We start from the raw sequence: 55,389 nt of genomic DNA on the forward strand, positions 1-55,389 counted from the left end.
GCGCCGCGAGATAGTCCGCCTGTGAAGTGCCCGCCGCGATGTCGGCCTCCCCCTGCGTCCAGGTCACGGCCTGGAAACTGGCCGAGGCCAATGCCTGTTTGGCGATACCTTGGGCGGCGACAGCCTGCGAGATCGCCGCCTCATACATGCCCGTCGTTCCGCCCTTGCTCAGCGCAGCGATAGTTTCGCCACTGTCACCATTGTTACAACCGAGCAACCGGTAGCTGAGGTCTTCATAACCCAGTCCATTCTCGCTATGGATCAATTCCTTGATAAAACCGCAGGTGCCGTAGATCGGCGACTCGCCCCGCGCAGACCACTGGGTGTTTGAAACGGTAAGCGGCACCGCCGCGCTCGGGCTGGATGCGTGCGCCGGAAAGCCCACACTATCGTATTCCTGCGTGAGTGTGATTTCTCCATCCGATCCCCCGGCCAGTGACTGGCCGGCATTGCAGATATAGTTGAGTGAATGACTGTAAGTGCCCGATAGACGCACGCTTTCCGTATCGAAGCTCTGCAGCGCCGGTATTTCGACCGTGCCATCATCCCTGACACCCAGCGCAATCTGGCCGCCCGCATCGGTCAGCACGAACGCATAGCCGGGATAACCCGAGACCTCTACGATTTCGTTACCGGCATTATCTGTAATCTCCAACACCGGTATGACGACCGTGCCATCGTCCTTAATGCCCAGTGCAATCCTGCCGTTCGCATCGGTCAGCACGAAGGTATAACCGGGATAGCCCGAAGCCCCTACGAATTCACCGCCGGCTATTTCGGTATCCGCCAGCGCGGGTATTTCGACCGTGCCATCCTCGCGGATACCCAACGCAATCTTGCCCGCTTCATCCGTAATAATGTACTCATATCCCGGCGCTGAGCCGGCAGTGGCGAGCGGCGTTAGCGCCTTGCGGTTTGCAATAATCGAGGCGGTGGGGTCATAGGGCGATTTCACCCAGGCCGTCTCATTCCAGCCGTACAACCCATTATTTTCCTCGGAGGCATCATTCCAAACTAATGCCCTCCACCTCCACCGTGCTGAACTCATCACCAGCTAAAATTTCATTCAGGACATCAACGCTATTTTGCAGCTCCGCCACCGAACCAAAAAAAGTGCTCATAAAGTTATTCCTGATAACTATCCACAGCGTGGGCCACGCCCCGGCTAAATTGTTGAAAGGTGTTCGGGTCCAGCAGGCCCGCGACGGTCTGCTCTTCGGTGAGCACAATCCGGTCTTCTATTTCCATGCGCGCGTTGTATTCCCAGATATGCGGGGCCAGTGGCCTGCAGTCGCTGAGGGGATGGGTAATAAAGCGCATCTTGTGAGGGACTAATCCCTGGGGCGTGAGTACCTCGGCGCTAAACCAGGCAATCGCATCGGACAGTGCGTGGGTGACAAAGCCCTCGAAAATAGCGGCCTCATTCGCTAACAATTTCCACTTAACGGGGAGCTCTGTGGGAACCCTGGCAAATCGGCGCCGCTGCCGGGCGCGACCGCTGGCCATTTCGGTGCGGATGCGGTTATCTAGTTTTTTTTGGGCATAGCCATCCTGTACCGGAGGGGGCAATTCCCCCGGGTATTTGATTAAGGCCATGGTTAAAATCCAGTACGGGATACGTTGTAAGTAGATTCGATAGCGGCAGCCGCGTCGCCGCCCTCGCGGATATTGGCAACGAAGATATTAATTACATCGGACTCACCAACCCCTTGTGAGCGCTCGACCTGCCCCGCCCGGCTGGCATCCTCAATCAAGTTCACAATGATGCTGCTTTGTTGATTGAGCATTTTGGCCGTTTCCCGGCGGCTGGTAACCTGAGCCGGGCCATTGACTATTTCCGGACCATATTCGCCAACAATCCCCCATTGACCTGCAGGAATATTTCCCCCGTTATCAAATGCCCCTGCGTAACTCGGCTCTTTGATGCTGTTAAGCTGGCTAGCGATCTGTAGCCCCTGAGTGGTGGCACCAATGATTAGGGGAATGTTTTGAGGGAATCCGGCCTTTGAAGCCTGAGCAATATTTTGGCTCATTGCCACGGCTGCTTCGGCTATGGCGTAGGCTTTGGATATACCGAATAGTGTTTTGTAAATGCCGCTCTGCTCACCGGCAAATTGAGCAGTTAAATCAGCCAGGGCGCTAAAGGTTTGTGCACCCGCTCTCAAGCGGTTTTTACTGTGCTGCTTCTCCAGCTCATCAATCATTTTGATGCGGCGCTGCTCTAGCTCCCACTCCAGCGCATAGCGTTCATTGGCCGTGAGTTCAGTATTCTCAAGAAGCGCATTCCTGCGGCGCTCGTGCTCCTGATTTATCAGCTCAATCTGGTCGTCGATGGAGAGCTGTTCATGGTTATCACCGAAACCAGACAGTACCCGCTGAGATACTTCCTCGCTGTACTGGTCCTTATTACGCTGCAGGAGGTCTTCGCGTTTCTCGGGATCGTGCACATTCTCTTCAATAATGCGCTGTCGGCGACGATAGCTCTCAGCTAAAGCCTCTTCCTCTGTCAGCAGGCTCTGGCGTAGGTTCTCGACCATATCCAGACGCTTCTGTACGGTACGGTCAAATTGTTCTTGTAGTGCGCGCTCAAGGGCTGGGAGATCATCTCTCACGCTAGAAGAGTTAGTACCAAGCTCACGACCAACTGGAGCGAGAGGCAAGGGCTCGCCATCTTCGGTCTTCGCTTTAGGCTTGCCCAGGTTGGCTAATCGCTCCTCTGCCTCTTGTAGAGACTGATTAAGCGTATCAATCTGGCTATTAATTTTTATAATCTGACTGGAGTTATCAACGCGGCGTATACCGTCATTAGTATTTGTGGCTCCATACTGAAGGTTGGTTCGCCTCTCCACCAAGGACGCAATTTTTTTGTTGATAGAACGCTTTTCTTCAGCAATCTCCAGTTTGATCGCTTCTCGCTGCGCCGCGGTGAGGTCTTTATATTTACGCTCCAACTGAGAAATCTTTCCAGAAAGAGACTCTGCCCGTTTTTCCGCTGCCTCAGCTCCGCTACTCCAGGTAGCTAATGACAATGCTGCAACTGTTATCACACCGACAGGGCCGCCCATGAATGCAAATGCGGATTTCAATCCCGTAGCGGCAACGGTCGCCGCACGAGTTGCAATCGTAGTGCGGCCTACAGCCTGGCCCAGCGCATTGGTTTGAATCGTGGTTTTGTAGGTCGCGGCATTGAGCAGACCCATCTGAACAATTTGCTTACTGATAGCGCCTGCAAATTTTCCGGCAAGAATTGCAGCGACTGCGGTAAGCACAAACTCCATACCACCGGCAACATCGCGCACTGCCTCAGCATCATTGCCAAAACTCGTGAGTTTCTTGGCGAGGGCCTCAATAGCTCCTGCAACAGACTTGGACGCCCCAGTAACGCTGTCCAATTGCCCAATCGTCGCAGTGATTCCTGTATTCAGATTTGTTAGGCTCTGGCCGATGGCGGTGTTCATCAAAGAGGCTTCTTTATCGATATCTTTAGCGGCCGCCTGGAATGCCTTCACCAAAGTTTCTGCACTCAGCTCGCCATCCCCAGCCATTTGCCTGAGCTTGCCATTGGCTGCCCCTGCGGCGTCGCTGGTCAGGTCAAGATAATCAACCAACGCCTTTTGCAGGCGTGGAGCATTCTCCATCACAGAATTAAATTCATCCCCGCGAAGAACCCCGGAGGCGAGACCCTGGGCCAACTGACGCAAGGCTCCGGCACTTTCCTGAGCAGAGGCGCCAGATACCAACATGGCTTGATTAATCGTCTTGGTGACCGCCAGAATATCTTCCTGACTTTCGAATAGATGTTCACCGGATTGCGCCAAGCGTTGATACAAAACAGCCGTAGAATCCAGGGAACCCCGCGTATCGAATGCGATTTCAACCAGACTCTGTTGAACATCTACCAACTCCTGAGTGCCATCGGTCACCAGCCGCAAGCGATTAGTCAGATTGGTCCAAGTATCGGTGTAACGCACTATCTCCCGAATAGACAGAGCAGCACCGACAGAGGCCAGCGCTCCCGCAAGCAGGTTGCTGCTTGTAGCCATCGTTTGAATACGGCCACTAGCTTGACTGCTACTGCGACCCAGGCTTTCCACCGTCCTCTCAGCCTTAACGCCAGAGCGCTCCATAGCATCCAGTTTCCGTCGGGCAGCATCAGGCCCCACGGCTTCGACATGAATGCCCAGGTGAGCGATCTGACTAATCAGCATTTTGTAGAGTCCAGTAATCAGCAACCACCCGCATAGCGGGTGGTATGGTGAAAGCCCCCAGAGGGGGCTATTTACAGCCCCGCCAGTTGCATCTGCTCTTGCCGGCGTTCTTCAACCTCTTGATTCTTGATGTACTCTCGTATCATCTGCTCATCAAGACCTACTGTACTCACGCAGTAGCCCCGAGCCCAAAAATGTCTTCCTGTGAAATTTCTCTGCACATGCTTATACTTCCGAAATATCTGGATCGCAGATTTCCCTTTCAGAAACCCAACCGTATTGGAAACACTTAACCTTGGAGGAATCATTAACAACATATGAATGTGATCCCTCATTGCGTATCCCTCGACCAACTCAATGCCTTTTTGACGACATAAGTCTCGGAATATTGCTCCAATCTCACGTCTCAATGCCCCAAATAACGCTTTCTTTCGATACTTGGGCACAAATACCACATGGTACCTGCAATAATGTTTCACGTGAGCTTGGCACTGCCAATCTCGCATATGGCCTCCTTAAAGAACTTGCCGGTTCATGGAGGCCATATTTTCACTCTGCACGCCGGAACGGCAGAGCCTTGTCAAGTCCCACCGCCTGAGGCGGTGGTTTACCTATTTGTTAATTAATACCGCGGCAGCGCCCCGCGAAAGTAAGACAGAGGCTGACCCTCCAAGATTTCTGGCGAATACACGATATGGCCGGCGAGCTGGGTTATATCGGGCTGCAAATCGCTATGGACCTCTCGCTGCTGACAACTATGCGTCGCGGTGACGTGTGCAGCTTACGGCTAGACGAGCACGTCACCGAGTCCGGCATTGATAAGGGGGTAGATAAATCAATCAACCAGAGAGGCGAAGAAAGGGCCACATATTTGCGCTGGTCTTACAATCAGCATCCCGGGTTGCGCCAAGTAATCAACCGGGCCCGGCAACTATCCCTGCAAAACTACCGCTGCCCGTTTGCAGTTTCGTATCAACCGAAAAAGAGACAGCCCAGAGCGAAACAGGATGAGCACTGGTGCCGACTAATGCCTGCAAGGCTATCAAATCAGTTTAAGGAAGTACGTGATGCCGCAGGAGTTCGCCAGGACTTGCCCAGTAGTGCCAGGCCAACCTTTCACGAAGTCCGCGCCCTAGCCTCTCACCTACTCAAAAAGTCCGGCCATAGCTCAGAGGAAATTGCAGAAATATGCGCCCACACAGACGCGGAGATTACTGAGAAGTTTTATCTCGGGGGACATGAGCGGGAATACAAAGAAGTGGGTATCAGCATCGACCCGAAATTGCTAATGCGGAAGTGATTGAGAGTTTTTGTACGGGGTTTTTGTACGCTTGGGAATTGGTTTTTGTACGCTCAATCTCAAAAACTGGCTGAAAGCCGCATGAGATATAGAGAAAAATGGTCGGAGTGGCCGGATTTGAACCGACGACCACCACACCCCCAGTGTGGTGCGCTACCAGGCTGCGCTACACTCCGATTTTTGAAAATCGCTCACTTCGCTAAGTGATTGATTTTTAAAGACATCGTATCTCGATGAGGCGTGAATCATACCGGACTAGGGCAGGATTGCAAGCCCGTATCGGTACTTTTTTAGAAATTCTTTCTCCCGTCCAGCAGGGCTACCACATCTTTGAGTTCCGCAATCACTTCCGGCAGTACCTGCTGTAGCTGCACCACTTCTGCCCTTTCGCTGCCGGTCTCTATCTGCTGGCGGGCTCCTCCAATGGTATAGCCCTCTTCATAGAGTAGCGCACGAATCTGGCGCACCATAATAACGTCCTGGTGCTGGTAGTAGCGGCGGTTACCGCGGCGTTTAACGGGCTTCAGCTGTGGGAATTCCTGCTCCCAGTAACGCAATACATGGGGCTTCACGGCACACAGTTCGCTCACCTCACCAATGGTGAAATAGCGCTTACCGGGGATTGCAGGTAGCTGAGCATTATTGCTCGGTTCCAGCATGTTCCTCTACTCGTGTCTTGAGTTTTTGCCCTGGTTTGAAGGTGACTACCCTGCGGGCTGAGATGGGGATTTCCTCGCCGGTCTTGGGGTTGCGACCGGGACGCTGGCTTTTATCGCGCAAGTCGAAATTGCCAAAGCCCGAGAGCTTGACCTGCTCGTTGGTCTCCAGCGCATTGCGGATTTCCTCGAAGAAATACTCGACGATCTCTTTCGCTTCGCGCTTATTAAAGCCCAGCTCCTCGTACAACTTTTCGGCGAGCCCGGCCTTGGTCAGTGCCTCTGTCATTGGATCCTACCAATTGATTCAGAGGCGTCGACTCCAGATCGGAAGCGGCCCAAACCGCGGCGGCTTTCAACCCGGAAGCAGACGCTCTCGGGGTGCAATGCAGTCTGCACACCGAGAGCATCATGCTCTGTTAGCGCAGACTAGCGTTATATTTTTGTTCTAATTTACCGACCACCGCATCCAAGGCGGCATTGATTTCTTCGTCATTAAGGGTGCGCGACGAATGCTGAAACGTCAAGCCCAAAGCGACACTTTTTCTATTTAAATCAATACCTTTGCCCTGGTAGACGTCAAATATCTTGAGGTCAGTCAAGGTTTCACCGGCAGCTTCGGTGGCGGCCTCCACCAGGCTGGCGGCGGGAACGTCCGCATCGATCAACAGGGCCAGGTCGCGGCGCACTTCCGGGAACTTGGACAGAGGGCGGAATGCCGGGGCTTTACCATCTCCGATTGCTTCCAGGCTGAGCTCGAATACGAAGGCCGGCTTGGCCAAATCCAGCTTCTTCTGCAGCTGCGGGTGCAGGGCACCGATAACCCCTACTTCGCGGTCGCCACGCAGTATTTTGGCGGTTTGGCCGGGGTGCAACGCTGGGTGTTGGCCGGCAACAAAGCGGAATTCATCGGCAACGCCGGTGCGGGCCAGCAGGGCTTCCACGTCGGCTTTCACATCGAAGAAATCCACGCTGTCTTTGCTACCAGTCCAGTTTTCCGCAAAACGGTTACCGTAGGCGAGACCGGCGATCATCTGTTCCTGGTGCAGCTCCGCGCCAGGTACGAAGCGCAGGCCGGTTTCGAACAGGCGCACGCGGTTTTGCTGGCGATTGAGGTTGTACTGCAAGGCCTTGCACAGTCCGGGCAATAAAGTGGTGCGCATCACGGCCAGCTCGGCGCTGATCGGGTTCTGCAGGGCCACCGGATCCGCTTCCGGGTCAAACAGGGCAGCGCTGTCACTATCGATAAAGCTGAAAGTGATCGCTTCGTAGTAACCGCGACTCAGCAGGGTCTGCTCCAGGCTGTCCTGGGCAATGGTGCTCTCCGGGCGCGGGTCAATTTCCAGTTCGGCGGTAAAGCTCTCGCTGGGAATGCGGTTGTAGCCGTAAATACGGGCCAGCTCTTCCAGCAGGTCGGCTTCGATGGCGATATCGAAACGGAAACTGGGGGCGAGGAAAGTCCAGCCTTCGGCATTTTGATCAATCTTTTCCAGGCCCAGACGGGTGAGGATATCAATGATCTCGTCATCGGCCAGCTGAATACCCAAGCCCTGCTCTACCCGTGCACGGCGCAGAGTGATATGGCGCTCAGCGGGCATGGTTTCGATCAGTTCACGCAGATGTACCGGGCCGGGCTCGCCGCCGACAATATCCAGCAACAGCTGAGTAGCGCGCTCTACGGCTTTCTCCTGCAGGCGGTAGTCTACGCCACGCTCAAAACGGTGGGAGGAGTCGGTGTGCAAACCATAGGAACGGGCCTTACCGGCAATCGCCAGCGGGCTGAAAAAGGCACTCTCCAAGAAGATATGCTGGGTACCTTCGGTAACGGAGGAATCCAGGCCGCCCATAATACCGGCCATCGCCAGGGGTTTCTCTTCGTCGGCAATGACCAGGGTACCTTCCTGCAGCTTCACTTCCTGGCCATCCAGTAAAGTCAGCTCTTCACCGTGCTCGGCCATACGCACTTTGATACCGCCGGAGAGCTTCTCCAGGTCGAAAGCGTGCATGGGCTGGCCGAGTTCCAGCAATACGTAGTTGGTAACGTCTACGACCGGATCGATACTGCGCAGGCCGCTACGGCGCAGGCGCTCCTTCATCCACAGGGGCGTTTGGGCTTTGATATCGATATTGCGGATAATCCGGCCTACATAACGAGGGCAGGCGGCTTCGGCCAGTAGCGTTACCGGCAGGCTTTCGTCGATCTGCTGGGGTACCGGGGCAATTTCCGGGCCCTGAACGCTACAACGGTTCAGTACACCTACTTCGCGGGCAATACCGGCAACACCAAGGCAGTCGGAGCGGTTTGGGGTCAGATCCACTTCGATGGTCTCGTCGTCCAATTGCAGGTATTCGCGCAGATCGGCACCGGTGGGTGCGTCTTCCGGCAGCTCCCAAATACCGTCATTATCTTCGCCCAGCTCCAGTTCAGTCTGTGCGCAGAGCATGCCGAAGCTCTCGACACCGCGCAGCTTGGCTTTCTTGATTTTAAAATCGCCCGGCAGCTTGGCGCCTACCAGGGCAAAAGGAATTTTGATTCCAACACGCGCGTTGGGAGCGCCGCACACCACTTGCATTTCACCGTCGGGGTGACCGGCCACTTTACAGACACGCAGCTTGTCGGCATCCGGGTGCTGTTCACAGGCGATAATCTCACCGACAACCACTCCGGAAAAATCACCCGCTACTTTCTCTATGCCATCCACTTCCAGGCCGGCCATGGTGATTTGATCGGCCAGTTCCTGTGTGGTGAGTCCCGGGATTACCCATTCCCGCAACCAGGAGTTGCTGATTTTCATAGTTGATCTCTTTCTGTATTCCGTCAGCGCAGCTCTGTGCGCATTTCGCCCGGGGTATTTATTTCGCCGCCCGGGCCTTCACAATTCGATTGCTACTGCGAACAGCCGCGGCTATTCGTGCTTTCTCTTGGCTAGAACTGTTTCAAGAAGCGCAGATCGTTATCGAAGAACAAGCGCAGGTCATTAACGCCATAGCGCAGCATAGCGAGGCGCTCGATACCAATACCGAAGGCAAAGCCGGAGTATTTTTCACTGTCGATATCGCAGGCAGCGAAGACATTCGGGTGCACCATGCCGCAGCCGAGAATTTCCAGCCAGCCGGTGCCGGAACATACGCGGCAACCTTCACCACCACAGGCAGTGCACTGGATATCGGCTTCTGCAGAAGGCTCGGTGAACGGGAAATAAGACGGACGGAAACGCACCGGCACTTCCGCTTCGAAGAAGGCACGCAGGAATTGGTCGATGGTGCCTTTCAGGTGCGCAAAGCTGATGTTCTCGCCGATTACCAGGCCTTCTACCTGGTGAAACATGGGCGAGTGAGTCACATCGGAGTCACAGCGGTATACACGGCCCGGGCAGATAATACGCAGCGGCGGAGACTTTTTCTCCATGGTGCGAATCTGCACGGAAGAGGTATGGGTTCTCAGCACCGTGGTGGGGTCCACGTAGAAAGTGTCGTGCATCGCGCGCGCTGGGTGATGCGCAGGAATATTCAGGGCTTCGAAGTTGTAGTAGTCCTGCTCGACTTCCGGGCCGTTCTCAACAGTAAATCCGATGCCGGTAAAGAATTCTTCTACGCGCTTTAAGGTACGGGTGATGGGGTGGGCGTTGCCCTGCTCTTCACCGCGCCCCGGCAGGGTGACATCAACGGTCTCTTCAGCCAGCTTGGCATTGATGGCCGCTTGCTCCAGCATAGTGCGGCGCGCGTTAATTTTTTCCTGCACCTGCTGCTTGGCTTCGTTGATCTTGGCACCCGCAGCCGGGCGCTCCTCAGCAGACAGCTTGCCCAGGCTTTTCAGCAGTGCCGTCAGCTGGCCCTTTTTGCCCAGGTAATCAACACGCACCTGATCCAGTGCGGCGAGGCCGTCGGCCTTCTCCACCAGCTCCATTGCCTGCTCGGTGAGGGACTGCAAATCTTGCATCGAACTGTTCCCGTTTGAATCCAACTTCGATTGGGGCCGATTGACCCTAGTTTTTGTGCTTGTTTCAGCTGGTGCACTTGCACCGCGGGGGCTCCCCTGGCACCGCCACCGGTAAAAATAGCGGAAACCCCATAAAAAAATAGGGAAGGGCCGCTACAGCCCTTCCCTATTTAAAGTATTCAGTTTTACAACTGAAGTGACAGCTTACGCTGCCAGGGCTGCCTTAGCTTTTTCAACTACGGCAGCAAAAGCGGCTTTATCGTAAACAGCCAGATCAGCCAGTACACGGCGATCCAGTGCGATATCCGCTTTCTTCAGACCTGCGATCAGGCGGCTGTAGCTCAGGCCTTCTGCACGAGACTGGGCGTTAATACGGGTAATCCACAGAGCGCGGAAGTTACGCTTCTTAACGCGACGGTCACGGTATGCGTACTGACCAGCTTTAATTACTGCCTGCTTGGCAACACGGAATACGCGAGAACGCGCACCATAGTAACCTTTAGCCTGCTTCAGAATCTTCTTGTGACGACGACGCGCCTCTACACCACGTTTTACACGGGCCATAACTTATCCTCTTAAACCTTTGCGATTTGGGCCAATTACTTGGCGCGCAGCATACGATCGACCAGACCGGCATCAGACTTGTTCATAGTCTGGGTGCCACGCAGCTGACGCTTACGCTTGGTGGTCATCTTGGTGAGGATGTGGCTCTTGTTAGCGTGCTTGTGCTTGTAGCCCGCAGCCGTCTTCTTGAAGCGCTTGGCAGCGCCACTATGAGTCTTTGCTTTCGGCATTTTGTACTCCAAAGTGAATATTCGCCTGTAAAACAGGCACCTTTAGTAATTACCGACAACCGGGGTTATCGGCACTGTGAGAGTGAGGAGGCAGCCGTCGCCCAATCACTTCTCAAAGGAGATCCCGGGAATCACTTCCCCAAACCTCACTTTTTCTTTTTGCTGGGAGCAAGAACCATCAGCATCTGGCGACCTTCCATTTTTGGTCTTTGCTCTACAATGGCCAGCTCTTCCAGGTCTTTTTCAATGCGCTGCATCATTTCCATGCCCAGCTCCTGGTGAGCCATTTCACGACCACGGAAGCGCAGGGATACTTTGGCTTTGTCACCCGCTTCAAGGAAGCGGATGAGGTTGCGCAGCTTGATCTGGTAGTCACCGATATCGGTGCCAGGGCGGAATTTCATTTCCTTGATCTGCTGCTGCTTCTGCTTCTTCTTGGCCGCATTCTTGGCTTTCTTGGCCTCGAATACGTGCTTGCCGTAGTCCATGATCTTACAGACTATCGGCGTGGAGTCCGAGGCAATTTCAACGAGATCCAAGCTGGCTTTCTGTGCAGCTTCCAGCGCTTCATCCAGGGAGACAATGCCTACCTGTTCGCCATCAGCGCCTATCAGGCGGATTTCTGATGCTTCAATCTGATCGTTTATGCGGGCCTTTTTGGACCGTCCCTTAGTGTCTCGTTTAATAGCTGTGGTCTCCCAGTTGCCAAGTTGTTATGCATTATCTTCGGACAAACGGCCGCGGCGACTGACGTCCTGCTGGAGAACCTCAAGGAAAGACTCATAGGTCATACTTCCCAGGTCCTCACCGCTGCGGGTGCGCACGGCAACCGTCTGGCTCTCTACTTCCTTATCGCCAATGACCAGCAGATAAGGGACACGCTGAAGTGTGTGCTCGCGGATTTTAAAGCCGATCTTCTCGTTTCTCAAGTCAGCACTGGCGCGGTATTCAAGGGCGCCGAGGCGAGCCTCAAGATCGCGACAATAATCCGCCTGACGATCGGTGATATTCATGATCGCCACCTGCTGTGGCGCCAGCCAGGTGGGGAACGCGCCTTCATAGTGCTCGATCAGAATTCCGATAAAGCGCTCGAAGGAACCCAGGGCTGCGCGGTGCAACATGACCGGGGACTGACGCGAGCCATCTTCGGCAACATATTGCGCATCCAGACGACCCGGCATAGAGAAATCCACCTGAATAGTACCGCACTGCCATACACGGCCAAGGCAGTCTTTCAGGGAAAATTCGATCTTGGGTCCGTAGAAGGCACCTTCACCAGGCAACTCTTCCCAGGGCAGGCCCGCGGCATCCAATGCATCCGCCAGAGCTTTTTCTGCCTTGTCCCAGCTTTCATCGGAACCTACACGCTTTTCCGGGCGAGTGGAGAGGCGGTAAATAACATCATTAAAGCCGAAGTCTTTGTACACGGAGTGCAACAGATCCATAAAGTCAGACACTTCCGACTGGATCTGGCCTTCGCTACAGAAAATATGCCCATCATCCTGCACAAAACCGCGTACGCGCATCAGACCGTGCAGGGAACCGGAGGGCTCGCTACGGTGGCAGGAACCAAACTCCGCCAGGCGCAGTGGCAGGTCTCGATAACTGCGCAAACCTTGATTAAATACCTGTACGTGACAGGGGCAGTTCATCGGCTTGATAGCAAACTGGCGCTCTTCACTGGTGAGCGTAAACATATCATCGGCAAATTTGTCCGCATGGCCGGACTTACGCCACAGACTGAAATCCACCAGCTGCGGGGTTTTGATTTCTTTGTAACCAAATTCACGCTGACGGCGACGCATGTACTGCTCGACAGTGCTGTAAATCGTCCAGCCGTTTGGATGCCAGAACACCATGCCTGGCGCCTCTTCCTGGATATGGAAGAGATCATATTTTTTGGCCAGTTTGCGGTGGTCGCGCTTCTCTGCTTCTTCGATACGATGCAGGTAAGCTTTTAATTCTTTCTTGTTGGCCCAGGCAGTGCCGTAAACGCGGGTCAACATCTCGTTATTGGAGTCTCCGCGCCAGTAGGCGCCGGCTACCTTGGTCAGTTTGAAAGCCTTCAAACTGCCGGTAGAGGGCACGTGAGGACCACGGCATAGATCTTCAAAATCGCCCTGGCGATACAAAGAAATATCTTCATCGCTGGGGATACTGTCGATAATCTCGGCCTTGTACTCTTCACCCATATCGCGGAAGTATTGCACCGCCTCTTTACGGGGCATCAGTCGGCGGCTGACCGTAATATCTTCTTTGGCCAGCACTTCCATACGCTCTTCGATCTTTTCCAGGTCTTCCGGCGTAAATTGGCGCTCGTAGGCAAAATCGTAATAGAAGCCATCTTCGATAACCGGGCCAATAGTAACTTGGGCCGTCGGGTACAGCTGCTTAACCGCTTGCGCCAGCAAGTGTGCGGCGGAGTGACGAATGACTTCCAGACCTTCGGGCTGACGGTCGGTGATGATGGCCAGATTGGCATCTCGGTCGATGATATAGCTGGTATCAACCTCTTTGCCATCAACTACGCCAGCAAGTGCAGCCTTGGCCAAGCCGGGACCGATATCTGCGGCAACGTCATGCACGGAAACCGGAGCGGAAAATTCTCGACGAGAACCATCGGGGAGAGTAACAACGAGCATTGTTTGTCCTTTCTCTCAGTGGCGATCCCTACCAAAGACCGCATGAAACTATCCATGAAGTCATTCATGGAACTATTGATTCGGGAGGCGTAACCACCCTTAAAGATGGTAGACCCGAGCGGATTTGAACCGCTGACCTCTGCCATGTCAAGGCAGCGCTCTAACCAACTGAGCTACGGGTCTAAAACTCTGCAGCGGGGGAACCCAGTGCTGCGAAGAGCGCGAACTTTAGCACCACTTTTCAGTGTTTTCAACAACTTACTGAACTTTTGCAGGAATTTTTTTAAGCCATTGTGACTGCGGGGCGACCGATAAAGCCGCCCCCTGCTCGACTATTCCACTTCTTTCAGGCGGGCAATCTCATCACGCAACTTCGCTGCAGATTCAAATTCCAGATTTTTGGCGTGCTCATACATCTGATTTTCCAGCTCCGCAATTCGCGCCCAGCGCTGCTTGTCCGATAGTGGCTTGGCATCAACCTTATAGGCACCCTTCCCTTCGGCCACCTTGCGCTTACTTTTGGGTACACCCGGAGCCACAGCCCCCTCAAGAATATCAACAACGCTTTTGCGAATGCCTTTTGGCGTAATGCCATGTTCCTTGTTGAAGGCAAGCTGCTTCTCACGACGGCGCCGGGTTTCCTCAAGCGCACGCTCCATGGAGCCGGTTACTTTGTCCGCATACAAGATGGCTCGCCCCTCAAGGTTGCGCGCCGCACGACCAATTGTCTGAATCAGAGAACGATCAGAACGCAGGAAGCCTTCTTTGTCGGCATCGAAGATGGCCACCAGTGACACCTCCGGCATATCCAAACCCTCACGCAGCAAGTTAATACCGACTAGCACGTCAAACTCGCCGATGCGAAGATCCCGGATAATTTCTACCCGCTCAACAGTATCGATGTCGGAATGAAGGTAGCGCACCCGCACGCCATTCTCTGCCAGGTATTCAGTCAGGTCCTCTGCCATCCGCTTTGTCAGCACGGTAATCAGCACTCGCTGATCCGCTTCCACGCAGCGATGAATCTCAGAAAGCGCATCGTCTACCTGAGTCTGGGCCGGGCGTATTTCCACTTCCGGGTCAACAAGCCCTGTAGGCCGCACCACCTGCTCAACCACCTGCCCCGCGTGATCAGCTTCGTAGGGTCCCGGTGTCGCTGAAACAAATACCGTTTGCGGTGCCAGATGCTCCCACTCTTCAAACTTGAGCGGGCGGTTATCCAGAGCGGAAGGCAGACGGAAACCATACTCCACCAGGGTCTCTTTGCGCGAGCGATCCCCGCGGTACATCCCCCCAATTTGCGGCACGGTTACATGACTCTCATCGATAAACAGCAGCGCATCGTTCGGCAGGTAGTCAAACAGCGTGGGGGGCGGTTGACCTGCATCACGACCGGATAAGTAACGGGAATAATTCTCTACGCCATTGCAGTAGCCCAGCTCCTGCATCATCTCCAAATCATATCGAGTACGCTGATCCAGTCTTTGCGCCTCCAGCAACTTGTTATTACTTCGCAGCTGCTCCAGTCGCACCCGCAGCTCTTCTTTGATTTCGTCAATAGCGCTGACAATGGTCTCGCGTGGAGTTACGTAGTGACTCTTTGGAAAGATAGTGACCCGGGGAACCTTCTTAAGCTGCTCGCCAGTAAGGGGGTCGAACAAGGTGATCTCTTCAATTTCCTCATCAAAAAGAGATAGGCGCACTGCCTCCATATCGGAGTCAGCCGGATAGATATCGATAATATCGCCGCGCACACGATAGGTCGCACGACGGAAGTCGGCATCATTGCGCGTATATTGCAGCTCTGCCAGCCTGCGTAAAATTGTGCGCTGGTCCACCAGGTCGCCACGATCCAAGTGCAACACCATTTTTAGGTATTTATCGGGATCTCCCAGGCCATAAATAGCCGATACCGTCGCAACGACTACAACATCACGCCGCTCTATCAGTGCCTTTGTAGCAGATAGACGCATCTGTTCAATGTGCTCGTTTACCGATGCGTCTTTCTCAATAAAAGTATCTGAAGAGGGAACATATGCTTCAGGCTGATAGTAGTCGTAATAAGAAACGAAGTACTCGACGGCATTCTTTGGGAAAAATTCTTTGAACTCCCCATAGAGCTGAGCAGCCAACGTTTTGTTGTGCGCCATCACTATAGCCGGGCGCTGTAGGCGCTCGATAATGTTCGCCATAGTGAAGGTCTTACCCGAACCCGTAACTCCCAGCAGCGTTTGATGGCTCAAACCATCATTTATACCTTCGGATAATTTGTCGATCGCCAGCGGCTGATCCCCGGCCGGCTGATACTTAGATTCCACCTTAAAAGGCCGCGACTCCATACACTTCCCCCAACCAGTCAATCGTTCATGCAACACCGGATTGTAGGCTGTCGTCATACCACCCTCAAATACAGGAGAATAGCGTCCTACCTTATCCACATCAGGCCTGAGGCGTTTTGCTCGTAGGCCAAATAAATAATTTCCTGACAAATCAAATAGTTAAAGATCAAAAAAGGGGTTGACCTGGTCAGAAGTGCTCTATAATATACGCGCCATCTCAACGGCACAGCCGAAAAGATATTCCGCCTTAGCTCAGTTGGTAGAGCAAATGACTGTTAATCATTGGGTCGCTGGTTCGAGCCCAGCAGGCGGAGCCAAATTCAAAGGCGCAGAGTCGATAATTCTGCGCCTTTAAAACCAAATTCCGCCTTAGCTCAGTTGGTAGAGCAGTTGACTGTTAATCAACCTGTCGCTGGTTCGAGCCCAGCAGGCGGAGCCAAAAAAGCCTTGTAAATCAATGAATTACAAGGAGTCGCAAAGCGGCCACAAAGGGCGACATCAAGCAATTTGGTGTTGCCTTTTTTGTTTTCCGCCTCGGGCAAGCATCAGTCCTCTTACAACAAGCACATTAGTTCCAATTGCTTTTGAAGTCGCCTTTTTCCTCCAAGGTGTCAACCAAGTGTCAACGCAAATTCAGAAGTCTAACTTTGATGCTTTGCTTTCTATCTGCACAGGCAAGCAAGACCGACATCAATGATTCTCAAGCAGATTGCGTAATTTCCGCAAGATACTGGAAAGACCAAGCTGCGCTTCCGGGCTGAGTTCCAAGTGGCTTCCTGGGGTTAGCGCCAGAGAAAGGAAGTCGAGCTGGTGAATAGCCTCATCAATGCTGTCCATTATTTGTAGGTACGCAGGGTGATGACCAACCTGGGCCCCCTCCTCATGTAAAAAGCATAAGACTTCGCGATCTGGGCCAAGCATGGTGAGACCATCACCCTCGGTGTAGTGGGCGTATTGGCTATCGGAGATTTGGAAGTGGTGTTCTGGAAGAGCGGACTGGGACTTTTGTGCGTGTGCGGTCATAGCGACCTCCTGTGTGATTGTTTTTAGTTTTGAGGCTGCCAGATAACTGGCGGCCGGGCGTCAACTAGAGCTCACACAGAGACTCTGGGCGGTATTCCCCTAACGGGTCTTATATTCCACGCCTCTCCACCCAGCCATAGCGGTGCATTATGCCCAAATTTTGGGCACAAAAAAACCGCAGGGGTTTCGGGTGCGGTGGACCGCTGTGTGAATTCTAGTGGCTCAGAATTTAACTACATGTTGAAATGCAGTCAAGTGATACCGGGCAACAAAGAGCAACAATGAACAGTGGTGCGAGACACAAGACCCCCTGCTAAGACGGATTAATAGAGGCACAGGAAGCACGAAGGAACTCTTCACAAAGCTTCGAAAGCTTTCAATTTGTGAAATTCACACCGACCCAAAACCCCGCACCAGCTCAGGCCCTGGCCGCTATTGTCATTTCTTCAACCAAAAGAATGCCCAAAACCGGCAGGCGTGGGGAGGAGTGACCGGCGCGTTTTTTGCAGTATGTTTTTTGACCGGACTGACCTACCCCTCCTAGGAAACTAAAGGGTAAGAGAAAGATTCTCAGATTTTATAGCCGGAAAGTCCTATGAATGGTTTTGAAATCTAGTGGTTAACAACATTTGGAGAGAACTAGCAAGAATCACATTCGATCAACACTCAGGGGTGTTATCTAATTTGAATTCGAAAGCGGGTTTAACAGGAAGGCAAAGACCAAGGTGGAGAGATGGGAAGCCATAAAAGATGCTTAGGGCTTCACTCCCAAAAATTTATTCTCTACTCTTAGTCCCTGAATCAACAATTACTTTCCTGCATTCAGTTTATTGAAAAAAAATAATCGAATAACTCCCGACCAAAACCTACGTTTGTTTAGGGGAAACAGTGGTATATGATTGGCGCAAAACCCAATTAGGAAACCCCAGCGCAAGGATAAAAAATGGATTTTGAATGGGATGAAGTTAAGAATTCAGTAAACAAGCAAAAACATAATATTGATTTTGCAGATGCAGTTCACGTGTTTATCGATGACAGAAGGATATATCGAAAAGATACTCGAAAGGATTACGGGGAAGAACGATACCAAACTATAGGAATGACTAGATTTGGAATTCTTATGGTTGTTTATACATTTAGAGATAACAATGGAATTACTCGCCTAATAAGTGCCAGGAAGGCAAATAGGCGTGAAAGAAGCTCATACGAACTAGGTATACTTAAACCATTCGAGGACTCTTGGAAATGACCGTAAAACGGATAAAACTTGAAGATATTAAAAAATCTAGAGGCTCAACAGACAAAAAGACTGTTGATAGCATGACCGAGGCCGACATCAACAAAGGAATAATATCAGACCCCGACTCCCCAAATTTGAATGATGAAGAGTTGAAAGAGTTTAAACCAGTACCAAAAGGTGGTGAAAATGAAAAAAATCAAACTTGAAGAGATTAAGAACAGTCGCGGTTCGACAAACTGGGAAGCTATAAAAAATCAAAGTGACTCCGATATCGAAAGAGCCGCAAAGAATAGTGATGCAAAATTATTTTCTGAAATTGAACTGTCACAATTTCGCACAGAAAAAGATAAAAAAAATTAGCCTACAATACAATTGCTTATATTAACTTCTACCCAACCACTGGGTAGAAGTATATTAGAAGAGAGTATATACCTAGGACTGCGAGCACTCTCTTTCCTCCAATACCCCACCCCACTTTATCGAGTACTCGGTATAGGTTCCGGTCACAATATCAAGAATTTGCAGCCAGGAATAAAACTCTGCTTTCTTAGATTTCGCAATCTCTTCTGCCAGCTCCATTGCCGTTTCTTCAGTAGGCGCGGAACCTCTAAAACTCTTTGCTCCACCATTCATAAGATGGACTCTCTCGGCAAAAATAGCGTATCGGTTTATATTCTTTCCCATAATCATCTTCCTTTAATGCAATAAAAAACTTAGGCCCTTATTGGCTTAAGCTGGCTTTCCAAACTATCCGCACTGCTCTTATGGCCATTGATCGCCGCATCTTGATTCGGCTTTTGTCCATTACCGGGGTGGGTATGTGTGGCGAGTGTGCCGGCCAGGGCCGACACTACGCCAATCAAATCCTCTAATACCTTCAGCACGTTTAAAGATTCACTGCCTAACCAAACCTTGCCGCCGTCTTTGACTTTGATGGTTTGGCGGACCTTGGCCACTGACTCGCGAATATTCCCTATTTGCTCTTTTAGGTCGCAGTTGTCATTGGCCTTACTCCCTGACACGATGCACTTTAGAGGGGGCATAGCTGTCGGAATAAGAGGTTCTAAATACCCACTCCTGAATATAAGAATAGAGCCGAACGAGACGCATTAGGTTTACATATAGAATGCTGTACCCAATTAGATATGGCCAAAGGGGAGCTGCAATCAGTTTTTTGGTGGCGATGGCGCTAAGGGTGAAAGTAACAATGTCTAGCAGCATGAGTATTATTTGAGCTGCTATTAGAATGAACCAGGCATTTGTACCATATTCATAGAATAACCAGACAAGATAAATCGGTAAAATTAGCACAGCTATTACATTAAATAAGAGAAACTCAAACTGATGAAAAAACTCTTTAAATTTTAGGTTACGATTAAAAGGATTGATAAAATAGCGATGCTTTCTAAAACGCAAGCGAATGGCGTCTCTTTCCCAGCGGAGTCGCTGCCGAACAAGTGCAACCAAGTTTGTAGGTACGTCGGTATAGCAGATAGATTCAGGACTGTAGCCAATCTTCCACCCATAATGCCGTATACGCAGTGTTATATCTAGGTCCTCACCACCACCTGAATCAAAACCACCCGCTTGGATTAACGCCTCTTTTCTGAATGCACTGAAGGCCCCCGAAGCGCAACTCATTTGCCCGAGCATAAAAAGAGCACGTTTGCCAAGAGAGATAGCAATTAAATATTCAATGGCTTGAAAAGTCGTGAATAAACTGACATTCCAGTTACGCACAAAAATATTATTTGAAGCTGCCCCCACCTTGGAATCAGTAAACTGCAAGATGATATTTCTAATAGCTTGATAATCAAAGGAACAGTCACAATCCACGTTTAAGATGATATCCCCTGTACAATAGCGCAAAGCAAGGTTGATACTTGCAGGTTTCCCCCCGCGTATATCTGTTGCATGGGCGCCATGGATAAGTCCCTTCTTATATAAATTGCGTATTTTGTATTTCATACCATCCGTTGAGCCATCACTCACGACAATAATTTCATCAGGCGGTCGGCTTTGTTCCCATAGGCTAAGCACACACCTTTCTATGCTTCTCTCCTCATTGTGCCCAGCGATAATGACGGAGATTTTTCCCAAGCTATTTAAGTCTGTATCTAGTTCTGGTTTCGCCTTAAAAAATGCTAGTGCGGTGAAGAATGAGAATAGATAGCGAGGTATCTCAAAAACGATAACAACCCAGAGTAATAGAAAAAGCGTTGTAAGGCTTTGGGTGGTAAGGTAGTTGTAGCCATACTGAATAGTATCCCACATCAACTCAGCTCCTCTGGGCTAGAGTATTACTGGGCGAGTTCCAACCCCTAGTGTAAAGAACGTGCGGCTCCATTGCTTGCCTTTTGACTAAGTGTGTAGAGGTTTTCTCTGAACTAATCCAGATCAATATAAAACCCTTGAGTACTTTATTGACAACGATGTGTTAGGGCTCTATTACCCTCATAATAAATGATAGAACAAGTTGACAAAGAACTAGCTGCGCTCGTTCGATCTAGGTCTGTAGCAGCAAAGCCATACATAGTCTTTATTTTTTTAGGTGTTGACCAATTGGTCAACATTAGTGTTAAAGCTACTTCAACGGCACTCTTGGTTCTATTCGCAACAAGCCTCACCTGATCTGATGGGGGATATGTAGCCATAATTATCTTAACTATCTTCCGCAACCAATCCGGTAAGGTCAGCTTTTAGTGTATCAGCACTGCTCTTATGGCCATTGATTGCCGCATCTTGATTCGGCTTTTGTCCATTACCGGGATGGGTATGTGTGGCGAGCGTGGCGGCAAGGGCCGACACTACGCCAATCAAATCTTCTAATACCTTAAGTACGTTTAAAGATTCACTACCCAACCAAACCTTGCCGCCGTCTTTAACTTTGATGGTTTGGCGAGCCTTGGCCACTGACTCGCGAATATTCCCTATTTGCTCTTTTAGGTCGCGGCCTGCTGAGTGGTTGAGGTCGCTTGCGGTTGTCAGGTTTAAATTATCCAGTGCCGACATATTTAGGCTGCCACCAGACAAAAGGCGCAAAGCGCCCAGGACTTCGATTATTTTTACCCCGGCCACCTCTTCCACGGAATGCTCACGGGCTTGGCGGTGTTCGCTGTCACAGCTTGTCTGTATTTCGGCGGCTTCAATAATGCGACGCAATGAACTCTCGCGAATATCCCCATGGGTTTCCCGGCTCCAGTCTGCGCTGGCGTCCACCTTTTGCCGCACTGAGTCGCTTTGCTGCCAAAGTAAATCCTCACGGTCGAGCGTCGGAACCCCTACCCCGCGCGATAACACGGTACGAATAAAAGGCTGGTCCGGCTGGCCATAGGCAAAAGCCAATTCAACTACCGTGCCCGGTTGCGGAAAACCAAAAGCCCCGCGCTCATTGCCGGCAAATTGCAGGGGCAGCGGCACACTACGGAAAATGGGCAACTTCTCCCCCGCTTTGCCTTCAGGCGTTAATACCTGCACATCCACGCCATAACGGGGGCGAAACTCTTCCGCGAGTTCCGGCTTTTCCATGGGGTCACTAATCGCCACCACCTTTGCCAAGATCGGCAAATGTAATCCGCTTTTTATTTCGGGGTAGAGCCGGCCAATCATCCGGTTTATTTGTTGTTCCACGGGTCCGCACTCCACGCCAAATTCATAAAATTACCGGCAAGCTCTACCTTGGTGATATAGCTATCATTTAAAAATACACCGGGACGCAGTCTTGGAATACAAGCCACCCTGGCCCGGTTGGCAATTCCAAAGTTTGTAGCAAAACCCACAGGCAGCTCCAGGAAGCGGCCCGCCCAGTAACTATCGGACCAACTGCCTACAAACACCTTGCCGTCGCCCTGCTGCTGCCAGGTGTATTGCGGTATACCGAAGGCTTGCCCCAGGTGATCCATTACCCAATAGCCGGTCCCCGCACTGTAAAAAGCCGGGGCTTTATTGTCGGCATAACTCCCCGTGCCGGTGACAAACTGCAAGCCGGTAATCGCAGACATAACGCCCAACACCCCCGCCAGGGTGACATAGCGTTCAGCCAGCGGGACCACTTGCGCAAGCGAGGCTGTCAGCTCGCGGCATAGTAGTTTTTTCTGGTCGCTATCTATTGCTGTGCAATTCACCACATAGCCTATAAAAAAGCGCTGAAGCTGGCTGGGGTTGTACCCCAAATCCAGCTGCACAAGCCCTTTTAACTTTGAGGTGCTGCGCACTTTAAAAGCCGCGCGACCAGGGGAAAATAAATCCAACCGCACATCGTCATCGATGAGGGGCACCACTTCACCATTCACTGTCAGCCGTTTATGCAACTGCACCAGCGCTCTCCTCTGTATCGGGGGCTAGTGCGTCGTCGGCAAACTTCAATACCTTTTCAAAGCCGGTTAGGGTTTCTGTCCCGTCTTGCTGCTCTGTGTCTGCGGCGGCTATCGCTTCACCGTTGGCACTCTGCCGCTGGGCGGTCTGGGTTTTTTGTCGCTGTTCTACTTTTTCTGGAATAGATAAATATTCCGATAAGGTGAAATTCACCCGCCAGGCTTTCTTTTCTGGAATCTGGCGAACATTGAACGCCTCATTAAACTGAACCTGCCGAATATTCATGGCCTTTGCGGTATCGTCCACAATATCAAAGACCTTCAGCTTTCCATTTTCATCGACAGATTCGGCTTGCTGTAACAGCTCTGATAGATCGGCGGATTTATTAAAGGCAATCACCAGGGAGACTGTCAGGGCCTTTGGCTTGATGCCATTCTTTGCCCGGTCGGTGCTGCTGGTATTACCGCCGAGAGATTCCGTCTCAATCCGTAAAACGCCGTTCACGGTGATTTCAGAACCGCGCAGCACAAAGTCATTTAATCTCATAGCCCGAACAACTCTTTTAAAACGGTTAGCTCTCCAGGGGCTGCGGTAAACAGCATGGCCGCACTAAATACATGGTTGTGATCGAAGGGGTGCGAAGAAATCACCCGGCTGGCAATCTGCCGGGTTGTTCCCTCAGCAAACAGGCAGTAGGTATTGCCCGTCCCGCTAAACTTTGCGGCTAGGGTTTCCGTCTCAGCCCGTACCCTGTCCAGGTATTGCTGTTTTTTGGTGGCCAGGGTTTGCAGTTCCTCTAAAGGGTTGGAGTTCTCCACCTCGTAGCCGTAGGCGCTGGCAATCTCCGATCCTATCGCTTGCGAGGCCCAACGGGCTGTCTGTAACTGGGTCAACCGGCGCGGCCGCCAGTGGCCGCCCAGAGGCGCCCCAGGCAGTACCGACTTTTCAGACTCCAGCCGCAACAGTTGCTCCGCGCGGTGTTCGGCCTCGCACAGTTCGGAAATAGGGAACAGCTGACAGGCTGCTTTTAACCTGGCAGCGAAGGTGGTCAGCGTCTGCTCTGCAATCAGGATACACACCGCTTCCAGGGTGCCCGCTGGCTTGTGGCTGTCCCAGGCGTCCCCCAGCTTTGCCACCAGCGCCTGTTGCGCATTGGGCGCGCTGAGGTGTCGGCTATAGCTCTCCCCCTGCCCTACGCCCTCCTGATAGGGATGAACTACGAGCGCGCGCATTTCGGCCCCGAACAGATCCACCAGGCTATTCTGTGTTGCCCCACTGCCGGTTGCCGTGCTCGCCGTTGGGTTAGTGGCAAAGCTGGGGGAGATTGCCCCCAGCCGTGACAATGCCTCGGTGATTTCCCCTTTGCCCTGTGCCAGGGTCGCGTCAACTGCATCGCTGAGGCTCTTAGCACTGGGAGGAAACTGGATTTGTGCGCTCTGCCAGGTCATAGGCCATTAATCCTGCCAGGGCTTAGTGCGCTGGATGCTGGCAAAACGCACACCAAAAATATAAATATGCGTTTGTCCGCGCACTACCGCCCCGCGACCGCCTTCCAATACTTCAATCGTGGCCAGGTTGTTTGTAGTCGCCAGCGGGGTTGTCAGGTGGCGTGGTTCAAAGTGCCAGCGTAAAAAGCCTAAAATTTTGCGTCCCATGTTTTATTGCTCCAAGGTTTTTAATGTGTTCAGAAATGGTCGAGCGACAGCGAGGTAATCCGCCCCCTCTTCTGCCGCCTCTACAGCCGCTTTGGCTGTAATGCGAATATCGCGAATCTTGTCCAGCGCACTATTCCAATTGTTCGCAGCCTGTAAAATCGCTTCTGCGGCTTGCTGTGTCGAAACGCCTTTAACTTCTGCATGGGTTTGCACTGCTGCCGGTACTTCACCCGTATAGCCTGCCTCTGCAAACTGCTGCGCCCCGTCTTTCACCCGTGCGTATTCATCCGTAATACCGTAGCCGATAGGCACAAAACGCTTTCGCGCCTTACCGGCTAAATTGTCAATCACGTCTAGGGCATATTGGCGGCTTTGATAGAAAGCCTGCTCCTGTGCAGCGCTTTCCTCTTCTTTGGTTTTTTCTTGATTCCAGCGATCAATAATTTTTTGAAAAGGTTTTATCGATTGGATTTTTTTGTGGGGGCCCTCTCGGTACTCAATTTCTCCTTGAGGCTTTTTGCCTTCATCACTCCATTGCACCGCCCAAATTGCATCATCGATCAACCCGGACAAATTAAAGTGAAAAGCTTTGCCATCGATCACTACCGTATCGTCGCCGGCGTCCCCGTTAATAATGGATAATTTCATGTTTACTCCTAAGCCACTCGAATAATATGTGCTGCCGCGTAATAGCGTTGGCGTACATCCACGGAATGAGAGTGGCCACCGCCACTGTTCACCGTAATGTTGTGTGAATGACTGCCATTCGTTGAAGTGTCAAAATAGTGCTTGTGAGAACCTGCGTGGTTTACCGATACGGAATGGCTATGAACACCGCCATCACTAATGCCCACGCTGTGGGTATGCCAACCCTGCGTATCACTGCCCGCCGAGTGGTTATGAGCCCCACCGCTACCATTATTAGCACCGGTTACTACCGCGCCGTCCCGGTCACTGGGGTCATAATCCGGCCCGAATCCCGATGCTTCATAACCAGGCCATTTCAACAACATCACACTGTTAATACTGTGGCCATGGGACGGAATACGGGAAGTAGACAGCGTGTGGTTATCAACCCAAATGGAATGGGAATGACCACCCGCGCTGCCCGTTGAGCCGGTGTGAGAATGGTTACCCGCATCCCCAGTACTAGCGCCGTGAGCATGCCAGCCGGCTTCCGCTGTTTCGCCATTGTGGAAGTGTGCCCCAGCATTCGCCGAGGAAGCCCCGTGGGAATGCGCTCCGTTGCTGCTAGTAGTTCGGGAATCCTCACCACCGATAGCGCCTGGCTGATATTCATCACCAGCACACACTATCACCCGATTAATGGCATTAGGCCGTCCGTCTTTACCATCGCACAGCGCCCAACCTTCAGGGATATCGTCAATAGTCCCATGCCAGAAAACCCCGACATTTTTTGGGATCAAATGATCTAAGGCCGCCCATAATTGTTTGGGGGAAACATAAGTTGCATCATCAACGCGCGCTAATACCTGCGCATTAGTCGCGCGCTTAACAATACCGTGCTCTGTATATGAGGCGTATTGTTGTTGAGATACATAAATATTGGTGCGGGTCAGCAAGTATTGCAACACGCCCATATTATCGATGTTGTGCAAATTACGTCGCTCATTAGCCTCGCCAGTGGCGGAGACATAAGAAATTTTTTCTACAAAATGTTTAACGCCTGCACTATCAACATAATCTAAAGGTCGCCCCTGATACACTGTCACTACAGCAGTAACCTGATCCACATTTTTTTGAAACGAAACATCCAGACAGATTTCAGCAGGGATATATGGGACTGCAACCTTGATTTCTTGAGGATTTACAATTCGGATACCTTCGACATAACCAATGCCCGGCTGTAGAAAATATTCCCCGTCTCTCTGTAACAGTTTCCAACCATTTTCAAAGAAAGTTGCGCGCCCATAGATATCCCGGTTACTTACGCGCTCTCGTTCATCCATGGCATTTAACCAGGCACTTAGATCGATCTGCCAGGTTTCGGCGGGTATGTTAATGCCGGTGGCCTGCTGGGCGTCGGCAAACTGCAAAAGGAAATTACGGGTAATATTGTTACCCTGCACCCCGTTGGCTGTAGCCACTTTTAAGGTGCGCGGTAAATAAGCAACTGCGACCAGAGTGCCATCACTGGCCATCAATCCCAGCCAGTTAAAATGGAAATCCCCAATACTGGTATCCATGGACAGGGAATACACCACCTTATCCGGGGTTAAATAACCTTTCTGGGAAACCGCCTCTTGATAAACAATGGTATTTGCAGCGGGCATTGTCTCTGCCAGATTGACCGACTGGTTATGATCCAAGCCGTTAATATCCGCCAGAACAAACTGGGTGATGTCTACCGGCTCACTGGCGCCGGTCTTGGCTGCGATATAAGCCGCTCCAGTATTAATAATTGCGGGCATCTTCTCCCCCTATAGTGAAGCTGTTAAATAGCTGTTGTCGTGGCCACAATCCACGCTACGTAGCTGTGTTTGAATCGCGGTTAAAACCTCAAATTCATAACGGCGACATAAGCGGCCATACTTGCGCAAAATGATTTGCAATAGATCTGGGTTATCTGCCATCTGCTGATCGGATAAATGCAGCTTGATCACATCCCAATCACGGTCGGGCATGCGTTCTTCAATTTCCACATACCCAATCAACAACCGTTCAAAAATACGTTTAAGCCCGGCCACGCTGCCCGCATCCTGAGCATTCACAAACGCATACTTCACACGCAGGCGATAAAGCCGCATGGATTCACCATCGAAGCGTTCTACCCCTCTTTGCCAGGCCAGCAGGTGCAAGGCGCCAGGTATACAGGTTTCCGGGTCCAACTGTCGCACCGGCCAATAAAGCCAAGTCTCCACCCGTTCCCAAAAGCGTTGCGCGGCTTTGCGTAATTTGGAAAGTTGAGGACCAGACAGCCAAAAAGGTAATTTCAAATCCATCATGGAACAGCAACCGTAAGGCTTTTGATTCTCGGTAAATTCATCTGGCTAACAATGTAGGCCATGTTGAAATTCACCCCACTGATCAAATCAAACTGCTTATGTAATTCACCGCCTAACTGAGAAAAAGAAAAACGGCTCCAAGGTCTCACCAAATTTGGCTTGTAATCCAGGTTTTCCCGAAATGCGGCCCTGATATAGTTTTCCACATCCGCTCTTAAATGAGCTTTTGTACCCTCGCTAAGACCGCCAATGGTATAAACCGTCACAGCAATATCGTGCTGTGTTTCTGGCATGGCGAAAACTTTTAGATCGTCGCCGTGGCCGTGGTAGCCTTCATCGGTAATTTTTCTTTGAATGCTTTGGATAAAGCTGGCATCCGGGTTGCCAATCTCAAACATCACATAGGCGTCAGCAGTACCAGGGCCGCGCGGTGCATCACTGTCAAAAAATACGTTGTCATCGTTCACCCCATCGAAGCCCGCGATCAATGATCGGTACACCGCGTCGGTGTGCCACTGGTTCACCGCCATAAATTGAGTGCGTATCCGTTTGCGCAATTCTTCCGGGTCTTCGTCGTCGGTGCCGGGGTGCGTCAGCCAGTCGGCAAGGTTTGTTACCGCAATAATTCCCGGCAGCAACACCGGTAAAACGGAGTAATAGCCCGCTGCCAGGTTATAGGCACTGCCCGTTTCTTCTGCCTCTACAGGCGCCAACACGGTGTCCAGACCATCGCTAAAGGTGACTTTCGCGGTCGTGCGTAAGGTATACACCCGCCCGTTAATGACTGGGCTCTGTATCGCTGTATTCTGGGGCACATCCAGGGAGCCGGAACTATCCGCGCGGGTGAACTGCACAAATCCTTTTGCCTTGGCTTTTACCTTGGGTTTCAGGTTTACCCCATCGGCCAGCAACGCCAGGAAAGGCCCGCTGGCGGTTTTCACATACATTTGCGGCATCACTGAATTGATTAAGGCGTGAATCAACCAGATCACCGGCTTGGTTATTAACGCCGTGACCAACCGCCACCAGGGGGAGATTTCCCGGTTATTGGTAAAGGCGACTTTTTCCGCGTCCACTTCCTTTTCAAATTCCTTGCGCACTTCCTCTTCGGTGGTGGGAATGCCGCCCTCTTTTAACAGGTTGGTAAATAACTGCTGTTCGCTCATAGGGTGAACTCTATGTGTTGATACTCGACAGTTTTTGCACTGACTAAAACGGTTTCCGCTTCCAAGCGGGTAATCTTTGCCGTACCCGGTTGAATACGGGTGTCACTCTCCACCAGGTTCTCAAGGCGGGATAAATTCAGGGCCCATTTATCGGCCTGGCGTTCACCCACCAATTCCACTAATAAACCGCTTTCGCGAATCAGGTGCTTAATATCCTGTGCAATCGATGGGCGGTCACTAATGCCCATCGGTACGCCAACCGCATCCAAGGCGATATCATTGCCAACAATTAATAAGTCTTGGTATTTAGGTTCTGCCATTAGCCCGCCGCCATTTCCATTTCATCCACAAAGCCATAACCACTCACCGGGTTAAAGACTTCCACCTTTTCGATATGGGTGCCGCCGCGTTGGTTGTTCTGGATCTGCTGAGAGATACCCCCGGCAGGCACCGCGCTTGGTTGGTATTGTGGCGTTGACGCCTTGGGAATACTGGATCGCTCTTTCTCCACACTGGCTTCAATATTGATACCCGGAATCAGGTTTAATTTTTCAATCACCCAATCAGCCGCACCGCCCAGCACTTCAAACAAATTCAATTCGCTTAACCAGTTTTTTAGACGGGTAAACAGTGCAGGTATTTTTCCTATCTGCTCGAACAGAAAACCCACGGCATCCACCGCAAAAAGAAACGGGGCCGCCAGTATTTTTAGGATTGGGTTGCCTTCGATGACTTTACGGATAGCGCCCCAGCGCTCGACAAAGCCTTGAATAAAACCAAGGGTTGCCGCCTTGACGGTATCCCAGTGAATAACCAGCAGTGCCAAGCCTGCAATCAAGCCGATAACGGCAGCGGCAATCCATACAAGAGGGTTTGCGTATAGGGACAAGCTAAATAACAGGGTGGCGATTCTTGCGGCCTTGAGTCCTTTGGTTAGTAGCCCCAGAGCACCGGAACCCAGTGCAGTTACCGCCGTCCAGGCAGTTTGCAAACCAATTAACCCGGCCATGGTTAATTGCACCACGCCACCCACGGCAGCAAATAGCAACACGGTGGAAATCAATCCAACAATGACCAGGGTGGTAATGCCTATGGCTTTGGTGAGGTGTGGGAATTTATAGGACCAATCCACCAGGGTTGCGTTTGCCTCGGTGAATTTATCAATCAGCGGGGTAATCACTGGCAATAGCGCATTACCAATAACCGCGCGGACAGCCTTGCTACTCTCGCGCCAACGGTCGAAGGGGTCGGCAATCTCGGCGGCCATACGCCGTGCCTTCTCCATACCCTTTACGTTGCCCAGGGCCTGAATATTATTGGCTAGTCCTTTGGTATCCAGCATCAGCTGTTGAATCAGGGCTACCGCTTCACCGCGACCAAAGGCTTTCAATAACAATTGGCCCTGCTCCACTGAGCCTAAACCCGCCAGTCTCCCTTGCAGTTTGCCGAGAATATCCAGCATGGGCAGCATTCGCCCTTGGCTATCGGTGAACTGAAGTCCTAGCTCGCCCTGTGCTTTGCCTACGCCCTGTAGGAATGCTTTGTACTTGGTGCCGGCCTCACTGCCGCTCATAGTGGCTTGTAGCTGGCCCATGATGGCCATCTGTTCGGCCATTTGTATTCCGTGGGATTGTGCTTCCGCCCCTAAAGTCGAGTAGGCAGCGGCCATTTCTGCCCCGGTGGTTTTAAACATCTGCACCGCATTCGCCGTTTGCCCGGCAACCAGCTCCACCCACTGGGCATTGCCCAGCCGTTTAGCGTCCTGCTGGAAAATCCCGTACATGGTGCCCATGTAATCGGTAATAGTGGCCACATCGGATTTAGTGCCTTGCGCCAGTACGGCACTGGCCTCGGTAAACTTGGCCAGCTCGCCACCTTTAAGGCCAGAAATAGCGCTCTGAATATCGTAAGACGCGCGAATAAAATCGGCGGCACTGGTGCCGTATTGAATGGAGGAAGCCAAAGCGGTGCGCTGTAGCTTCTCCAGGGCTTCCCCGTGTACGTCGAGGCTGCGTACCTCACCCATTGCGCGGTTGAGTTCAATCGAAGGCCCCAGCAGCCCAGAGAGCGCACTTTGCAAAGCCCAGCCGCCCGCCGCCGCACCACCAAGCATGGCACCGCCCACGGTGGCACTGGTGGAGAGCTTTTGCATTTGCGTATCAATTTTGCCGATAGGGCCACTGGCCTTATCAATCAAACCAATACGAAACATTAGCTTTTCAAACTTGGTGCTCATTGCGTTATTTCTTCCAGGCTTTGCCGATTCCGTTCGTTATTGCCGCTTCAAAGTTCTTCCAGTATTCCCGCTCTAGCATTGTCGCGGTTGCTAAGGTGTCTTCTGTAAGTGGTTCACCGGGAAGCCACTTGCGCGCATAGGCGCACAACTGGCTGTACCCGTTTTCCGCCATCCTATCGGCGAGGGCTAACGCTTTTTTACGGTGACTTTCAGGTCCGGGGTGTAGGCTTCATAAATATCGGAGCCAATAGCGATTTCACTACCAGGTTTATCGGCTAATACCTTTAACAATGCCGGCTTACCTTCCTCGGTGACGGTAGATACCAGGAAGTTATGAAAGGCGTTGACCTTGTTACCCGGTCCCAGCTGATTCACCAGCTTGTTGTAATCGGAGCGGGTCACTTTAAATTCGATATCTTGGCCTTCCACACTCACATCAAAGTCTTGAGTGTTTTCGTTTATGGTTTCTGCGCTTGCTTTTGCCATTGTCGTTTTCCTTAAGAAATTAGGGTTTCGATAATTACCCTTTTAAATTCAGGCCCGCTTTTAAGCCGGCCACTAAAGTTCCAACCAGACCGGAAATAACAATTCCCAGTAAAATGCGCTTACTCCAGGCGGCAACCTGCTCCGCTGCCTGGCGTTGTTGACGCAGGTGAGCAAAGTCCTTTTGTTGCTCGCGCACATCTTCCGTATCCATGCCCAGTTTTTGCAGTAATTCTTCTACGGTTTTTTTTGCAACTCGATTGGCCACCGCTTCCGCTTGCTGTTCAGAGAGGTTTTCCACTACTGCCCCCTGTTAGTTGCAATGCGTTTGCTTGTCCATCCCTCGACCACTTGACGCAACATACGGCGGAATCCGAAGGTATCGATATAAACCGCCGCGAGACCCCACCAATAATATTCAGGAGTGGATTTGAGGGATTGAAAGCCGGCATTGACCGCCGCTTGTAAATCACCAACTTGATAAGACTGGGCAATGACTAATTCAAATAGTGGCGCGACAAATAAAAGCACCATCGGCAGGGTGGTTAAAATTAAAAGGTATTCATCCTTCCAACCCCTCTGCCCCGCGCTTTCCAGGTCCATAGCGGCCGCGTGGTCGTCACCATCCTGCACCCGCTTTATTTGTGCATCGGTGCGCGCCCGTTTAATTTCCAGCTCTCCGCGACGCTCTTCGGATTTCACTTCCCGTTTGTGTTTGAAGTAGTCAATCAGACCACCAAAAATAAACTTGCCCGCAGTGACAACCGCGCCTGCTGATAAACTCATAGATCGGCCTCTTCTAAAAGGGTGTAAGTAAAAGTGGTGCCCCACTGTTCCGCCGCCCGATCACACAAGGCGATTAACAAAGCAAAATCAAAAGGGTCTGCCAGTACCTGGCAACCAGCGCTCCATTTATCCACGCGCCGGCTTTCGTGAGTTCTGCTAGCCCTGTGACAATTGATCCCGAAAAGGCCGTCATCGATTGGGGCGTCCACATCAAGCACGGTGTCCCGGTTATTGTCCCGGTACACGCGCGCCGGCCTCCGCTGCACTAACGCGCGGTACTGTCCCCGGTGAAGGCCCAATTGCCATACGCCCGAATACTGCCCAGGAACCAAAATGGCGGTGCCATCGATATTGGCCGGGTTTTCTCGCCAAAAAGTGCCGGGGTCCGTGGTAGCTGCAAACACCAGGCAATGCGGGATACCCTCAAAACGCCAGGCAACGGCGAGCCGATCATTAAAGGTATTGGCGTTGCGGTCGGCACTGCGAATACCAATCAAGTTGAGGTTGTAATCGCCGTTATCAAAAAATCGATAACCCTTGCGAAGCATCGCCGTTTGTAAATTTCCGTACCGCACACGCATCATCATTACCGCCCTGTTTTCTCAAAAAATGCCTGGCATTCAATGCACTTAGTGATTCCCCCGAAGGCCTGGCGTGCTGCTGGAATTGGTTCGTCACACTCTTCACAGCTTTCCAGGCTGGGCCTGTCGAAGTTAGCGCGGTTGCGCTGTGCTTTTAGAGAGCGTGTCCGGTCCTCTTCTTCCAACTGTGACGCACGGTCAAATTGATCTGGCATATTCAGTCCCTAACTAGTCGATCAGTTCAGCCGTTCGATTTCTTCAGGGCGCAAATAGGACACGCCGTTAATTTTCACAAACTCGCGGCCAGTGACTTCAAAGCTGATGGTGTGCATTAAGCGCTCATTACTTTGGTTGGCATTGATCAAATCAGTTAGGCTCAATTTGCACTCGAAAGCCTCAATATTGAGTTTTTCGTCACTGGTTTCAGCGTTATAGACCAGATCAAAAGTTGGCAATCCCCGGAAACTGCCGGCTTCTTTGGCGGCCTGCACAATCACATCAAACTGCCCAGTATTGAGTTTGATTTCACCGCTGGCAGCCACATCGCCCTCAATAAAACCATCAGGAATCCCACGGGTTTTAGTGGTGCTAGTGCCGTCCTCAATGGAAAGGCTCGCCTCTTCAAAATTGACACGGTAGCTACCGATCATCACATCCACATCGCGCCCGGATAATTTGGACATAGATAAAAACCCCAAGAACTAAAAATTAAAATTAAGTATTTTGGACAAAGCCAACCCTTTTGCCCTTTATCCCTACCTTAGAAGGAAGATAAAAAACAAGATATAGAGTTTTTTACATAACACTCAGATCAAACAAAAGATCTTGTGAAGATTAAAGCAGGCTTTAATTTGAGCCGCGTTAGATTTATATCAATCAATCAAAAGTACAAATCAAGAATACAGTTAGAAAAATTTAACCTCTAGGAACCAAATTAAATAGACAGCCCGGCTTGGTGCTTTCCCCACTTTTAGCATTCCAGCCGCAACAAGGAAAACGCTTAGTACCTAAAACCACCCCTTCGGAACAGTTTATTTGGTCATCTTTTATAGTCATTGCTGCCCCTTTCGAATACACGTAATTAATTAAAACTAATGCTTGATCTCCCGGTCGTTGAGCTTTCGCAGATACAGCTAGATCTATCACGCTATTAGGATTTACATCCACACACCAAAATACAAAACCCCGTCCTTCAGAATGCCTACTTTCAATTTTGCAATATTTCTTAGCATCCTCATTTAAAGTTAATTTTATGTCAGTTGATTTAGGAACCACATTAACTCTAATAAAAATCGGAAGAGCACCTTCCGGTATTGAATTGGGCGCCACAAAAGTCAAGTGGCTCGAAAATTCTTTCTGGCTTGACGATGGTGCAGCTGTAACTTCATGGGGTATCACTACAAGCATTAAAAATGCACATAAACCTAGAATCTTCATACTTAGCCTCACTGACAAATCAAACCTCATGCCCCCATCAAATTGTAAATAGAGAATACTCATTTTAGAGCCTCAAAATTTCAACAACTACACAAACCATAAGGTTTTATAAAGCATTAGACTTCTCAATACGCACATTAGAGGTAGTGACTGATCAGTTAGAAAACTAAATATTTCATTATTGCCTTCCTTGATATAGAAATATGTCTTTGTGCGTTTTATATATAAAAACTAGCTATTAGCTTTCACTGCCACTTAATAAACTCAGGAGTTCATAATTTATGAACTGATGTTCAAAAGATAAATTCACTATCCCGATAAACTGAAATCAGCCGCCGTTGCTTAGATCCAACGCAATATTGGCAGTAATGGATTTTGGCGAGTTATAGGGCGTAACCTTTAGATAAACTTCAACCTTGTCACGGGTGGGCCAAACAATCTCGATATCTCCATCCTTGGGCGCTTTAATTTCACCAGGAAATTCATCTGTTCCAAGGCGGATACTGCGCGCCATCTGTCTTAAAGGGCGGGAAAAGTAAGTTTTGTTTGAGGCGATAGAAATTGAGGTGCTATTTAACTGGCGATTACCCACCCGAAAGATGGCCAACACCCGGATAGCCCGCGCTGCCTTGTCCACTACGCGCAGATTCTCAATAACCTGATAATCCCCGCCTTCCGCGTCCAACAGATTGCAGTCGCCCCAGTAGGTGCCCGGATAATCTGGATAGGTTTGCGGTACGGACAGCCTCAGCGCGTCCAGGCTGGACAACAGAGCGTTGTCCAGGGGTACGCCGTCCTTATCGTTGGGAACCGATCCCAAAGACAGCACTGGCCCTGTGCCAACTCGCATTGGGGTATCGGCGATGCTGACCGCACGATTACACAGACGCCCCACCAAGGCCCCCAAATTGTTTCCATGCAATAGGGGGACCGGGGAAACCCTATAGGCGTTGACCGGCTCCACAATGGCCGCCTGTGCGGCCAGATAGTCACTCCAGGTTTGGCTAGTGTCATCGATGCCGGGGGTAGCGATTAGGATGCCCACGCGGCGGCCCAGGCTGGTTCTAATACTCTCAGCCTTAGCAAAGGCAACATCCAAATCATTAGAGACTAGGGCCGGGGTACAGACGGCCACCAGTTCCGGCGAGACACTCTGCATCGCGGTTTCCAGAGCCGCTTTCCAATCGTCGGACACATCCAAGGGCACCGCCCAGGCTTGCCAGTTCTCACCGCCGTTCGCTTGTGCGGCCGCCACTTGGGTTTTCAGCTGGGAGTCAGTCGCGCCCAGCAGTTGATCCAGGTCGCTCTGTGAATTGAGCGCGACCACCGCGCCTTTGTTGGTATCACCTACGCCGAGGAAAAGCGCCTTACGTTCGATTTCGTCAAAGCTGCCCTGCCCTAAATTCAGGTTATTAACACCTACTTTACCCAGTGCCATTTGGCCCCCTATACGCTGTGAATGCGTCCGCTTGTTTCATCAAAAAGTTTGCTGGCCAGTTCGGAAATTTCCCGTTCTGTCACCCCTAAAAAGCTGCGTTCCGGTAATTCGATTACCCAGCGACTTTTACCGGGATCGTCGCGCAGCTTTCGTAAAATCAATCCCGCTTGCCCCAGGCTGAGGTTTTCCGTTATCCAACGGATAGTGGGTTTCTTTTTTCGCCCACCGGGCAAGCGCACCTTGTAACCTTCCTTCTTCAGTGCCCGCGCCTGATATCGTGTTGCCGGCGCTTGGTAGTCCGGCTGACCGTAGACCTTTTTGGCTTTCTGGCTGGTCCACTCTTCCGGCTCGCCGTACTGGTGCTGGTGGGCAATCTCGGCGGTTTTGCCATCAGCAAAAAACACTTCACCACCCAATTCCACGCCGCGCGCTCTCATCCGTTTACTCAGGCCTCGTAACATTTTTTTACGGCCCTTTTTATGGCTCTCCTTGCGCTTCTCCCAGGCGTTGCCGTCCAGGGCTTTCTGTTCGCGCAAACGCTTGCGGCTATAGATGCGTACTTTGCGGGCGAGCGTGCCACCCAATCGCCGCTGCTTAGCCGGCGGCATCTTCAGCAGCTGCAATTGCTGCCGCGCCTTGATATGTCCGCTTAAATCAATCTGCACGGCTGTAGGGCGCATCAGTGGGTAGGGTCTTGTTGTCGCCTACCGCCACTTGGTTTGGTTCATCGATCGGCACCACCGCCACCGCATAGCGTTGGCCTTGGTAAGTAATCGGGCCGTTATCATCGGGGACTAAATCGACGTTCTCTAAAAAGCGGATGGTGATTTCTACATCCACCAGATTTTTATCAATGGGTGTGACTTCAATCTCCGGTTCGGCGAGTTGGTATTTGTCCCTGTCCTTGTCGTGCTCCATTAACCAGGTTGTAACCAGTGCGAACAGCAAAGCAGAATCGCCCCGGTATTCTTCCAATAAGATAACCGCGTCATATTCCGCACGACTTACCCGAATACCATTACCGAGATTCTTACTTGCTGAAGCCAGGCGTCCGTTTTCCATCCAGGCATCAAGTTTTGTTTCCGCGACTAAATTGGCGGAAAGTAAATGCGCGGTGATGGCTTGTAGCTTTTTTCCTGCCATGGTTTAAATCAGCTCTACGGTGATATTGGTATCGATACCGCGTAAATTACGAACCGCCCGGTCAGACTCTGCGCGATACATTTGTTCTGTTTCTAGACTTTCCGCCGCTTTATGTTCGCCAATCTCCCGCCGCGTGACAGTCGCGAACTGTCGGAAAGCCATTGCCGTTGCTAACGAAAAAACAGCGCGTTGATACTGAATAACCAGCCGGCTCTTTCCGCCTATCTTTTGCGCTGGTATATCAGCCAGGGTGGCGTGGTCCCCTGCCTGCCAAGTCTTTTGCTCTTCCGTCAAACGGTCATTCACATCGATGACGGCTAACCGCAAAAGGTGCTCCGCCTTTTCCTGCATGATATCCGCAGGAGTACCGTACATTTTTTGGAAATCCCCCAGGGACAGGTCAGGGAAAAAGCCATCATTTGCAATAACAGTTTCCAAATAGCTTGACGGTCTTCCGGTAAAGCTCATTGCGTCATGCCTTTCTGATTGAATCCCTGTAGGTAGCCCGCAGGCGTTTCTTCGCTATTTCAAAGTATTCCGGGCTTGCCTCAATCCCAATAAATGGGTGGCCGGCTTTGATTGCCGCAACCCCAGTAGAGCCGCTACCCATAAAGGGGTCGATAATGGTTTCCCCTGGCGGCACCACTTGCACGAGATGATCCATAACAGCGACAGGCTTGCCGGTCATGTGTAACTTTTCTCTTGGGTTGACTCGCTCACGCAGAGCCCCTTTTAAGTACACCGGGTGCCGATCCCCGTAGCATTTCCCCTTAAATCCCCAGGCTATATATTCCGCCTGACAGCGAAACTTTCCTTTTGCAGGTCTGACGGACTCTGTTTTGTCCCAAGGAATAATGCCGTTAAAAGAAAATCCGCCCGCTTGTATATAATCCGTGGTAGCTGGCAACTGTCTCCAATCACTAAAAACGCAGATTGGCGAGCCCGTTTTTACCAACCGATAACATTGACTAACCCATAGAGACGCCCAGAAAGCAAAACTGCGCTGATCCCTGTTTTCACCCATAAATTCTGGGAATTTGTTTTTTACATCATTATTTTGATATTTTTTACTTGGCACTTGTGCATTGGTTAAAGAGGATGTTCCGCTACTGGCATAAGGAGGGTCAGTAATCACCGCTCCCAAACTATTACTTTGCAATTTCTCCAATATCGCCAAGGAATCCCCCTGATAAAGAACAACATTTCCAACAGCAAAGCGCTTTATATCCGTCACTACAAATACCTATTACAACCTTTAAAAACGCGGCGCCAAGTGGTTTGCTTGAACGCGCAGGGCGACAGGCGCCCCACTGGCCCGCGTGGGTGGGGGACTCGTTACAGTTTCTTTCTTGCCATTTCCAAGCGAGTTTTCACTCCCGCTTTGTCATTGACTTCTTGTGCCCTTTCATACCAATGCACCGCTCTGGCAAAATCTTCCTGTTGGTCACAGATCAAACCAGCCAGCTTGTAGAGTTTGCCTAATACAATGACGTTAACCACTGGCCAGCGCTGTGTTTCAACCGCCTTTAGCACTTCTTCAAAGTAGGGGTGAGGGCTGCGCTGTTTTTTATATTCACGCTCTGCCCAGTCGTGCAGCTCTTCGGCGGTATAGGTCGGCAAATCCCGTTTAAATCTCTCTGGCATTTTCTGCTGTTGATCAATGGCGAAATTGGCCAGCTCCAACGCCTGCTCAATATCCTCGACATCCAGTAACCAAATGACACACCACACCAGCAGGGGATAAGGATAATTTGCACCGCTCTCCATAAAATCGCGAACTCGCGGAAGATATTTAGGCAGCAACTGTTTTTTAAGGGCGATTTTCTCAGCGATATTTTCACGCTCAGAAAGCAGCTTTAAATCGTGCTCCAATTCACTCTCTACCACTACGCGGTCGTGGTTGGTTTTCATCTTCTGGCCGGGTGTTTCGGTTTCTACCGCTTCTGCCTCTGTCTCTAATAGGTGGACAGCAGCAGCCAAGCATCTCTTTTTATGACGCAATGCAAGACTCATAATCATTACCCGTTTTTGTGTTCTGTAAATCAGGCGCTTTAAAAAGCCCCCGACCAGTCGCTAAATCACGGTGGCCGAGGGAAGCCCGCTTGCGCCTATCCGTAATCTATTAAGCCCAACCGCCCTGACCGTCTGGCAGCTCCACATTTTTAAATTCGATTGCGGCCGCTTTATCCAATGTTTCCACCACGTAGGCTTCATTCATGGTGTTGTAATGTTCAACACGGTCGCGTTTGCTGTTATCTTCGATCTTCTGGCGTACTGCACCGTTTTGGTAATACAGGCTTAAGTTGTCCCAGCTGGTAATTAACAAACCTCGCGCAGGGAAGAAGGGCAAGGAGTGGGAGGGCAAACCGCCATAGGTGCGAGTCACCGCGCTGTTTTCCACTCGCTCTTTCTCGCTGGGTTTTTGACCCTGAGAGATATAAAGCTGTGACTTATCCTGTGCTAACAGGTCACGGCCAATTACAGCCACCAAGTCATCGCCATCGCGGAACGGGTCCGCTACCAATTGCAATACATCGTGAACCAGTGCATCCAAGTTGACGTAATCACCACCGGCGCCAATACGAATTTTCCCGGCGGTTTCACCCTCTTTCAGCATCTGGGCACTTGCGTTGTAATTGCGCAAGTGTTGAAACCAGCCTACGTTTACATCTTCGCCGTTGGGGTTAGCGTTGGAATTCGTCTCAGCGGCAGCTTGGGCACCATAAAAACCGTGTTTGATTCGCGCATGGGCAATGGCTTTGCGCACATACTTCATAAAGCGGTCGTTAAAGTCGGAGAATTTCGCCCAGGCATCCAGGGTTTGATAGAGAATGTGAACGTCATATTCCGTTTTCACGCATTCATAACCGAATGCATCTAGGCCCAGTGGGTCTACGGTCTGGCGGTCATTACTTGTGGTATTGGTTCGTTTACCGACCATGCCATTTACTGAGCCGAGAATTTTCTCGCCTTTCAGCTCATCCACGCCAATTACATTAATGCGCTGTAGAAAAGCGGAAGACTCGACTATTTTGTCCATCAGCCTTTGTTCAATGCTTGGTGTAGCTGCAAAGGACTTTTCTACATTCTGGATGCCATACGTTTTGGCCATCCTTTCAATCATTGCGGAGTATTTCTGTCGAGTGTCGTTGCGCATAAAATTGTCTCTGAAAATTTTAAATTTGGTTAGGGACTCACACTATGAAAAATGTAGTGTCTTAAATAACTTCTTCCTCAGCGCCTCCACTACCTTCGAGAACCTCTGTACCCTTAACTTCAGTTTTCAGCGCATCACTGAATTTCTGCTCCAGATCATCAACTTTGGTTTTCAGTGCGTTGTACGCCTCAAGAGAAACTGTCTCTTCGGTTTCAGACTTATCTGACTCTCCCTTGTCATCATTCAAGGAAAACTGCGAATACTTCTCACCCAATGCCTCAATTTTTTCATTTTGAGATTTAATCTCGCCCATAAGCTGGGTAAATTGTTTTTCATTCATAGCGTCGCTGCCCTGCTCTCTCTGTTCAGGTGGTGTGGTGGTTTCTGATTCGCGGCCAATGCTCTTAAGGAATCGACTAAAAAGACCTTGGCTGCCTTCCAGCTCTAGGGTAGGAATTTCAATTGCGGAGGAAAAGTAATTCTCGGGGTTTTGGGCACGGCTAAACTGTAATTCTGAGGTGCCTAAACTGGCGGGACTATCTGTTACCGCGAGGCCGGCAAGGTAGGCTTTGCCGCTGTCGGCAAAGTTCGGTTGAATTTCAATGCTGGTGAATAGCTTTTGGCCACGATTGTTTAAATACATCAGTTCATCCGTTGGCGATAAACGCGCGAACAAACACATACGACCTTTACTATCCTTTTCCGCCTTTACTTCCAAGACCTTACCAAAGTTGCCAAATATACGGATGTGCTCATACCAAATATTTGCGGTGTACTCTTCCGGGTCATAACTCTCCGCCATTTGCTCAATTTCTTCTGAGCCAATATTGCGACCGTCGATAGTAGGGCCACTGGTAGCCACTTTCACAAAATCGGTAGAGAGCTTTCTGGACATGGTTTCCGCAGTTCCTTGATTAATTTTTATTTCCCCTTGGGAACAGCCCGCAGATTAAGAGCTAACCAAACCCCAAACAATGAGCGGAATTCCTACGAATTCCGATATTGAGAAAATAGGTATTTATAGGAATTAATTTTCATTATTCCCTGCGTCTTCTTCCGTACACTGCGGCGCATGGCTACTTACTCAGATGAAATAAAAACTGCCGCCAAAATGATGTGGCTGCGTAGGGTGTCCGCACGAGAGATTGCGGAACAGTTAAACCTGAATAATTCGCGGGTGGTTTATCAGTGGGCGGAAAAAGGCCACTGGGAAGAAATGCTTCAGCATGAAACCGTGGAGCAAGCCACCGCTCGCCGCCTGATTGTGTTGGTTGAAAAGCCCAACAAGACTAAGGAGGATTTCACTGAGATTGACCGTCTCAGCAATCTACTGGATAAGCTGGCCGGTATTGACTTAAAGAAAGCGCGCATGGCCAAAGAGAAAGCCATGGCCTCGCGTGGCGAACGCAGTGAAGGCAGGGGGAAAAAGAAGAAGCCCAAAAACGACATCAGCGAGATCACCCCCGAACAGCTGGAAAAGATTCGCAAAGAGCTGTTTTACGAGTATCAACACCGCTGGCATGAAAACAAGGATCAGCGAACCCGCTTTATCCTTAAATCCCGCCAGATAGGCGCAACTTATTATTTCGCCTGGGAGGCGTTCGAGGATGCAGTCACAACCGGAGACAATCAAGTATTTCTATCAGCAAGCCGTAACCAAGCTGAAATATTTAAAGCCTACATCATTAAATTTGCCCGAGAGTATTTCGACGTTGAATTAAAAGGAGTAGATTTTATTGAGCTGTCGAACGGTGCAGAGCTTCGATTTGTCTCGACCAATGGCAGGACCGCACAAGGGTATAATGGCCACTTCTATGTGGATGAGGTCTTTTGGATTCCAGATTTTGAAAGAACCAATGAACTCGCATCAGGTATGGCTTCCCATAAAAAATGGCGCCGCACTTATTTTTCAGTTCCTTCGATAAAAAGTCATAGCGCCTATGACATGTGGAGCGGAAAGGTCTACAACGATAATGCAAAGAACAGAGCAGATTTTGACCTAAGCCACGATGCACTCAAAAACGGAAAACTGGGGCCTGACAGGATATGGCGGAATATTGTTACCGTCATTGATGCCGAGGAGCAAGGGTGTGATCTATTTGACTTGGAAGCACTCAAAATTGAGAACAGTAAATCGGCATTTAATAATAAGTATATGTGCGCCTTTATGGAGGCGGGCCTATCGGTCTTTAAACTAGATGATCTTCTATCCGCTGCCGTTGATTCAGACAGCACCTGGAAAGATTACAAGAGAAAAAACCAGCGCCCCTATGACAACCACCCGGTGTGGATTGGCTACGATCCTTCCCGTAGCGGAGACGGTGCCGCTATTGTCGTATTGGCACCACCTTTAAAAGAGGGCGAAAAGTTCCGGGTACTGGAAAAGATCGTTATGCGTAACCGCGCCTGGCAGTGGCAGGCAAATCGCATGCGCGAATTGATCGAAAAATACAATGTGCAATTTATCGGTATTGACTGCACCGGCCCCGGCCACGGGGTATTTGAGATGGTGAAAGATTTCTACCCCCGCGCCACACCAATACATTACGGCCTTGAGACAAAAACCAATCTGGTCCTGAAGGCCCAGGATGTTGTGGAAAGCCATCGTATCGAGTGGGACGCCGAGCACACAGACATCGCCCAGGCTTTTCTACAAATCCACCAGACAACCACCGGCAAAGACCAAATCACCTATGCCGCCAACCGCTCAAGCGCTACCGGTCACGCGGATGTGGCTTGGGCGATTATGCACAGCCTCAGCAATGAACCCCTAAACCGTAAACGGCGAAAGTCTTCAGTAGCATTTGCCAGTTAATACGAGATCACTATGGCTCGAAGAAAGAAGAAATTAACTTCACCCAAAAAACAACAATCCAGCATGAATGCAAGTCCTCAGCCTGCATCATCTGGCAGCCCTACCCTATTCAGCTTTGGCGATCCTGAACCCGTTCTGGGCGGTAACTGGGGGGATTATCTCGGCACTTTCTTAGAGCCCAGTGGCGACTACTATGTACCGCCAGTCAGTCAAAGCGGCCTGGCAAATTTACTGGGAGCCAATGCCCACCACGGCACCATTCCCTATTTTAAGCGCAACCTTTTGCGTAAGTGGTTTACCCCAAGTAATACCTTGCGGCCTGAATGCCTGGCAAATGCCGGGTTTGATCACTCGGTATTTGGTCACTGTTACTTCAAGAAAATATTTAACCCGTTTAACCAGGTACTACGCCTGGCACACTTGCCAGCGCTCAACATGCGTAGAATGAAGGACGCCGACCGCTTTTGTATGTTGCGCCCAGGAGTAGATCCCATTGTTTTCCAGCCCGGCGAAGTGATTCAGCTGAAGGAATACGACCCAACCCAGCAGATATACGGCAGACCACAATATTTAGGCGGTGTTCAGTCTGTGCTTTTGAATGAGGACAGCACCCTATTTCGACGCAAGTATTACAACAATGGCGCCCACATGGGTTACATATTTTATACAACCGATAGCAATCTATCTGATGAGGATGAAAAGGCCATCAAGGAGCAAATCCAGAAAAGTAAAGGGGTTGGCAATTTCCGTTCTATGTATCTCAACATCCCCAACGGTAAAGAGAAGGGGGTCCAGATCATCCCCGTTGGGGATATTGCCACCAAAGACGAGTTTGATCGTATTAAGAGCCTAACTCGCAACGATATCCTCAGTATGTGGCGGATACAGCCAGCACTGGCAGGAGTTATGCCTGAAAATACAGGGGGGTTCGGGGATATAGAGAAAATCACCCGTGTTTACTACGAAAATGAAGTGCTCCCAATGCAGGATGTGTTTATGCAGTTGAATGAATGGCTTCCAAGAGATAAAAAAATTAGATTCGAAAAACCGGATTTCACAAAAAACCAAACCTGAAGGTTTAATTTTAATACTTATTGTTTTATTTATAAAACCGGGATAGTAAAATGTGCAAATACTTTAGGGAAGGTTCCGAGGGAGACATGCAAATTAACTGTATTAAATGCGGTAGTAAGTCGATCATTACTAGTCGCAAAGAGTTGGACCCCAAACTTTCTCAGCTCTATTGCTCCTGCAAAAATATTGAGCACTGTGGTCACACCTTTGTTATGGATTTAAGTTTCAAGCATACAATTTCACCGTCTTTGGTAGATCGTCGCGCCCTGCTTATTGATATTCTAAAAGCCATGCCAAACACAGAGCGCGATGAGATATATAAACAGGCCGCAGCTTGTTAAGCTGCACTTGTCAACAAAGCTGGGATTTTTTGTAAACCTTCCTCCATCCTCTGCTGAATGCGCACCAACTCTTGGTCTATCAATTTCATGTAAGCGGCTAATGATTCAGTAGGAACATCACCATCAATTATTTTTAATGCTAGTCGCACATTCGACAAATCATCGACAAGCTCCATTCGCCGCTCTTCTACCATCCTAATAAGGGATATAGGCATGTTGACAGGTCCACTTTCAGCATTAGTCATCTTTTGAAACTCCTTCTAAAAACTAAGCTCAATAAATCAACCTTGCGAAAAAATTCCATAAGTTAGGTAATTTTTGGAACTTTTTACCACTTGGCCTCCGGTGCTGCAAATCGATTTTTTTCACGTTGCGAATATCGCAATTCTAGACAGTAGAGATTTCGATATTCGCAATTTTGCTTATAATTTGTACAGACTGTGCCCAGTTTTCGGATTAATAGTGGTGTACAGAAATTGACCGTCAATCATTATTCCGAACTTCAACAACAGCGAATCTCCATTGCTAATCGACTGCGACAGGCACGCATCAAGACCAAAATCACCGGACGTAACTTTGCGAGTCAGATAGGAGTTCCTCCTTCTACCTTGTCAAAAATGGAAAAGGGCCAACAAACAATTCCAGCCGAACTGTTATTGATTTGGTGCAAAGCTTTGAGTATCTCGACTAATGAGGTACTTGGCTTAGCTGATTTGGAGTGGGGACCGTTGGTAGGGTATGTGGATCTTTTCAGAAAACTCAGCTCCCAGGGGCGGGAGCTGGTTCTTGGTCATTTGGAACTAGTGGCTAAACTTGAGAAGAAAAAGCGATAAGAATGAATTAGCTGTGATTTACTAGAACATCATTGCACAAAGCAAAGCCTCTCCCACTACGAGTTAGCACCCCAGCTTTTTCCAGGTATTCAAATACCGGTTGTACAACATTGTTTCCGCCCCTGACTTCCCTATTAATATTGCGCATCACTGGCTTCTCTCCATACTCACCGGCGGCTATACGCTGGGCTAATTGCTGCTGTTCAGGTGTTAGCTGGCTAGCCGTAGTCAGTATCTGGTTTTCTGGTTCTTTCGTTACTTCTCCACTTTTATCTGTTTCTGCTTGGTTAACCGTTACAAGCTCTGTTAATGATTCATTCTGGTTGCTTTTAACAGTTACAGCACTGTTAAAAGCTAGTAATGCCACCAGCCCTACCAGGTCAGTGATTACTGCCAACGCCAGAAAAGCACTGTGCTGTATCTTGCTGGCGTCCAGGTGGGTAAGGGTTGCCAAACCAGAAAATGCCGCCTGTGCGCTGTCTGTGGTGCTTCCTTGCACCGATTTTAGCTGGGCCAGTACCTCATCCCGTCTTGCTTCCAGTTCATCGAGTCGTTTATCCGTTTTAACAGCCACTTTCCGAAAATCCGTTGCCGCATAGTCGGCAATAATCCCGTTTATATTGTTTATTCGTTGGTTATAACTGTTCAGCTGTTGTTTCAACGTCTGATACTCCACACTGTTTACCGCGCTCACTTGCTGTTGCTCCGTTGTGTGGCTCTCCAAAAAACCAACGGTTGCGCCGATACTGATCAACACCAGAAACGGCCAGAGGAACAATAGAACATTGCCAATAAACCGGCCCTGGCTTCTCAACCAAAGCCCCAGGGGGGCAAAAGAAAATTTGCATAGCTCCAGGGCGGCAGCGGTTAGCCCTGCCACCACCCCGCCAGCGGTCAGCCCCCAAACCAGCGGCTCACCTTCCGCAGAGGGAATCGAAATCCACAACCCCACGGTGAATACAACGGAAGTGCCGCAAAATATCAGCGCGGCAGCTCCTGTGATCCATTTCCAAAAAATCACTACTCGCCCTCCTTTGCTTCTTTTAACTTATCCTTTAACCAGGTGGTGCCCCTTTCTATCGCTGTCAGTTTTGAGGCGCCGGTAACGGGCAAACGAACCTCACCCACACAGGCACGAAACATTAAATCTGATTCCTCAATATCCACTTCAGCAGTAACACCGATATCCAATAAAAACTTGGCTCTTTCTGGGATTGAGCCCAGCTTTTCCCAGGCTTCCATTTGCTCTTCAGTCACTTACTATCCCCCACTTTCCCTAGTGAATTTTTCCTGATCCCTTGCACAAAACCCCGGTGGACTTTGATGGGGTTTTGATCTCTTCTAAAATGCCTATCGCACAATCTGCTAGTTGACTCCTCGCCCAGTCCGTGTTGTAGGTAATCTCTGCGGTTAGCTTTCCACCATTGATTAAGTGCGCTTCATACCCCCCTAACATTTCAGCTAAATAATGGATTCGATCTAACAAAGCGGTAGAAATGGCTATTGTTGATTTAGGCATTAGCAAACCCTCCCAGCTCGCGGTTTAGTTTCTTTAACTCTGTGGCGCGTTCTTCATGTGCTACAAAAATCTCCTGAGCTGCCTTGAGTTCTCGCGCGGCTTCCTCTTTGCCAACCGTGGTAGTTTCCGGGCAGGCAATACGCTCTCGACACAGGGCCAACGCCAGGCGTACTTGGCGGGCTTCAGCGAGGTCGAGTAAAAATACTTCCTTGGGCATAACGGTTTCCTCATTGTTAAATCGTGCAAACTGTTGCGGGCGCTGCCCGCGATAGGTGTAGGCGGCCTCACGGTAGAGGCAGCCAAATAGCAATTCATCGCGCACAACCTCGGGCCAACTACAGGCCGTGTGTATCTGTGCGTTGTTCAACCAGGCGTTGTAAACCTGCACTTCTGTGATCTCTCCCAGAAATAGCGACAGGCTGCGCTGGTGTTCCATGACCTAGCCCTCCCCCTGTTCACGTATTTCGCGCACTTGGTCCCGCAGGCTGTTTAGACGTATGCGCATATCCATTGCTAGGTTGGTGCTCTGTTTCTTCAGCCACTCCCTAACCTCACTGCGGGAACGGGTACAAAGCAGATACCAAGCCAGACAGTTACGGCGGTGGGACTCGCTGTTGGTGTCGGTGGCGCTAGAAATAAGAGGGGGGGTATCGGAAAGACCTAACCGGCCTAACACCCCCTGAGTCGCATCTAAAAAGTCCTTGTTTTTCATGCACTTAGCTCTCTAAATTCGGTTAGGTTGCAAACCTAACCTGACCTAACCAAAAACCTAACCAATTGATTTATAAGGATTTTTTTAAATCTAAAAGTTAGGTTTTAGTTTTTTTGTTTTCCTAACTTGGTTAGCCCTCGGTTAGGAAAAAGTTAGTTTTTCCGGTTTCCCTGAATCCCGCGTGGTTGCTAGCTTTGCTGGCTTTTTGGGGGCCCGGTTAGCTCGGTTAGGTCTTTCCGAAACCCCCTATGGATTCTCAAGCGGCCCCCTTATCGGCGTCCCGGTTCTGGAAAACCCAGCAATAACGGGCGCGATCACCATCGATTGCCGACTTCACGTTTTTACAGCCCACGAACTTGTGGCGGCGGCTATTGGGCAACAATTTCTTAAGCTCTTTGATATCCGGGTGGTCCACCTTGGCCAACTCGCACTGCTGCTTGTAATGAATCAGGTTAATTGCAATAAGGCCGTTGTCTTTGCTGTGGTTGAGGGTTTGCGCCTCTATCTTTCCGGCGTTATTGGCGTACACATCGGGCGCATGGTGGTCTTCCACCAAGCGCACATTGAGGTAGTCGTATATCTCCCAGAATTTCTGCACCTCCGGGTGATCCGCACTAAGACGGCCCTGACGGTTCACAGCGCGGGTATAGATAAAGTGCTGAATATCCGCGATGGTCTTAGGCTCAAGAGAGGGGAACAGGATTGGCAAGGCTCCTGCCATGGCCGAAACCATCGCATGGGTTTTCACCACCCGCTGGTCGTGGATCTCACCTCGGTGGGCATACTCTGAATCTAGGAGTGGGTAGTCCTGTAGGATTTTGGCAACAATCGCTTTTTCATGGTGCAGGGCAGCGGGGAGAAAGCCGCTAACCTCTTCTACTGCGGCCCTTTCAAAGCGCTGTGCTAACAGCTTGGTCTTTTCTGAGAAGTGGGCCTTGGTTGCATGGCAATGGACAATCCGCGAGAGAAGCGCGGGGCTACCGTCTACCGTGTCATTCTGGGCAATCACAATGGAGCCGCGAAACGGCGGATCTACGGTTTCATTGCCACGATTGAAAGCACCGGTTGAGCGAATAGCGCGACCGTTATAGGCGGTTTTCAATTCCTCAAAGTCAAAGGCGCCCTTCTTGGCTTTGTCGTTCTGGCGGTCGGATTCAATCAGCACCACCGGCATATTGGACAACTGCGAGAATGCGCGTGTGCGCGCGGCAAATGTGGCTTTACTGGGATCAAACCCTTCAAAGTCATCACGCCCACACAGCTTCCACAAAAATTCAATTACTGTGGATTTACCGGCGCCATGCTCGCCGGTTAGCTCCAGGAATGGAAAAACTTTCAGCTCTGCGCGTATCTGCTCAGCAAACAAAGAACCCATCCAGAAAGCTAGGGCAACCATGCCAAGGTGAGAAAACACCAGGTGATAGTCATGTACCCAGCTGGGATCAAAGCTTTTATTGTTGTGAATATAGAAACTTTTAAAGCCCGTTTTTATACGGTGCTTACCTGCAACAAAATAGCCTTGCTTATTTACTTTTAACCGGCGGCCATTGTGAAAGGCAAAATCCTGAAAGACATAGGTTTGGCAGGATTTGTCGTACCCCTGAAAGCTAATGGTCTGTACTTGCTTAACGCCATTATCAAACCAGCGATCACGCAGCATTTTTAACTGGTTTTCACTGCCATCAAAAGTGCTGCCGGGCGCCTGATTGAGTAGCGCCTTATTAAATGACTTTGGGCTCTCTAGGTTTGAGCCGGTAAGAGCTACTTGTACGCCCTTGCCCCGTGGGGCATGAATATCAAAGAAGTAGGCAACATCCGAAGTTTCTTGATCAATCTCACAATAGAGAAATTTAGGAAGGCAGTTGCTAATGCTATTAACATCTAGGTTACTGTTGAAAAGTTCCCGCCCTCTATCTGTGGCCAGGGCATCTTCAATAGTTTTTACCGCTTCTTTTTTTGTATCGGTGTCTTCTATATCAGTCTGATTTTGATCCTCAATTGATCTGGACAAATCTTTGTTAATATCATCATCAATATGTACGGAATAAAGACGGTTATTGAAATCAAGCACCGTATAGTTACGGCGCTTTTTGCAATACCAGTGGTAGGCTTTTTCTTCAATACTGCTGGCAGTAAACAGGCGCCCTCGGTATAGGCACTCTTCTATAAAGTCAGGTGTTAATTTCTCCGCTCGGTATAGGTCATCCCAGTCATTACCACTACCAACCAGCGCAACGTCCACTTTTTCTTTCATGGTTTGCAGACGTTCATAATATTTTTTGGCCATGGAACGACCGGCAAAGTCATCATCATAGCCAAGGCGCCAGGTTATGCCCTGGCTTTTGTGCTGTTCTATTAGCTGAGTTGGGAGGTTGTTACTAGAAAATGCGGCGACCACTTTATATCCGCACAACCATAAAGCGATTGCATGAAAAATGCCCTCAACAATAAAAACTACATCCCCCTCTTCTATTTTTTGCGAAGGTGGCTGCCAGCATTTTCCTCTGTATTTAATATCCTTCTTAAAAAAGGATTTATCACCTAGCTCACGTTCGTGAGTCTTATTAATGACGCGATCCCAGTAGAATCCATCCCAAAGTTGGAATCGAACGACTGGGGCATATCCTGCCCCATTTGGGAGTGGCCGCGCCGCCTGTTCAAACCAGTCTCCCACTTTAAGAAGTGGGAACTGGCGGACATGCTCAATATAAGCACAAGCGGTCGCGTTGGGTTCTTCAGGAGTTGCCGGGAATCTTTCAGAGAAATTTTCAAAAATATCTGGATAAATATCCCTAACAGACTCCTCATAGCCGCAATTGTTTTTATGGTTACAGCGCACGACTATCGGTTTTTCAACACTTATCCAGGCCGATTTTTTTCCGCAGTCTGGACAAGTTCCAGAACTCAAAAATTTACCACTCCTTTTGAATTTGAAACTTAAATCTTTTTCTAGCGATTCAATAACATCGCTGTTTATTTGGCTGTAGTCCATGACCGCACCCTATTCTTCAATTGAGTGTGGGTCTTCTTTCAAGCAGATTTGGGCCAGCTTAACCATGTTTATCAGGTTGTATCGGCCGATCTTGATTGTTGGAAGGTAGCCACGCTGTACCTGACCCCGCACAGTGGCAAGCGTCAGACCTGTATCAATCGCGTACTGCTCTTGAGTTGAAACGGGGGATTTAAGGGTTGGTGGGTCTAGTTTCTCGCGCACTTCAGCTGTCCTTTAATACTCACTGATAACTTGTGAGTCTATTTTTAATGCTCTAGAGGTTTAGAATCAATACTTTTTTGTAACATTTCTTATCTTATGGCGCTTTTTTCAACGGAAAAGTATTGATGTAATGACTTTTCGTTTCTAAATGTGTGCTTTTTAGGCTAAATTCCGCCCCCAACACGCAACAGAGGGGGGTAAAGATGAACGAGCTGCCTACAGATAGCGCTGGTGGGAGACTGCGGATAGTTAGAGAGGCCGTAGGGTTGACACAAGCTGACTTTGCCAAAAAGCTGGATTTGAAAACCCATCAAATAAAAAACATTGAATACGGCACTTCTCGAATTTCTGAAGATGTATTCGCAATAATCGGGCGAGAGATGCCGGAGCTTCTGCCCTGGGTTGTGTATGGCGGTACAGCTTCTATTGAGCAGCTAAGACAAAGCAAAAGTGATTTTTGTAAGTTACTACTAGCCCGTCTAGATATTGGTCTTGTTACTAATGCTGCCTTTTTGGAACCCCAGAATGGCGATTAAGAAACTTGATAGCGGACGCTGGCAAGCAGATATCCAGCCTCAAGGGCGTGGTGGGCGTAGGGTTCGCAAATCATTTGATACCAAAGCAGAAGCGATAAGATGGGAACGCGCGCAATTTGCAGCCGCTGACAAAGGCGAGTGGACTCCTCCCAAAAAAGACAAACGAGGACTGCGCGACCTGATAGAAGAATGGTTCAAGTTGCATGGGCACACCCTAAAAAAAGGTGAGGAGCGCAGAGACTATTTACTATCCCTTTGCCAGTTAATGGGTGAACCATTGGTAAAAGAGATTACTCCAGGGTTTTATGCCGAGTTTCGCCAGAAACGACTACAAGGTGAATTAAAGGCAAATAATAGACATCAAGGTCCAATCTCAGCCAACACCTGTAACCATGATTTGGCGTACTTACGCGCGGTTTTTAATGAGTTAATACGCCTGGGAAAATGGCAAGGCGAAAACCCCCTTGCAGGAATCCGGCGATTAAAACATGACGACCAAGAGCTTAGTTTTCTCGACCAGGACCAGATTCACACGCTGTTAAGTGCTTTAAAAGAAAGTGGCTCAAAACACGCTTACCTAGTAGCCAAAATATGTTTGGTAACTGGCGCCCGCTGGAGTGAAGCCCAGAACCTACGCGGAGAGCAGATCCGCAACTGTCGAATAACTTTCTCGCGTACTAAGAGTGGAAAAGTTCGCTCTGTTCCAATCAGTGAGACACTAGATAAGGAAATATTCGCGGAAAGGTCCCGAACCGGCCCCCTATTCCAATACTGTTATAAGGCTTTCACCAGAGTATTAGGGGCTTGCAATATCCAGCTCCCTAAAGGACAGGCTAGTCACGTACTGCGGCACACCTTCGCAAGTCACTTCATTATGCGCGGCGGGAACCTACTCACGCTCAAGGAAATTCTAGGCCACTCTGATATAAAAATGACCATGCGATATGCGCACCTGTCGCCAGAGCACCTAGAGGACGCAATATCTAAAAATCCCCTTGCTGAGATTGCATAGTGTCAACAAGGTGTCAACGCGGATGAATAATAGAGAAAAACAAAGGGGGTGAACCCCTTGTAATAGCTAGATTTTGAGCTTTACAGATCACTAAAGATTATCTGATTAATGGACTGTTAATCATTGGGTCGCTGGTTCGAGCCCAGCAGGCGGAGCCAAATAAAAACCCCACATAGCATGCTATGTGGGGTTTTTTCTTGTTTGTACACGCTGTATTTTTCACTACCCCGCCAAATTAAGTTAGCCCCATGCTTAATAAAACTGGGGCCTCCAGGGGAAATGCTATCAGCGTAAAACTATCACTATCTTAAGCCGCCCTAACCAGTAACGGGAAGTCGCTCAACGGTAGCCATTTTTACTGGAGCCCGCACTTTAACAGAGCAGGACCAAACTGCATCGACTAAGCCTTGCTTAGAGGTATAACCACTTACCGATTCAGACAAAATCTGATGGACCTTCTCACAGTGATGTTCAGCGCAAGCCTGCCTCAGCATCGCAATTTGCGAACGCAAAATATCTCTATCCAGAAACTCCTCTTCCGCCCGCATAATCATCGGGTGGTCGGTGCCCGAAACATTGTCGCCGAGCAACAGCTCCTCGTAGAGCTTTTCCCCAGGACGCAAACCAGTCACTTGAATCTCAATATCGCCATCAGGGTTTTTCTCATCCTTTACAGAGTGCCCCATAACCCTGATAAGTCGTTCTGCAAGGTCGTAAATCTGTACTGGCTCTCCCATATCCAATACAAATACATCACCATTGCGCCCCATATTACCCGCCTGCAAAACAAGCTGGGCAGCCTCGGGAATGGTCATAAAGTAGCGAGTTACCTTGGGATGGGTCACAGTAACGGGGCCACCCGCATTAATCTGATCGGTAAACAAGGGGATAACCGAGCCAGAGGACCCCAGTACATTACCAAAGCGGACCATACAGACCCGCATTTTGCTGGAGTGACGCCCAAAATCCTGACACACCAGTTCGGCGAGACGTTTCGTAGCCCCCATCACATTCGTTGGGCGTACGGCCTTATCAGTGGAAATCAGAACGAACAGCTCCACCTTAGACCCTTCTGTAGCCTCCAAAACTGACAGAGTGCCCAGCACATTATTGTCTGCCCCCAAAACGACATTCTGCTCAACAAGCGGAACATGCTTATAGGCAGCGGCATGATAAATAGTATTTACCGAAAAGCCTTTAATGATGTCTGCCATCCGCACTTTATCCCGGACATCACCCAGCAATGCAGTCACCTTGAGCTGGTACCCTTCATCCAACTGCTGCTGGCGAAGCTCACGCTCGATTTGGTAAAGAGCATACTCAGAGGACTCCACCAGCACTAGGTGAGCGGGTCTCCATTGGGCGATCTGCCGGCAAAGTTCCGACCCAATAGAGCCACCGGCACCAGTAACCAGCACCACCTTGCCGCTAATAGAGCCTGCTATCAAAGTCTTTTCGGGCTCCACCGGAGCCCTACCTAAAATATTCTCGTAGGTTTGAGACATATCTTCGGTGCGGCCCGCCGCATCAACCAGCTCTTCCACACCAGGGATGGCCTTGACCACCAACCCCTGCTCACGAAGCCCCCTCGCAATTTCCCGACGTCGGCGCTTGGGCACGCCGGGCATCGCCAGCAAAACCTCAGCAATATCAAGGTCAGCAACAACGCTAAGGATATTTGCCGGGGAATAAACCATAACTCCATCAATCAGGGTCTTCTGCTTAGAGGTGTTATCATCAAAAAAGGCGACGGGCTTATAGATCTCACCATGAAGCAACGCCTTATAAACCTGTAAACCAGCTGTACCAGCGCCATAGATTGCCACGCGAGTCTTGTGGATTTCCAAGGCCATCTGATAGTAAATCCTGACCAGCCAGCGAGATCCACCCACAGCAATCAGTGCAAAGCACCAGTAGATAACTGGGACTGAACGAGGGACGCCCGCAGTCGTCAAATAAGAGGCTACTGCAAGCAAAATTGAGGATGCGGTAACCCCCTGGAGCACGGCGATAACTGCTTTCTGCCCCATATAGCGAATAACCGTGCGGTACAAACCGAGCTTAAGAAAGATAAAGCTACTGGAGCAGATGGTGATAACCAGGCAGGCTAGCATTGGCAATGTCACGGCCTCAGCAAAGCCATTCAGCCGAATTGCCATAGCGATAAAAAAGGCAAGGCTCAACATCGCAAGGTCAAACAGCAACATCATTGTCGGCTTCTTGGCCCTATCAAATTTTCGCCAAATACCTATCACAGGATTACTCCAAACATAAAATCAACCAATCCCTGGCACCCATTCGAGCGGCCAGCAAAGTCAAGCTGCCGCCAAGGCGACAAAAGCGAATGCAACACTAGATGCAGCAAGCATCAACACCAGTTGCAGATTTAGCGTTTTTCTCACCCCAATGCGGAGTGCCAAGCGCTGGTAAAAGTGCTCTCGGTGGGCCTCCCACCAGCGCTGCCCAGTGACTACTCGACGCAATAATGTATAACTGGCATCCATCCAAAATGGGCTAAAAACAATGATCGGGAACCATAACTGAAAGGCTCCCCTTTGCCACCCAAACACGCTTAAAGCGAATACTGCCAAGCCAATACCTGTCGACCCCGCATCCCCCATAAAAATTCGTGCAGGCGGCCAATTAACGTGCAGGAAAGTCATTGTGCACGCCACAAATAAGGCACACACACCGACTAACTCCCAATCACCAGCCAAAAAGCATGCCAGGCCAAGAGATAAAAAACCGATCACAGTCATACTGCCGGCAAAACCATCCATGCCGTCCATGAAATTGTACAGATTGATCATCCAAACCCCCGCCAGAACAAGGGCGGGGCACCACCACCAGTCCACTGCTTTGGGCAGCGAAAGAATAATCAGTAAGGCAGCGATTAACTGGGTAGCGAAACGTACCCGAGCAGCCACATGCCGCACATCATCTATTGCTGAAACAGCGAGCAGCAGGAAAAAAGACATATAAACTAGCAAAGGGAAAGACGCAGGCCCCACAGCTAAGCCCAGGCCGCAACCTGCCAGCAGTGCCCAACCACCAGTGCGAGGAACCGGGGCGCTATGCATGGAGCGATGATTGGGCACATCCAGGGCCAAATTGTGCATACGCGACAGCAGGACTGATGTCATGCCATAACTTAATACTCCCCCAGCAAGCAAGGGGAGCACCCAGGCTAACAATGAACCTGTCAAACCTTTCTCCTTCAACACCTACAATTGACGCCACATAGCGCTAAAACCCAAACCTCAGAACAAGCGCTGGCATCAATTCGCAGCAGAGGAGAGCTGAAGCACAGAAGCACCCTACCCAATCAACAAAGGCGGCTCCTCCTCGCCCCTAACCCAAGGCAACTACAATCGAATCCGCTCACGATTCTTGTCGAGCGTCGCCGCTCCAATCCCTTTGACATTGAGCAACTGATCTAGCGATGTAAAGGGACCATGCTGCTCCCGATACTCAATAATCAGTTGCGCTTTGGTCTCACCAATGCCAACAAGTTTTTCCGCCAGCTCTGCCGCAGATGCACTGTTTACATTGACCGCAATAGAAGCTTGTTGCGCAACCTCAATTTCATCAGCAAATAATGCCGATGAGGAAAAAAATGAAAGGGCAATTGCCAATAATACAGAAAATAACGGATGAGCTTTTATCATGATCGACTCCCAGTGAAAGTGATTTGGTTTCACATTGGGACTGCTTTACCTCCCCAAGCCGGACCATGATACCAACAGGCCATATAAGACTACTGCAAAGGCTTATTACACTACATGACACCCAGTCAAAGCAAACAAACCTTATTTTCCTGCAATTTCAG

At 50.1% G+C, this 55,389-nt stretch carries 66 protein-coding genes and 4 tRNA genes (1 of these 70 only partly in view); 12 read left to right on the forward strand and 58 right to left on the reverse strand.

Translation table 11 applies throughout. The features are described 5' to 3' along the window. The 4 genes from LC073_RS15025 to tnpA form a co-directional block, all read right to left on the reverse strand. Window positions 1-982, reverse strand: a 982-nt coding sequence (locus LC073_RS15025; RefSeq protein WP_226648090.1) for a hypothetical protein, incomplete at its 3' end; no start/stop codon positions are given. Between the two features lie 143 nt (window positions 983-1,125). Further along, window positions 1,126-1,596, reverse strand: coding sequence for a hypothetical protein (locus LC073_RS15030; RefSeq protein ID WP_226648091.1), 471 nt, complete (start codon window positions 1,594-1,596; stop codon window positions 1,126-1,128). Window positions 1,597-1,598: 2 nt separating this feature from the next. Then, the gene (locus LC073_RS15035; RefSeq protein ID WP_226648092.1) at window positions 1,599-4,208 is read right to left on the reverse strand and encodes a tape measure protein; all 2,610 of its coding nucleotides are present in this window, start codon (window positions 4,206-4,208) and stop codon (window positions 1,599-1,601) included. 71 nt (window positions 4,209-4,279) lie between these two features. Then, window positions 4,280-4,714 (reverse strand): IS200/IS605 family transposase, encoded by a 435-nt coding sequence (tnpA, locus tag LC073_RS15040; protein ID WP_226648093.1) that lies wholly within the window; start codon window positions 4,712-4,714, stop codon window positions 4,280-4,282. 188 nt (window positions 4,715-4,902) lie between these two features. Between tnpA and LC073_RS15045 the strand changes: the two genes are divergently transcribed. Next, window positions 4,903-5,508 (forward strand): tyrosine-type recombinase/integrase, encoded by a 606-nt coding sequence (locus tag LC073_RS15045; protein ID WP_226648094.1) that lies wholly within the window; start codon window positions 4,903-4,905, stop codon window positions 5,506-5,508. A gap of 99 nt (window positions 5,509-5,607) precedes the next feature. On the opposite strand, the gene LC073_RS15050 is transcribed toward LC073_RS15045, so the two are convergent. The 11 genes from LC073_RS15050 to uvrB form a co-directional block, all read right to left on the reverse strand. Continuing rightward, window positions 5,608-5,684 (reverse strand) — tRNA-Pro (locus LC073_RS15050). 114 nt (window positions 5,685-5,798) lie between these two features. Continuing rightward, window positions 5,799-6,167, reverse strand: coding sequence for a MerR family transcriptional regulator (locus LC073_RS15055; protein ID WP_152452791.1), 369 nt, complete (start codon window positions 6,165-6,167; stop codon window positions 5,799-5,801). Further along, the gene (gene ihfA / locus LC073_RS15060) at window positions 6,148-6,453 is read right to left on the reverse strand and encodes an integration host factor subunit alpha (RefSeq protein ID WP_226648095.1); all 306 of its coding nucleotides are present in this window, start codon (window positions 6,451-6,453) and stop codon (window positions 6,148-6,150) included. Before ihfA ends, LC073_RS15055 begins: the two co-directional genes overlap by 20 nt. A 130-nt stretch (window positions 6,454-6,583) precedes the next feature. Continuing rightward, entirely contained in the window at window positions 6,584-8,959 is a 2,376-nt protein-coding gene (pheT, locus tag LC073_RS15065) for a phenylalanine--tRNA ligase subunit beta (protein WP_226648096.1), read from the reverse strand. Between the two features lie 131 nt (window positions 8,960-9,090). Then, entirely contained in the window at window positions 9,091-10,104 is a 1,014-nt protein-coding gene (pheS, locus tag LC073_RS15070; protein WP_226648097.1) for a phenylalanine--tRNA ligase subunit alpha, read from the reverse strand. 204 nt (window positions 10,105-10,308) lie between these two features. Continuing rightward, window positions 10,309-10,668, reverse strand: coding sequence for a 50S ribosomal protein L20 (gene rplT, locus LC073_RS15075; RefSeq protein WP_020413350.1), 360 nt, complete (start codon window positions 10,666-10,668; stop codon window positions 10,309-10,311). 35 nt (window positions 10,669-10,703) lie between these two features. Further along, window positions 10,704-10,898, reverse strand: a complete 195-nt coding sequence (gene rpmI / locus LC073_RS15080) for a 50S ribosomal protein L35 (RefSeq protein WP_020413351.1) — start codon at window positions 10,896-10,898, stop codon at window positions 10,704-10,706. Between the two features lie 146 nt (window positions 10,899-11,044). Then, window positions 11,045-11,584 carry a translation initiation factor IF-3 gene (gene infC, locus LC073_RS15085; RefSeq protein WP_226648255.1) on the reverse strand — a complete coding sequence of 180 codons (540 nt, stop codon included), beginning with the start codon at window positions 11,582-11,584 and terminating at the stop codon, window positions 11,045-11,047. 27 nt (window positions 11,585-11,611) lie between these two features. Beyond that, a complete protein-coding gene (gene thrS, locus LC073_RS15090) occupies window positions 11,612-13,540 on the reverse strand; it encodes a threonine--tRNA ligase (protein WP_226648098.1) in 1,929 nt (642 codons plus the stop codon). Between the two features lie 106 nt (window positions 13,541-13,646). After that, a tRNA-Val gene (locus tag LC073_RS15095) sits at window positions 13,647-13,723 on the reverse strand. 149 nt (window positions 13,724-13,872) lie between these two features. Beyond that, on the reverse strand, window positions 13,873-15,879 hold the full coding sequence (gene uvrB, locus LC073_RS15100; protein ID WP_226648256.1) for an excinuclease ABC subunit UvrB: 2,007 nt from the start codon (window positions 15,877-15,879) through the stop codon (window positions 13,873-13,875). Between the two features lie 241 nt (window positions 15,880-16,120). On the opposite strand from uvrB, the gene LC073_RS15105 reads away from it, so the two are divergent. Next, window positions 16,121-16,196: transfer RNA gene (locus LC073_RS15105), tRNA-Asn, on the forward strand. Window positions 16,197-16,242: 46 nt separating this feature from the next. Continuing rightward, window positions 16,243-16,318: transfer RNA gene (locus LC073_RS15110), tRNA-Asn, on the forward strand. A 251-nt stretch (window positions 16,319-16,569) separates the two neighbouring features. On the opposite strand, the gene LC073_RS15115 is transcribed toward LC073_RS15110, so the two are convergent. Then, complete coding sequence (locus tag LC073_RS15115) at window positions 16,570-16,902, reverse strand: hypothetical protein (protein ID WP_226648099.1); 333 nt, start codon at window positions 16,900-16,902, stop codon at window positions 16,570-16,572. Between the two features lie 943 nt (window positions 16,903-17,845). Between LC073_RS15115 and LC073_RS15120 the strand changes: the two genes are divergently transcribed. Genes LC073_RS15120 through LC073_RS15130 form a run of 3 tightly spaced genes read left to right on the forward strand, consistent with a single transcriptional unit; the run spans window position 17,846 to window position 18,502 of the window. After that, on the forward strand, window positions 17,846-18,151 hold the full coding sequence (locus tag LC073_RS15120; RefSeq protein ID WP_226648100.1) for a BrnT family toxin: 306 nt from the start codon (window positions 17,846-17,848) through the stop codon (window positions 18,149-18,151). Next, entirely contained in the window at window positions 18,148-18,348 is a 201-nt protein-coding gene (locus LC073_RS15125; protein WP_226648101.1) for a hypothetical protein, read from the forward strand. Before LC073_RS15120 ends, LC073_RS15125 begins: the two co-directional genes overlap by 4 nt. Then, window positions 18,329-18,502: a hypothetical protein gene (locus tag LC073_RS15130; protein WP_226648102.1), complete on the forward strand. Its 174-nt coding sequence runs from the start codon at window positions 18,329-18,331 to the stop codon at window positions 18,500-18,502. The genes LC073_RS15125 and LC073_RS15130 overlap by 20 nt, the downstream gene beginning before the upstream one ends. Before the next feature lie 72 nt (window positions 18,503-18,574). Here LC073_RS15130 and LC073_RS15135 read toward each other — a convergent pair whose 3' ends face one another. The 30 genes from LC073_RS15135 to LC073_RS15280 form a co-directional block, all read right to left on the reverse strand. Continuing rightward, on the reverse strand, window positions 18,575-18,826 hold the full coding sequence (locus tag LC073_RS15135; RefSeq protein WP_226648104.1) for a hypothetical protein: 252 nt from the start codon (window positions 18,824-18,826) through the stop codon (window positions 18,575-18,577). Window positions 18,827-18,855: 29 nt separating this feature from the next. Then, the gene (locus LC073_RS15140) at window positions 18,856-19,164 is read right to left on the reverse strand and encodes a hypothetical protein (RefSeq protein ID WP_226648105.1); all 309 of its coding nucleotides are present in this window, start codon (window positions 19,162-19,164) and stop codon (window positions 18,856-18,858) included. After that, window positions 19,151-20,416, reverse strand: coding sequence for a glycosyltransferase family 2 protein (locus tag LC073_RS15145; protein ID WP_226648107.1), 1,266 nt, complete (start codon window positions 20,414-20,416; stop codon window positions 19,151-19,153). Before LC073_RS15145 ends, LC073_RS15140 begins: the two co-directional genes overlap by 14 nt. Before the next feature lie 387 nt (window positions 20,417-20,803). Beyond that, window positions 20,804-21,772, reverse strand: coding sequence for a hypothetical protein (locus LC073_RS15150; protein ID WP_226648109.1), 969 nt, complete (start codon window positions 21,770-21,772; stop codon window positions 20,804-20,806). Beyond that, window positions 21,757-22,458: a hypothetical protein gene (locus LC073_RS15155; RefSeq protein ID WP_226648111.1), complete on the reverse strand. Its 702-nt coding sequence runs from the start codon at window positions 22,456-22,458 to the stop codon at window positions 21,757-21,759. Before LC073_RS15155 ends, LC073_RS15150 begins: the two co-directional genes overlap by 16 nt. Further along, the gene (locus LC073_RS15160) at window positions 22,445-23,002 is read right to left on the reverse strand and encodes a hypothetical protein (RefSeq protein WP_226648113.1); all 558 of its coding nucleotides are present in this window, start codon (window positions 23,000-23,002) and stop codon (window positions 22,445-22,447) included. Before LC073_RS15160 ends, LC073_RS15155 begins: the two co-directional genes overlap by 14 nt. Continuing rightward, window positions 22,999-23,904, reverse strand: a complete 906-nt coding sequence (locus tag LC073_RS15165; protein WP_226648114.1) for a hypothetical protein — start codon at window positions 23,902-23,904, stop codon at window positions 22,999-23,001. Before LC073_RS15165 ends, LC073_RS15160 begins: the two co-directional genes overlap by 4 nt. 6 nt (window positions 23,905-23,910) lie before the next feature. After that, window positions 23,911-24,111 (reverse strand): hypothetical protein, encoded by a 201-nt coding sequence (locus LC073_RS15170; protein ID WP_226648116.1) that lies wholly within the window; start codon window positions 24,109-24,111, stop codon window positions 23,911-23,913. 3 nt (window positions 24,112-24,114) lie between these two features. After that, window positions 24,115-24,759: a hypothetical protein gene (locus tag LC073_RS15175; protein WP_226648117.1), complete on the reverse strand. Its 645-nt coding sequence runs from the start codon at window positions 24,757-24,759 to the stop codon at window positions 24,115-24,117. An 8-nt stretch (window positions 24,760-24,767) separates the two neighbouring features. Beyond that, window positions 24,768-26,543, reverse strand: a complete 1,776-nt coding sequence (locus LC073_RS15180; protein WP_226648119.1) for a phage tail protein — start codon at window positions 26,541-26,543, stop codon at window positions 24,768-24,770. A gap of 9 nt (window positions 26,544-26,552) precedes the next feature. Further along, on the reverse strand, window positions 26,553-27,077 hold the full coding sequence (locus tag LC073_RS15185) for a phage tail protein (RefSeq protein WP_226648120.1): 525 nt from the start codon (window positions 27,075-27,077) through the stop codon (window positions 26,553-26,555). Continuing rightward, window positions 27,074-28,243: a baseplate J/gp47 family protein gene (locus LC073_RS15190; RefSeq protein WP_226648122.1), complete on the reverse strand. Its 1,170-nt coding sequence runs from the start codon at window positions 28,241-28,243 to the stop codon at window positions 27,074-27,076. The genes LC073_RS15185 and LC073_RS15190 overlap by 4 nt, the downstream gene beginning before the upstream one ends. Further along, on the reverse strand, window positions 28,240-28,563 hold the full coding sequence (locus tag LC073_RS15195; protein WP_226648124.1) for a DUF2590 family protein: 324 nt from the start codon (window positions 28,561-28,563) through the stop codon (window positions 28,240-28,242). Before LC073_RS15195 ends, LC073_RS15190 begins: the two co-directional genes overlap by 4 nt. After that, window positions 28,563-30,479: a phage tail tape measure protein gene (locus LC073_RS15200; protein WP_226648125.1), complete on the reverse strand. Its 1,917-nt coding sequence runs from the start codon at window positions 30,477-30,479 to the stop codon at window positions 28,563-28,565. The genes LC073_RS15195 and LC073_RS15200 overlap by 1 nt, the downstream gene beginning before the upstream one ends. Before the next feature lie 4 nt (window positions 30,480-30,483). Next, window positions 30,484-30,651 (reverse strand): DUF6890 family protein, encoded by a 168-nt coding sequence (locus tag LC073_RS15205; protein ID WP_226648127.1) that lies wholly within the window; start codon window positions 30,649-30,651, stop codon window positions 30,484-30,486. 14 nt (window positions 30,652-30,665) lie between these two features. Beyond that, complete coding sequence (locus LC073_RS15210; RefSeq protein WP_226648129.1) at window positions 30,666-30,965, reverse strand: putative phage tail assembly chaperone; 300 nt, start codon at window positions 30,963-30,965, stop codon at window positions 30,666-30,668. Window positions 30,966-30,999: 34 nt separating this feature from the next. After that, complete coding sequence (locus LC073_RS15215; protein WP_226648131.1) at window positions 31,000-31,263, reverse strand: hypothetical protein; 264 nt, start codon at window positions 31,261-31,263, stop codon at window positions 31,000-31,002. Then, window positions 31,263-31,748 (reverse strand): hypothetical protein, encoded by a 486-nt coding sequence (locus LC073_RS15220; protein ID WP_226648133.1) that lies wholly within the window; start codon window positions 31,746-31,748, stop codon window positions 31,263-31,265. The genes LC073_RS15215 and LC073_RS15220 overlap by 1 nt, the downstream gene beginning before the upstream one ends. Next, window positions 31,745-32,332: a hypothetical protein gene (locus LC073_RS15225; protein ID WP_226648135.1), complete on the reverse strand. Its 588-nt coding sequence runs from the start codon at window positions 32,330-32,332 to the stop codon at window positions 31,745-31,747. Before LC073_RS15225 ends, LC073_RS15220 begins: the two co-directional genes overlap by 4 nt. Before the next feature lie 2 nt (window positions 32,333-32,334). Next, a complete protein-coding gene (locus tag LC073_RS15230) occupies window positions 32,335-32,544 on the reverse strand; it encodes a TraR/DksA family transcriptional regulator (protein ID WP_226648136.1) in 210 nt (69 codons plus the stop codon). A 21-nt stretch (window positions 32,545-32,565) separates the two neighbouring features. After that, window positions 32,566-33,012: a phage protein gene (locus LC073_RS15235; RefSeq protein ID WP_226648138.1), complete on the reverse strand. Its 447-nt coding sequence runs from the start codon at window positions 33,010-33,012 to the stop codon at window positions 32,566-32,568. 232 nt (window positions 33,013-33,244) lie between these two features. Then, window positions 33,245-33,829: a hypothetical protein gene (locus tag LC073_RS15240; protein ID WP_226648140.1), complete on the reverse strand. Its 585-nt coding sequence runs from the start codon at window positions 33,827-33,829 to the stop codon at window positions 33,245-33,247. A gap of 265 nt (window positions 33,830-34,094) precedes the next feature. Further along, window positions 34,095-35,204, reverse strand: coding sequence for a DUF2586 domain-containing protein (locus LC073_RS15245; RefSeq protein ID WP_226648141.1), 1,110 nt, complete (start codon window positions 35,202-35,204; stop codon window positions 34,095-34,097). 8 nt (window positions 35,205-35,212) lie between these two features. Further along, on the reverse strand, window positions 35,213-35,884 hold the full coding sequence (locus LC073_RS15250) for a phage virion morphogenesis protein (RefSeq protein ID WP_226648144.1): 672 nt from the start codon (window positions 35,882-35,884) through the stop codon (window positions 35,213-35,215). Then, the gene (locus LC073_RS15255; RefSeq protein ID WP_226648146.1) at window positions 35,859-36,347 is read right to left on the reverse strand and encodes a phage tail protein; all 489 of its coding nucleotides are present in this window, start codon (window positions 36,345-36,347) and stop codon (window positions 35,859-35,861) included. The genes LC073_RS15250 and LC073_RS15255 overlap by 26 nt, the downstream gene beginning before the upstream one ends. A gap of 3 nt (window positions 36,348-36,350) precedes the next feature. Continuing rightward, entirely contained in the window at window positions 36,351-36,815 is a 465-nt protein-coding gene (locus LC073_RS15260; protein ID WP_226648147.1) for a head completion/stabilization protein, read from the reverse strand. A 4-nt stretch (window positions 36,816-36,819) separates the two neighbouring features. Then, window positions 36,820-37,581 (reverse strand): DNA-methyltransferase, encoded by a 762-nt coding sequence (locus LC073_RS15265; protein WP_226648149.1) that lies wholly within the window; start codon window positions 37,579-37,581, stop codon window positions 36,820-36,822. A gap of 101 nt (window positions 37,582-37,682) precedes the next feature. After that, window positions 37,683-38,360: a phage terminase small subunit gene (gene gpM / locus LC073_RS15270; RefSeq protein WP_226648151.1), complete on the reverse strand. Its 678-nt coding sequence runs from the start codon at window positions 38,358-38,360 to the stop codon at window positions 37,683-37,685. 109 nt (window positions 38,361-38,469) lie between these two features. Then, complete coding sequence (locus LC073_RS15275; protein WP_226648152.1) at window positions 38,470-39,504, reverse strand: phage major capsid protein, P2 family; 1,035 nt, start codon at window positions 39,502-39,504, stop codon at window positions 38,470-38,472. A gap of 61 nt (window positions 39,505-39,565) precedes the next feature. Further along, on the reverse strand, window positions 39,566-40,399 hold the full coding sequence (locus LC073_RS15280; RefSeq protein WP_226648153.1) for a GPO family capsid scaffolding protein: 834 nt from the start codon (window positions 40,397-40,399) through the stop codon (window positions 39,566-39,568). 177 nt (window positions 40,400-40,576) lie between these two features. On the opposite strand from LC073_RS15280, the gene LC073_RS15285 reads away from it, so the two are divergent. From LC073_RS15285 to LC073_RS15295, 3 genes are read left to right on the forward strand one after another with little or no spacing between them, the layout of a single operon-like run. After that, on the forward strand, window positions 40,577-42,319 hold the full coding sequence (locus LC073_RS15285; RefSeq protein ID WP_226648154.1) for a terminase large subunit domain-containing protein: 1,743 nt from the start codon (window positions 40,577-40,579) through the stop codon (window positions 42,317-42,319). Between the two features lie 12 nt (window positions 42,320-42,331). Continuing rightward, on the forward strand, window positions 42,332-43,393 hold the full coding sequence (locus LC073_RS15290) for a phage portal protein (RefSeq protein ID WP_226648155.1): 1,062 nt from the start codon (window positions 42,332-42,334) through the stop codon (window positions 43,391-43,393). Window positions 43,394-43,443: 50 nt separating this feature from the next. Then, complete coding sequence (locus tag LC073_RS15295) at window positions 43,444-43,734, forward strand: ogr/Delta-like zinc finger family protein (protein WP_226648156.1); 291 nt, start codon at window positions 43,444-43,446, stop codon at window positions 43,732-43,734. Here LC073_RS15295 and LC073_RS15300 read toward each other — a convergent pair. Further along, window positions 43,731-43,979 carry a hypothetical protein gene (locus LC073_RS15300; protein ID WP_226648158.1) on the reverse strand — a complete coding sequence of 83 codons (249 nt, stop codon included), beginning with the start codon at window positions 43,977-43,979 and terminating at the stop codon, window positions 43,731-43,733. The genes LC073_RS15295 and LC073_RS15300 overlap by 4 nt on opposite strands. Before the next feature lie 231 nt (window positions 43,980-44,210). Between LC073_RS15300 and LC073_RS15305 the strand changes: the two genes are divergently transcribed. After that, window positions 44,211-44,567, forward strand: coding sequence for a helix-turn-helix domain-containing protein (locus LC073_RS15305; RefSeq protein WP_226648160.1), 357 nt, complete (start codon window positions 44,211-44,213; stop codon window positions 44,565-44,567). Between the two features lie 7 nt (window positions 44,568-44,574). Here LC073_RS15305 and LC073_RS15310 read toward each other — a convergent pair whose 3' ends face one another. The 7 genes from LC073_RS15310 to LC073_RS15340 all read right to left on the reverse strand — a co-directional run bounded on the left by LC073_RS15310 (window position 44,575) and on the right by LC073_RS15340 (window position 50,012). Next, complete coding sequence (locus LC073_RS15310; RefSeq protein ID WP_226648161.1) at window positions 44,575-45,588, reverse strand: hypothetical protein; 1,014 nt, start codon at window positions 45,586-45,588, stop codon at window positions 44,575-44,577. Next, window positions 45,588-45,824 (reverse strand): hypothetical protein, encoded by a 237-nt coding sequence (locus LC073_RS15315; RefSeq protein WP_226648163.1) that lies wholly within the window; start codon window positions 45,822-45,824, stop codon window positions 45,588-45,590. Before LC073_RS15315 ends, LC073_RS15310 begins: the two co-directional genes overlap by 1 nt. A gap of 19 nt (window positions 45,825-45,843) precedes the next feature. Continuing rightward, window positions 45,844-46,086, reverse strand: coding sequence for a hypothetical protein (locus LC073_RS15320; protein ID WP_226648165.1), 243 nt, complete (start codon window positions 46,084-46,086; stop codon window positions 45,844-45,846). Continuing rightward, the gene (locus LC073_RS15325; RefSeq protein WP_226648167.1) at window positions 46,079-46,522 is read right to left on the reverse strand and encodes a hypothetical protein; all 444 of its coding nucleotides are present in this window, start codon (window positions 46,520-46,522) and stop codon (window positions 46,079-46,081) included. Before LC073_RS15325 ends, LC073_RS15320 begins: the two co-directional genes overlap by 8 nt. A 3-nt stretch (window positions 46,523-46,525) precedes the next feature. Beyond that, window positions 46,526-46,798, reverse strand: coding sequence for a hypothetical protein (locus LC073_RS15330; RefSeq protein ID WP_226648169.1), 273 nt, complete (start codon window positions 46,796-46,798; stop codon window positions 46,526-46,528). 256 nt (window positions 46,799-47,054) lie between these two features. Next, window positions 47,055-49,706 (reverse strand): toprim domain-containing protein, encoded by a 2,652-nt coding sequence (locus LC073_RS15335; RefSeq protein ID WP_226648171.1) that lies wholly within the window; start codon window positions 49,704-49,706, stop codon window positions 47,055-47,057. Between the two features lie 93 nt (window positions 49,707-49,799). Beyond that, window positions 49,800-50,012: a hypothetical protein gene (locus tag LC073_RS15340; RefSeq protein WP_226648172.1), complete on the reverse strand. Its 213-nt coding sequence runs from the start codon at window positions 50,010-50,012 to the stop codon at window positions 49,800-49,802. Window positions 50,013-50,215: 203 nt separating this feature from the next. Between LC073_RS15340 and LC073_RS15345 the strand changes: the two genes are divergently transcribed. Together LC073_RS15345 and LC073_RS15350 are read left to right on the forward strand one after the other, a co-directional pair. Then, window positions 50,216-50,548 (forward strand): helix-turn-helix domain-containing protein, encoded by a 333-nt coding sequence (locus LC073_RS15345; RefSeq protein ID WP_226648174.1) that lies wholly within the window; start codon window positions 50,216-50,218, stop codon window positions 50,546-50,548. After that, complete coding sequence (locus tag LC073_RS15350) at window positions 50,538-51,560, forward strand: tyrosine-type recombinase/integrase (RefSeq protein ID WP_226648177.1); 1,023 nt, start codon at window positions 50,538-50,540, stop codon at window positions 51,558-51,560. The genes LC073_RS15345 and LC073_RS15350 overlap by 11 nt, the downstream gene beginning before the upstream one ends. Before the next feature lie 317 nt (window positions 51,561-51,877). Here the strand turns inward: LC073_RS15350 and LC073_RS15355 are convergent, their stop codons facing one another. From LC073_RS15355 to pyrF, 4 genes are all read right to left on the reverse strand, one after another. Continuing rightward, window positions 51,878-53,815 carry a polysaccharide biosynthesis protein gene (locus LC073_RS15355; RefSeq protein WP_226648179.1) on the reverse strand — a complete coding sequence of 646 codons (1,938 nt, stop codon included), beginning with the start codon at window positions 53,813-53,815 and terminating at the stop codon, window positions 51,878-51,880. 60 nt (window positions 53,816-53,875) lie between these two features. Next, a complete protein-coding gene (locus tag LC073_RS15360) occupies window positions 53,876-54,766 on the reverse strand; it encodes an MraY family glycosyltransferase (RefSeq protein WP_226648180.1) in 891 nt (296 codons plus the stop codon). Between the two features lie 159 nt (window positions 54,767-54,925). Continuing rightward, complete coding sequence (locus LC073_RS21830; protein ID WP_319004732.1) at window positions 54,926-55,228, reverse strand: ComEA family DNA-binding protein; 303 nt, start codon at window positions 55,226-55,228, stop codon at window positions 54,926-54,928. A gap of 141 nt (window positions 55,229-55,369) precedes the next feature. Further along, window positions 55,370-55,389: the 3' end of an orotidine-5'-phosphate decarboxylase gene (pyrF, locus tag LC073_RS15370; protein ID WP_226648182.1), read on the reverse strand. 691 nt of this gene lie beyond the right edge of the window; only the last 20 of its 711 coding nucleotides appear in the window; the start codon falls outside the window, past its right edge; it ends in the stop codon at window positions 55,370-55,372.

This window comes from Microbulbifer variabilis, from assembly GCF_020524905.1.
Taxonomy (GTDB): Bacteria; Pseudomonadota; Gammaproteobacteria; order Pseudomonadales; family Cellvibrionaceae; genus Microbulbifer; species Microbulbifer variabilis_A.

Excerpts from the sequence above, each read along its gene's own strand:
- LC073_RS15130 (WP_226648102.1), top strand. The coding sequence starts at position 18,329 with ATGAAAAAAATCAAACTTGAAGAGATTAAGAACAGTCGCGGTTCGACA.
- LC073_RS15250 (WP_226648144.1), bottom strand. The coding sequence starts at position 35,884 with ATGCGCCCTACAGCCGTGCAGATTGATTTAAGCGGACATATCAAGGCG.
- uvrB (WP_226648256.1), bottom strand. The coding sequence starts at position 15,879 with ATGGAGTCGCGGCCTTTTAAGGTGGAATCTAAGTATCAGCCGGCCGGG.
- LC073_RS15330 (WP_226648169.1), bottom strand. The coding sequence starts at position 46,798 with ATGAAAAACAAGGACTTTTTAGATGCGACTCAGGGGGTGTTAGGCCGG.
- LC073_RS15185 (WP_226648120.1), bottom strand. The coding sequence starts at position 27,077 with ATGATGGATTTGAAATTACCTTTTTGGCTGTCTGGTCCTCAACTTTCC.
- LC073_RS15300 (WP_226648158.1), bottom strand. The coding sequence starts at position 43,979 with ATGACTAATGCTGAAAGTGGACCTGTCAACATGCCTATATCCCTTATT.
- LC073_RS15045 (WP_226648094.1), top strand. The coding sequence starts at position 4,903 with ATGGCCGGCGAGCTGGGTTATATCGGGCTGCAAATCGCTATGGACCTC.
- LC073_RS15225 (WP_226648135.1), bottom strand. The coding sequence starts at position 32,332 with ATGATGCGTGTGCGGTACGGAAATTTACAAACGGCGATGCTTCGCAAG.
- LC073_RS15175 (WP_226648117.1), bottom strand. The coding sequence starts at position 24,759 with ATGAAATTATCCATTATTAACGGGGACGCCGGCGACGATACGGTAGTG.
- thrS (WP_226648098.1), bottom strand. The coding sequence starts at position 13,540 with ATGCTCGTTGTTACTCTCCCCGATGGTTCTCGTCGAGAATTTTCCGCT.
- LC073_RS15165 (WP_226648114.1), bottom strand. The coding sequence starts at position 23,904 with ATGACCTGGCAGAGCGCACAAATCCAGTTTCCTCCCAGTGCTAAGAGC.
- LC073_RS15210 (WP_226648129.1), bottom strand. The coding sequence starts at position 30,965 with ATGGCAAAAGCAAGCGCAGAAACCATAAACGAAAACACTCAAGACTTT.
- LC073_RS15180 (WP_226648119.1), bottom strand. The coding sequence starts at position 26,543 with ATGCCCGCAATTATTAATACTGGAGCGGCTTATATCGCAGCCAAGACC.
- LC073_RS15145 (WP_226648107.1), bottom strand. The coding sequence starts at position 20,416 with ATGTGGGATACTATTCAGTATGGCTACAACTACCTTACCACCCAAAGC.
- LC073_RS15255 (WP_226648146.1), bottom strand. The coding sequence starts at position 36,347 with ATGGCAGGAAAAAAGCTACAAGCCATCACCGCGCATTTACTTTCCGCC.
- LC073_RS15035 (WP_226648092.1), bottom strand. The coding sequence starts at position 4,208 with ATGCTGATTAGTCAGATCGCTCACCTGGGCATTCATGTCGAAGCCGTG.
- pheS (WP_226648097.1), bottom strand. The coding sequence starts at position 10,104 with ATGCAAGATTTGCAGTCCCTCACCGAGCAGGCAATGGAGCTGGTGGAG.
- LC073_RS15320 (WP_226648165.1), bottom strand. The coding sequence starts at position 46,086 with ATGCCTAAATCAACAATAGCCATTTCTACCGCTTTGTTAGATCGAATC.
- LC073_RS15125 (WP_226648101.1), top strand. The coding sequence starts at position 18,148 with ATGACCGTAAAACGGATAAAACTTGAAGATATTAAAAAATCTAGAGGC.
- LC073_RS15205 (WP_226648127.1), bottom strand. The coding sequence starts at position 30,651 with ATGGCGGAAAACGGGTACAGCCAGTTGTGCGCCTATGCGCGCAAGTGG.
- LC073_RS15290 (WP_226648155.1), top strand. The coding sequence starts at position 42,332 with ATGGCTCGAAGAAAGAAGAAATTAACTTCACCCAAAAAACAACAATCC.
- rpmI (WP_020413351.1), bottom strand. The coding sequence starts at position 10,898 with ATGCCGAAAGCAAAGACTCATAGTGGCGCTGCCAAGCGCTTCAAGAAG.
- rplT (WP_020413350.1), bottom strand. The coding sequence starts at position 10,668 with ATGGCCCGTGTAAAACGTGGTGTAGAGGCGCGTCGTCGTCACAAGAAG.
- LC073_RS15190 (WP_226648122.1), bottom strand. The coding sequence starts at position 28,243 with ATGAGCGAACAGCAGTTATTTACCAACCTGTTAAAAGAGGGCGGCATT.
- tnpA (WP_226648093.1), bottom strand. The coding sequence starts at position 4,714 with ATGCGAGATTGGCAGTGCCAAGCTCACGTGAAACATTATTGCAGGTAC.
- LC073_RS15170 (WP_226648116.1), bottom strand. The coding sequence starts at position 24,111 with ATGGGACGCAAAATTTTAGGCTTTTTACGCTGGCACTTTGAACCACGC.
- gpM (WP_226648151.1), bottom strand. The coding sequence starts at position 38,360 with ATGAGTCTTGCATTGCGTCATAAAAAGAGATGCTTGGCTGCTGCTGTC.
- LC073_RS21830 (WP_319004732.1), bottom strand. The coding sequence starts at position 55,228 with ATGATAAAAGCTCATCCGTTATTTTCTGTATTATTGGCAATTGCCCTT.
- LC073_RS15245 (WP_226648141.1), bottom strand. The coding sequence starts at position 35,204 with ATGGCACTGGGTAAAGTAGGTGTTAATAACCTGAATTTAGGGCAGGGC.
- LC073_RS15160 (WP_226648113.1), bottom strand. The coding sequence starts at position 23,002 with ATGAGATTAAATGACTTTGTGCTGCGCGGTTCTGAAATCACCGTGAAC.
- LC073_RS15030 (WP_226648091.1), bottom strand. The coding sequence starts at position 1,596 with ATGGCCTTAATCAAATACCCGGGGGAATTGCCCCCTCCGGTACAGGAT.
- LC073_RS15240 (WP_226648140.1), bottom strand. The coding sequence starts at position 33,829 with ATGAGTATTCTCTATTTACAATTTGATGGGGGCATGAGGTTTGATTTG.
- LC073_RS15260 (WP_226648147.1), bottom strand. The coding sequence starts at position 36,815 with ATGAGCTTTACCGGAAGACCGTCAAGCTATTTGGAAACTGTTATTGCA.
- LC073_RS15285 (WP_226648154.1), top strand. The coding sequence starts at position 40,577 with ATGGCTACTTACTCAGATGAAATAAAAACTGCCGCCAAAATGATGTGG.
- LC073_RS15055 (WP_152452791.1), bottom strand. The coding sequence starts at position 6,167 with ATGCTGGAACCGAGCAATAATGCTCAGCTACCTGCAATCCCCGGTAAG.
- LC073_RS15350 (WP_226648177.1), top strand. The coding sequence starts at position 50,538 with ATGGCGATTAAGAAACTTGATAGCGGACGCTGGCAAGCAGATATCCAG.
- LC073_RS15120 (WP_226648100.1), top strand. The coding sequence starts at position 17,846 with ATGGATTTTGAATGGGATGAAGTTAAGAATTCAGTAAACAAGCAAAAA.
- LC073_RS15325 (WP_226648167.1), bottom strand. The coding sequence starts at position 46,522 with ATGGAACACCAGCGCAGCCTGTCGCTATTTCTGGGAGAGATCACAGAA.
- LC073_RS15115 (WP_226648099.1), bottom strand. The coding sequence starts at position 16,902 with ATGACCGCACACGCACAAAAGTCCCAGTCCGCTCTTCCAGAACACCAC.
- ihfA (WP_226648095.1), bottom strand. The coding sequence starts at position 6,453 with ATGACAGAGGCACTGACCAAGGCCGGGCTCGCCGAAAAGTTGTACGAG.
- pheT (WP_226648096.1), bottom strand. The coding sequence starts at position 8,959 with ATGAAAATCAGCAACTCCTGGTTGCGGGAATGGGTAATCCCGGGACTC.
- LC073_RS15200 (WP_226648125.1), bottom strand. The coding sequence starts at position 30,479 with ATGAGCACCAAGTTTGAAAAGCTAATGTTTCGTATTGGTTTGATTGAT.
- LC073_RS15295 (WP_226648156.1), top strand. The coding sequence starts at position 43,444 with ATGTGCAAATACTTTAGGGAAGGTTCCGAGGGAGACATGCAAATTAAC.
- LC073_RS15220 (WP_226648133.1), bottom strand. The coding sequence starts at position 31,748 with ATGAGTTTATCAGCAGGCGCGGTTGTCACTGCGGGCAAGTTTATTTTT.
- LC073_RS15345 (WP_226648174.1), top strand. The coding sequence starts at position 50,216 with ATGAACGAGCTGCCTACAGATAGCGCTGGTGGGAGACTGCGGATAGTT.
- LC073_RS15235 (WP_226648138.1), bottom strand. The coding sequence starts at position 33,012 with ATGTCCAAATTATCCGGGCGCGATGTGGATGTGATGATCGGTAGCTAC.
- LC073_RS15230 (WP_226648136.1), bottom strand. The coding sequence starts at position 32,544 with ATGCCAGATCAATTTGACCGTGCGTCACAGTTGGAAGAAGAGGACCGG.
- LC073_RS15275 (WP_226648152.1), bottom strand. The coding sequence starts at position 39,504 with ATGCGCAACGACACTCGACAGAAATACTCCGCAATGATTGAAAGGATG.
- LC073_RS15135 (WP_226648104.1), bottom strand. The coding sequence starts at position 18,826 with ATGGGAAAGAATATAAACCGATACGCTATTTTTGCCGAGAGAGTCCAT.
- LC073_RS15280 (WP_226648153.1), bottom strand. The coding sequence starts at position 40,399 with ATGTCCAGAAAGCTCTCTACCGATTTTGTGAAAGTGGCTACCAGTGGC.
- LC073_RS15195 (WP_226648124.1), bottom strand. The coding sequence starts at position 28,563 with ATGGCAGAACCTAAATACCAAGACTTATTAATTGTTGGCAATGATATC.